General features: G+C 63.1%; 60 protein-coding genes and 4 pseudogenes (1 of these 64 only partly in view). 6 read left to right on the forward strand and 58 right to left on the reverse strand.

Annotated features, from left to right (window positions below; genetic code table 11):
- The 4 genes from glmM to truA all read right to left on the reverse strand — a co-directional run.
- Positions 1 to 1178 carry the 5' portion of a phosphoglucosamine mutase gene (gene glmM / locus KY500_RS12440; RefSeq protein WP_219900839.1) on the reverse strand. Its footprint begins 199 nt before the window's first position, so 1178 of the gene's 1377 nt are visible here — the first part of the coding sequence; the start codon lies at positions 1176 to 1178; its stop codon lies beyond the left edge, outside the window.
- A 24-nt stretch (positions 1179 to 1202) separates the two neighbouring features.
- A complete protein-coding gene (gene rpsI, locus KY500_RS12445) occupies positions 1203 to 1688 on the reverse strand; it encodes a 30S ribosomal protein S9 (protein ID WP_066597565.1) in 486 nt (161 codons plus the stop codon).
- Between the two features lie 50 nt (positions 1689 to 1738).
- On the reverse strand, positions 1739 to 2185 hold the full coding sequence (gene rplM, locus KY500_RS12450; RefSeq protein WP_219900840.1) for a 50S ribosomal protein L13: 447 nt from the start codon (positions 2183 to 2185) through the stop codon (positions 1739 to 1741).
- Positions 2186 to 2370: 185 nt separating this feature from the next.
- Entirely contained in the window at positions 2371 to 3354 is a 984-nt protein-coding gene (gene truA / locus KY500_RS12455) for a tRNA pseudouridine(38-40) synthase TruA (protein ID WP_370626806.1), read from the reverse strand.
- Positions 3355 to 3488: 134 nt separating this feature from the next.
- Here truA and KY500_RS12460 point away from each other — a divergent pair, with 134 nt between their 5' ends.
- On the forward strand, positions 3489 to 5513 hold the full coding sequence (locus KY500_RS12460) for an acyltransferase family protein (RefSeq protein ID WP_219903428.1): 2025 nt from the start codon (positions 3489 to 3491) through the stop codon (positions 5511 to 5513).
- A 204-nt stretch (positions 5514 to 5717) separates the two neighbouring features.
- Here KY500_RS12460 and rplQ read toward each other — a convergent pair whose 3' ends face one another.
- The 12 genes from rplQ to KY500_RS12520 all read right to left on the reverse strand — a co-directional run bounded on the left by rplQ (position 5718) and on the right by KY500_RS12520 (position 14536).
- Positions 5718 to 6248 carry a 50S ribosomal protein L17 gene (rplQ, locus tag KY500_RS12465; protein WP_219900841.1) on the reverse strand — a complete coding sequence of 177 codons (531 nt, stop codon included), beginning with the start codon at positions 6246 to 6248 and terminating at the stop codon, positions 5718 to 5720.
- A 51-nt stretch (positions 6249 to 6299) separates the two neighbouring features.
- The gene (locus KY500_RS12470; protein ID WP_066597571.1) at positions 6300 to 7289 is read right to left on the reverse strand and encodes a DNA-directed RNA polymerase subunit alpha; all 990 of its coding nucleotides are present in this window, start codon (positions 7287 to 7289) and stop codon (positions 6300 to 6302) included.
- Positions 7290 to 7454: 165 nt separating this feature from the next.
- On the reverse strand, positions 7455 to 7853 hold the full coding sequence (gene rpsK, locus KY500_RS12475) for a 30S ribosomal protein S11 (protein ID WP_066597573.1): 399 nt from the start codon (positions 7851 to 7853) through the stop codon (positions 7455 to 7457).
- 42 nt (positions 7854 to 7895) lie between these two features.
- Complete coding sequence (gene rpsM / locus KY500_RS12480; protein ID WP_066597575.1) at positions 7896 to 8270, reverse strand: 30S ribosomal protein S13; 375 nt, start codon at positions 8268 to 8270, stop codon at positions 7896 to 7898.
- 191 nt (positions 8271 to 8461) lie between these two features.
- The gene (rpmJ, locus tag KY500_RS12485) at positions 8462 to 8575 is read right to left on the reverse strand and encodes a 50S ribosomal protein L36 (RefSeq protein ID WP_035834639.1); all 114 of its coding nucleotides are present in this window, start codon (positions 8573 to 8575) and stop codon (positions 8462 to 8464) included.
- 68 nt (positions 8576 to 8643) lie between these two features.
- The gene (infA, locus tag KY500_RS12490) at positions 8644 to 8865 is read right to left on the reverse strand and encodes a translation initiation factor IF-1 (protein ID WP_022883252.1); all 222 of its coding nucleotides are present in this window, start codon (positions 8863 to 8865) and stop codon (positions 8644 to 8646) included.
- 176 nt (positions 8866 to 9041) lie between these two features.
- Positions 9042 to 10193, reverse strand: coding sequence for a mannitol-1-phosphate 5-dehydrogenase (locus tag KY500_RS12495; protein WP_219900842.1), 1152 nt, complete (start codon positions 10191 to 10193; stop codon positions 9042 to 9044).
- Complete coding sequence (locus tag KY500_RS12500; protein ID WP_066597579.1) at positions 10190 to 10630, reverse strand: PTS sugar transporter subunit IIA; 441 nt, start codon at positions 10628 to 10630, stop codon at positions 10190 to 10192. Before KY500_RS12500 ends, KY500_RS12495 begins: the two co-directional genes overlap by 4 nt.
- Entirely contained in the window at positions 10630 to 12087 is a 1458-nt protein-coding gene (locus tag KY500_RS12505; protein ID WP_219900843.1) for a PTS mannitol transporter subunit IICB, read from the reverse strand. Before KY500_RS12505 ends, KY500_RS12500 begins: the two co-directional genes overlap by 1 nt.
- Entirely contained in the window at positions 12084 to 13808 is a 1725-nt protein-coding gene (gene ptsP / locus KY500_RS12510; RefSeq protein ID WP_219900844.1) for a phosphoenolpyruvate--protein phosphotransferase, read from the reverse strand. Before ptsP ends, KY500_RS12505 begins: the two co-directional genes overlap by 4 nt.
- 16 nt (positions 13809 to 13824) lie before the next feature.
- Entirely contained in the window at positions 13825 to 14091 is a 267-nt protein-coding gene (locus KY500_RS12515; RefSeq protein WP_219900845.1) for an HPr family phosphocarrier protein, read from the reverse strand.
- Between the two features lie 127 nt (positions 14092 to 14218).
- On the reverse strand, positions 14219 to 14536 hold the full coding sequence (locus tag KY500_RS12520) for a PTS sugar transporter subunit IIB (protein WP_066597588.1): 318 nt from the start codon (positions 14534 to 14536) through the stop codon (positions 14219 to 14221).
- A 167-nt stretch (positions 14537 to 14703) separates the two neighbouring features.
- Between KY500_RS12520 and KY500_RS12525 the strand changes: the two genes are divergently transcribed.
- Complete coding sequence (locus KY500_RS12525; RefSeq protein WP_219900846.1) at positions 14704 to 16635, forward strand: BglG family transcription antiterminator; 1932 nt, start codon at positions 14704 to 14706, stop codon at positions 16633 to 16635.
- 429 nt (positions 16636 to 17064) lie between these two features.
- On the opposite strand, the gene map is transcribed toward KY500_RS12525, so the two are convergent.
- From map to KY500_RS12650, 25 genes and pseudogenes are all read right to left on the reverse strand, one after another.
- Complete coding sequence (gene map / locus KY500_RS12530) at positions 17065 to 17901, reverse strand: type I methionyl aminopeptidase (RefSeq protein WP_255579268.1); 837 nt, start codon at positions 17899 to 17901, stop codon at positions 17065 to 17067.
- Between the two features lie 97 nt (positions 17902 to 17998).
- Positions 17999 to 18613 (reverse strand): adenylate kinase, encoded by a 615-nt coding sequence (locus KY500_RS12535; RefSeq protein WP_219900847.1) that lies wholly within the window; start codon positions 18611 to 18613, stop codon positions 17999 to 18001.
- The gene (secY, locus tag KY500_RS12540) at positions 18610 to 19932 is read right to left on the reverse strand and encodes a preprotein translocase subunit SecY (protein ID WP_219900848.1); all 1323 of its coding nucleotides are present in this window, start codon (positions 19930 to 19932) and stop codon (positions 18610 to 18612) included. Before secY ends, KY500_RS12535 begins: the two co-directional genes overlap by 4 nt.
- 102 nt (positions 19933 to 20034) lie before the next feature.
- Entirely contained in the window at positions 20035 to 20637 is a 603-nt protein-coding gene (gene rplO, locus KY500_RS12545) for a 50S ribosomal protein L15 (RefSeq protein ID WP_219900849.1), read from the reverse strand.
- Positions 20637 to 20819, reverse strand: a complete 183-nt coding sequence (rpmD, locus tag KY500_RS12550) for a 50S ribosomal protein L30 (RefSeq protein ID WP_066597599.1) — start codon at positions 20817 to 20819, stop codon at positions 20637 to 20639. Before rpmD ends, rplO begins: the two co-directional genes overlap by 1 nt.
- Positions 20819 to 21532: a 30S ribosomal protein S5 gene (rpsE, locus tag KY500_RS12555; protein ID WP_084021204.1), complete on the reverse strand. Its 714-nt coding sequence runs from the start codon at positions 21530 to 21532 to the stop codon at positions 20819 to 20821. Before rpsE ends, rpmD begins: the two co-directional genes overlap by 1 nt.
- Positions 21529 to 21900 (reverse strand): 50S ribosomal protein L18, encoded by a 372-nt coding sequence (gene rplR, locus KY500_RS12560; RefSeq protein WP_066597603.1) that lies wholly within the window; start codon positions 21898 to 21900, stop codon positions 21529 to 21531. Before rplR ends, rpsE begins: the two co-directional genes overlap by 4 nt.
- 2 nt (positions 21901 to 21902) lie before the next feature.
- On the reverse strand, positions 21903 to 22439 hold the full coding sequence (gene rplF / locus KY500_RS12565) for a 50S ribosomal protein L6 (RefSeq protein ID WP_088457172.1): 537 nt from the start codon (positions 22437 to 22439) through the stop codon (positions 21903 to 21905).
- A 6-nt stretch (positions 22440 to 22445) separates the two neighbouring features.
- Positions 22446 to 22844: a 30S ribosomal protein S8 gene (gene rpsH, locus KY500_RS12570; protein ID WP_066597609.1), complete on the reverse strand. Its 399-nt coding sequence runs from the start codon at positions 22842 to 22844 to the stop codon at positions 22446 to 22448.
- Between the two features lie 104 nt (positions 22845 to 22948).
- The gene (gene rplE, locus KY500_RS12575) at positions 22949 to 23536 is read right to left on the reverse strand and encodes a 50S ribosomal protein L5 (protein WP_066597611.1); all 588 of its coding nucleotides are present in this window, start codon (positions 23534 to 23536) and stop codon (positions 22949 to 22951) included.
- Positions 23536 to 23895: a 50S ribosomal protein L24 gene (gene rplX / locus KY500_RS12580; protein WP_066597614.1), complete on the reverse strand. Its 360-nt coding sequence runs from the start codon at positions 23893 to 23895 to the stop codon at positions 23536 to 23538. Before rplX ends, rplE begins: the two co-directional genes overlap by 1 nt.
- Before the next feature lie 3 nt (positions 23896 to 23898).
- Positions 23899 to 24266 (reverse strand): annotated as a pseudogene (rplN, locus tag KY500_RS12585) (50S ribosomal protein L14).
- Between the two features lie 34 nt (positions 24267 to 24300).
- Entirely contained in the window at positions 24301 to 24594 is a 294-nt protein-coding gene (rpsQ, locus tag KY500_RS12590; RefSeq protein ID WP_066597618.1) for a 30S ribosomal protein S17, read from the reverse strand.
- Between the two features lie 2 nt (positions 24595 to 24596).
- Positions 24597 to 24935, reverse strand: a complete 339-nt coding sequence (gene rpmC, locus KY500_RS19615; protein WP_130176625.1) for a 50S ribosomal protein L29 — start codon at positions 24933 to 24935, stop codon at positions 24597 to 24599.
- Positions 24935 to 25354, reverse strand: coding sequence for a 50S ribosomal protein L16 (rplP, locus tag KY500_RS12600; RefSeq protein WP_066597622.1), 420 nt, complete (start codon positions 25352 to 25354; stop codon positions 24935 to 24937). Before rplP ends, rpmC begins: the two co-directional genes overlap by 1 nt.
- Positions 25354 to 26118, reverse strand: coding sequence for a 30S ribosomal protein S3 (gene rpsC / locus KY500_RS12605; protein ID WP_066597624.1), 765 nt, complete (start codon positions 26116 to 26118; stop codon positions 25354 to 25356). The genes rplP and rpsC overlap by 1 nt, the downstream gene beginning before the upstream one ends.
- Positions 26118 to 26483, reverse strand: coding sequence for a 50S ribosomal protein L22 (rplV, locus tag KY500_RS12610; protein ID WP_066597626.1), 366 nt, complete (start codon positions 26481 to 26483; stop codon positions 26118 to 26120). The genes rpsC and rplV overlap by 1 nt, the downstream gene beginning before the upstream one ends.
- 23 nt (positions 26484 to 26506) lie before the next feature.
- Positions 26507 to 26788 (reverse strand): 30S ribosomal protein S19, encoded by a 282-nt coding sequence (gene rpsS, locus KY500_RS12615; RefSeq protein WP_066597628.1) that lies wholly within the window; start codon positions 26786 to 26788, stop codon positions 26507 to 26509.
- A gap of 9 nt (positions 26789 to 26797) precedes the next feature.
- Positions 26798 to 27637, reverse strand: a complete 840-nt coding sequence (gene rplB, locus KY500_RS12620) for a 50S ribosomal protein L2 (RefSeq protein WP_110128309.1) — start codon at positions 27635 to 27637, stop codon at positions 26798 to 26800.
- 25 nt (positions 27638 to 27662) lie between these two features.
- Positions 27663 to 27965 (reverse strand): 50S ribosomal protein L23, encoded by a 303-nt coding sequence (rplW, locus tag KY500_RS12625; protein ID WP_066597633.1) that lies wholly within the window; start codon positions 27963 to 27965, stop codon positions 27663 to 27665.
- Complete coding sequence (rplD, locus tag KY500_RS12630) at positions 27965 to 28615, reverse strand: 50S ribosomal protein L4 (RefSeq protein ID WP_219900850.1); 651 nt, start codon at positions 28613 to 28615, stop codon at positions 27965 to 27967. Before rplD ends, rplW begins: the two co-directional genes overlap by 1 nt.
- Before the next feature lie 5 nt (positions 28616 to 28620).
- Positions 28621 to 29280, reverse strand: a complete 660-nt coding sequence (gene rplC, locus KY500_RS12635; protein ID WP_066597637.1) for a 50S ribosomal protein L3 — start codon at positions 29278 to 29280, stop codon at positions 28621 to 28623.
- An 8-nt stretch (positions 29281 to 29288) separates the two neighbouring features.
- A complete protein-coding gene (gene rpsJ / locus KY500_RS12640; protein ID WP_035834607.1) occupies positions 29289 to 29597 on the reverse strand; it encodes a 30S ribosomal protein S10 in 309 nt (102 codons plus the stop codon).
- A 649-nt stretch (positions 29598 to 30246) separates the two neighbouring features.
- Positions 30247 to 32352 carry an acyltransferase family protein gene (locus KY500_RS12645; RefSeq protein WP_219900851.1) on the reverse strand — a complete coding sequence of 702 codons (2106 nt, stop codon included), beginning with the start codon at positions 32350 to 32352 and terminating at the stop codon, positions 30247 to 30249.
- 272 nt (positions 32353 to 32624) lie between these two features.
- Positions 32625 to 34145, reverse strand: a complete 1521-nt coding sequence (locus KY500_RS12650; protein ID WP_236900724.1) for a sugar transferase — start codon at positions 34143 to 34145, stop codon at positions 32625 to 32627.
- A 229-nt stretch (positions 34146 to 34374) separates the two neighbouring features.
- Between KY500_RS12650 and KY500_RS12655 the strand changes: the two genes are divergently transcribed.
- From KY500_RS12655 to KY500_RS12670, 4 genes and pseudogenes are all read left to right on the forward strand, one after another.
- The gene (locus tag KY500_RS12655) at positions 34375 to 36120 is read left to right on the forward strand and encodes a DUF4012 domain-containing protein (protein ID WP_219900852.1); all 1746 of its coding nucleotides are present in this window, start codon (positions 34375 to 34377) and stop codon (positions 36118 to 36120) included.
- A gap of 268 nt (positions 36121 to 36388) precedes the next feature.
- The gene (locus tag KY500_RS12660) at positions 36389 to 36913 is read left to right on the forward strand and encodes an SGNH/GDSL hydrolase family protein (RefSeq protein ID WP_255579273.1); all 525 of its coding nucleotides are present in this window, start codon (positions 36389 to 36391) and stop codon (positions 36911 to 36913) included.
- A 169-nt stretch (positions 36914 to 37082) separates the two neighbouring features.
- Positions 37083 to 38490: pseudogene (locus KY500_RS12665) on the forward strand (IS3 family transposase).
- 78 nt (positions 38491 to 38568) lie between these two features.
- Positions 38569 to 39591 (forward strand): acyltransferase, encoded by a 1023-nt coding sequence (locus tag KY500_RS12670; RefSeq protein WP_255579275.1) that lies wholly within the window; start codon positions 38569 to 38571, stop codon positions 39589 to 39591.
- Positions 39592 to 39877: 286 nt separating this feature from the next.
- Here KY500_RS12670 and istB (KY500_RS12675) read toward each other — a convergent pair whose 3' ends face one another.
- The 17 genes and pseudogenes from istB (KY500_RS12675) to KY500_RS12755 form a co-directional block, all read right to left on the reverse strand.
- On the reverse strand, positions 39878 to 40696 hold the full coding sequence (istB, locus tag KY500_RS12675) for an IS21-like element helper ATPase IstB (RefSeq protein ID WP_219900855.1): 819 nt from the start codon (positions 40694 to 40696) through the stop codon (positions 39878 to 39880).
- Positions 40693 to 41328: a hypothetical protein gene (locus tag KY500_RS12680; protein WP_255579276.1), complete on the reverse strand. Its 636-nt coding sequence runs from the start codon at positions 41326 to 41328 to the stop codon at positions 40693 to 40695. The genes istB (KY500_RS12675) and KY500_RS12680 overlap by 4 nt, the downstream gene beginning before the upstream one ends.
- A 124-nt stretch (positions 41329 to 41452) precedes the next feature.
- Positions 41453 to 42232, reverse strand: a complete 780-nt coding sequence (gene istB, locus KY500_RS12685; RefSeq protein WP_219900856.1) for an IS21-like element helper ATPase IstB — start codon at positions 42230 to 42232, stop codon at positions 41453 to 41455.
- Positions 42229 to 43752: pseudogene (istA, locus tag KY500_RS19620) on the reverse strand (IS21 family transposase). The gene istB (KY500_RS12685) and the pseudogene istA (KY500_RS19620) overlap by 4 nt, the downstream one beginning before the upstream one ends.
- A gap of 167 nt (positions 43753 to 43919) precedes the next feature.
- Positions 43920 to 44438, reverse strand: coding sequence for a hypothetical protein (locus KY500_RS12695; RefSeq protein WP_255579277.1), 519 nt, complete (start codon positions 44436 to 44438; stop codon positions 43920 to 43922).
- A 96-nt stretch (positions 44439 to 44534) separates the two neighbouring features.
- On the reverse strand, positions 44535 to 45290 hold the full coding sequence (locus KY500_RS12700; RefSeq protein ID WP_219900857.1) for an ATP-binding protein: 756 nt from the start codon (positions 45288 to 45290) through the stop codon (positions 44535 to 44537).
- Positions 45287 to 46855: pseudogene (gene istA, locus KY500_RS12705) on the reverse strand (IS21 family transposase). Before istA (KY500_RS12705) ends, KY500_RS12700 begins: the two are co-directional and overlap by 4 nt.
- 160 nt (positions 46856 to 47015) lie before the next feature.
- Positions 47016 to 47273 (reverse strand): helix-turn-helix domain-containing protein, encoded by a 258-nt coding sequence (locus tag KY500_RS12710; protein ID WP_370626811.1) that lies wholly within the window; start codon positions 47271 to 47273, stop codon positions 47016 to 47018.
- Positions 47274 to 47656: 383 nt separating this feature from the next.
- Entirely contained in the window at positions 47657 to 48184 is a 528-nt protein-coding gene (locus KY500_RS12715; protein WP_219900858.1) for a VanZ family protein, read from the reverse strand.
- Positions 48185 to 48344: 160 nt separating this feature from the next.
- Entirely contained in the window at positions 48345 to 49724 is a 1380-nt protein-coding gene (locus tag KY500_RS12720; protein WP_219900859.1) for an O-antigen ligase, read from the reverse strand.
- Between the two features lie 58 nt (positions 49725 to 49782).
- Positions 49783 to 51333, reverse strand: a complete 1551-nt coding sequence (locus KY500_RS12725) for a hypothetical protein (protein WP_219900860.1) — start codon at positions 51331 to 51333, stop codon at positions 49783 to 49785.
- A 19-nt stretch (positions 51334 to 51352) separates the two neighbouring features.
- Entirely contained in the window at positions 51353 to 51976 is a 624-nt protein-coding gene (locus KY500_RS12730; protein WP_255579278.1) for a DapH/DapD/GlmU-related protein, read from the reverse strand.
- Positions 51954 to 52952, reverse strand: coding sequence for a glycosyltransferase family 2 protein (locus KY500_RS12735; protein WP_219900861.1), 999 nt, complete (start codon positions 52950 to 52952; stop codon positions 51954 to 51956). Before KY500_RS12735 ends, KY500_RS12730 begins: the two co-directional genes overlap by 23 nt.
- Positions 52942 to 53334 carry an NAD(P)-dependent oxidoreductase gene (locus KY500_RS12740; RefSeq protein ID WP_219900862.1) on the reverse strand — a complete coding sequence of 131 codons (393 nt, stop codon included), beginning with the start codon at positions 53332 to 53334 and terminating at the stop codon, positions 52942 to 52944. The genes KY500_RS12735 and KY500_RS12740 overlap by 11 nt, the downstream gene beginning before the upstream one ends.
- Positions 53328 to 54017, reverse strand: a complete 690-nt coding sequence (locus KY500_RS12745; protein WP_219900863.1) for an NAD(P)-dependent oxidoreductase — start codon at positions 54015 to 54017, stop codon at positions 53328 to 53330. Before KY500_RS12745 ends, KY500_RS12740 begins: the two co-directional genes overlap by 7 nt.
- Positions 54018 to 54573: 556 nt before the next feature.
- Positions 54574 to 55542 carry a glycosyltransferase family 1 protein gene (locus KY500_RS12750; RefSeq protein ID WP_219900864.1) on the reverse strand — a complete coding sequence of 323 codons (969 nt, stop codon included), beginning with the start codon at positions 55540 to 55542 and terminating at the stop codon, positions 54574 to 54576.
- Positions 55539 to 56327 carry a glycosyltransferase gene (locus KY500_RS12755; protein WP_255579279.1) on the reverse strand — a complete coding sequence of 263 codons (789 nt, stop codon included), beginning with the start codon at positions 56325 to 56327 and terminating at the stop codon, positions 55539 to 55541. The genes KY500_RS12750 and KY500_RS12755 overlap by 4 nt, the downstream gene beginning before the upstream one ends.
- Positions 56328 to 56345: the final 18 nt, after the last annotated feature.

Consider the following 56345-nt stretch of genomic DNA (forward strand, 5'->3'; position numbering starts at 1 on the left):
GCGAGGGCGTGGTGGTCGACGCCGCGCACGTTCACGAGGATCTGCGGGAACACCGTCATGACGCTGGCCAGCTCGGCGAGGGTCTTGCCGGTGCGTGCCATCTCGGCCACGAGGTGCAGGCCGGTGAGGATCCCGTCGCCGGTGGTGGCGAACTTCGTCATGATGACGTGCCCGCTCTGCTCGCCGCCGAGCGAGAGAGAGTGCGCGTCGAGTTCTTCGAGCACGTAGCGGTCGCCCACCTTCGACTCGATCATGCTGATGCCGTTGGCGGCCATGGCCTTCTTCAGGCCCAGGTTGCTCATCACCGTCGCCACCAGGGTGCGGTCGGTCAGCACGCCGCGTTCGGCCATCGACACGGCCAGGATCGCCATGATCTGGTCGCCGTCGACGATGTTGCCGTCGCGGTCCACGGCCAGGCAGCGGTCGGCGTCGCCGTCGTGGGCGATGCCCACGTCGGCGCCATGCTCGAGCACAGCGCGGGCGAGGTTGTCGAGGTGGGTCGAGCCCACCCCGTCGTTGATGTTGAGGCCGTCGGGGTCCGCACCGATGACGGTCACGCGGGCACCGGCATCCGTGAACACCTGCGGCGACACACCGGCAGCAGCGCCATGGGCGCAGTCGAGCACCACGTGGATACCGTCGAGCCGGTGCGGAAGGGTGCCGAGCAGGTGCACGACGTAGCGGTCCTCGGCGTCGGCGAAGCGGCGGATGCGTCCGACGTCGCCGGCGATCGGGGTGAGCAGCTGGTCGCCGGCGGCGAGAACCGCCTCGATGCGGTCCTCCACGTCGTCGGGTAGCTTGGTGCCGCCGAAGGCGAAGAACTTGATGCCGTTGTCGGGGGCAGGGTTGTGCGAGGCGGAGATCATCACGCCGAAGTCTGCGCCGATGTCGGCGATGAGGAACGCGGCGGCGGGCGTCGGGATGACGCCGGCGTCCAACACGTCTACGCCGGAGCTGGCCAAGCCTGCTGCAACGGCGGAGGTGATGAATTCACCGGAAATGCGGGGGTCGCGGGCGACCACGGCGACGGGGCGGCGGCCCTGTGCGCGGCGGAGTTCCGCGCGACGGCCCGAGGTGAGCACCACGGCGCTCGCCTGGGCGAGGCCCAGGGCCAGGCCAGCCGTGAGATCACGGTTAGCCAGGCCCCGGACGCCGTCCGTGCCGAATAGTCGAGCCATAGGAGTGCGAACTCGACTAGCGGGTTAGCGCTTCGAGAACTGCGGCGCCTTGCGGGCCTTCTTGAGTCCGGCCTTCTTGCGCTCCTTGACGCGAGCGTCACGGTTGAGGAAGCCGGCCTTCTTGAGGATCGCGCGGTTGTTCTCTTCGTCGATCTGGTTCAGCGAGCGGGCGATGCCGAGACGCAGCGCGCCGGCCTGGCCGGACGGGCCACCACCGGTGATGCGTGCGATGACGTCGTAGCTGCCGAGCAGGTCGAGGACCTTGAACGGGTCGTTGATGAGCTGCTGGTGGAGCTTGTTCGGGAAGTAGTCGTCGAGCTCGCGCCCGTTGACGACGATCTTGCCGGCACCCGGGACGATGCGCACGCGGGCGATGGCCTGCTTGCGACGGCCCACGGCTGCGCCGGGAACGTTGAGGACGGCGCGGGGCGCCTTGGTTGCTGCTTCAGCGGGAGTCTCGGTGGAGTAACTCTCGGGAGCTGCGTCAATCTGGTCTGCGATCTTCGCCACGATGGTGTGAATCCTTTTTTCTTAGATATCGAGAAGTCTGGGGGCCGACGCTACTGAGCGACCTGGCTGAGGGTGTACGGCTTGGGCTGCTGCGCAGCGTGCGGGTGGCTCGGGCCTTCGTAGACCTTGAGCTTCAGCAGCTGTGCACGGCCGAGCGAGTTCTTCGGCAGCATGCCGCGAATCGCCTTCTCAACCGCACGGGTGGGGTGCTTCTCGAGCATCTCCGCGTAGGTGGTAGCCGTCAGGCCGCCCGGGTAACCGGAGTGGCGGTAGGCCTTCTTCTGCTCGAGCTTCGCGCCGGTGAGGGCGATCTTCTCGGCGTTGATGATGATGACGAAGTCGCCACCGTCCATGTGGGGGGAGAAGGTCGCCTTGTGCTTGCCGCGAAGGAGAATCGCGGCGTGGCTGGCGAGCCGACCCAGAATGATGTCGGTGGCATCGATGACGACCCAGTCGTGCTGGAGTTCGCTTGCCTTGGGAGTATAAGTGCGCGTCACTGTTGTGCTGCTTTCTTGTTCGAACGGAGGTGTTCGTGAATCCCGCTCCGGGTGTGTTCTCGAAGAGAACACGATCGATGGAGGGCTCACGTTCGCGGGCCTGGCTGCAACGCTCAGACACCAAAGGTCAACACTAGTTCACCGGGTTACCGCCGCACAACTCCGCAGACCAGATCCGCGCGAATCTACTCGTCTTCGGGCAGTTCCCGGCGGGCCCGGGTCTGAGCGGCACGGATGGCCATACCCGCGTCCTCCGGGTAACCCACCGCCATGAGGGTGAGCCCGTGCGCCTGCATCACCTTGAACTCGCTGGTGCGGGCCCGCTCGATGCGCAGGTCCACCAGGCGGGTGCCCACTAGTTTGCCCTCCCCCACCGACACGCAGGCGCCCACGAGCGCGCGCACCATCGAGTGGCAGAACGCGTCAGCCTGCACCGTCGCCACGAGCACCCCGTCGGGGTCACGCCGCCAGTCGAAGGACTGCAGGGTGCGGATGGTCGTGGCCCCTGGCCGCGGCTTGCAGTAGGTGGCGAAGTCGTGCAGCCCGATCAGGGTGGCCGCGGCCTCCTGCATCGCGGGCAGGTCGAGGGCGAAACCGTGCCAGGTGGTGCGCATCCGTTGCAGCGGGTCGTGCAGCGCCTGGGTGTCGGCGATGCGGTATTCGTAGCGGCGCCAGAGCGCGGAGAAGCGCGCGTCGAAGCCGACGGGTGCGATGGTGGCGCTGCGGATCACGATCTCGGGCTGGGTGACCAGGATGCCGCCGAGCCGGCGCTGCACCATAGAGGCCAGCTCGTTGGGGTATTTGGGGGCGCCCCGGCCGCGCTTGACCCGCACGAGGCTGTCGACCTGATCGGCGTTGAGGTCGAAGTGAGCCACCTGGCCCAGAGCGTGCACGCCGGAGTCGGTGCGCCCGGCGACCACGAGGTCCGGGGTGGGCTGGTGCCGCTTCAGGATGGCGCCCAGGCCCTCTTCGATCTGGCCCTGAATGGTCTTATAGCCGGGCTGGCGGGCCCAGCCGAAGAAGCCTGTGCCGTCGTACGCCACGTCGAGGCGGATGCGGGTGGAGCCGGGTTCGGGCAGTGCGTCGGATGGCTCCGCGAGCGCGCCATCCGGGTTGAGGTCCGTCAGCACCGACAGCGGAAGGCCGTCTACGGGCTCGGGAAAACTCACAGAGGTCAGTGTAGAGGCCCGGCCGGGTTATCGTTGGACGGGCCTTCGACAGGCCCCCTCGCTATGACCAGCACTTTCCGCACGGACCCTCGCTCCCCCGCCACAGCCCTCTCCGCAGCCGGGTCGGGCACGGCATCCGGGCCACCGGCGCCGAGGGGGTCACCGGGCCGGGCCGGCGCCGCCTCAGCGGCCTCGACGGGCTCAGGGGTCTCGCCGTTGCGTTCGTCGTGGTCTACCACCTGTTCCCGCCGGCGCTCCGCGGCGGTTTCATCGGCGTGGACATCTTCTTCGTGATCAGCGGCTTCCTCATCACCGGGCTGATCGTGGCCGAGCAGGGTAGCACCGGCCGGTTCTCTCCGCGCAGGTTCTGGCTGCACCGGGCCCGCCGGTTGATCCCCGCGCTGGTGCCGTTGGTGCTCGTGGCGTGCACGACGGCCTGGCTGATCGGCGGCGACGTTCTGGTGGGCCTCGGCTGGAAACTGCTCGGCACCGCGACGTTCAGCTACAACTGGGTGTCACTGACCGCGCACACCAGCTACTTCGACTCCGGCCAACCGGAGCTCTTCCGCAACCTCTGGTCACTCGCGGTGGAGGAACAGTTCTACCTGCTCTGGCCGCTCATCCTCTTGCTGCTGCTGCGCCTGCGCCGCCCGGGCCTCCGCCTGGCCCTGGTGGCCGCGCTCGCGCTCGCCTCGGCCGTGTGGATGGGCATCGGCTTCCAGCCCGGCAGCGACCCCACCCGGGTCTACTACGGCTCCGACACGCACAGCTTCGGCCTACTGATCGGCGCCTGCCTGGCCCTCCTGCTGCGCCCGCGCACCGCAGTTCAGGGCGCGCAGCAGTCTGCGGTGCGTGCGAACGCCACGATCTATCCGCAGGCCGGCGCGCCCGACGACCTCGACCCCGACCGCGTGCCGGTCCGCCGTTCCCTCGCCGCCGCCCGCCCCTGGTGGGGTGCGGGCGCCGTGGCGGGCCTGCTCGCCGCCGCCATCTGGCTGCCCGACAACTCCGCCACCACCTACCGGGGCGGCCTCCTGCTGGTCTCCCTGCTCAGCGCCGTGGTCATCTGGGCGGCCATCGCCGACGGCCGATTCGGGCGGATGCTCGACTCCGCTCCCCTGCGCTACCTCGGCGAGCGGTCCTACGGCCTCTACCTCTGGCACTGGCCGCTGCTGGTGCTCGTGCAGCTCTGGGCCCCCGTCGGCGTCGACCCCTGGAACATCGTGGGCACGGGACTCATCACCCTGGTCCTCGCCCTCACCGCCGCCGCGCTCTCGTACCGCTGGCTGGAGACCCCGATCCGCCGCCTGGGCCTGCGCGGCGCGCTCCGGCGGCTGCGCGCCTGGGCCCCTCGCCCCACCACCGCACCCCTCGGCGCGGGCCCGGTGGCGGGCGTTTCGCAACACCGTCGGCCGCGGGCAACCCTCGTGGGTGTCGCTGTCGCGACGGTGCTGCTGGTGGCCGGCACCGCCGCATCCGTGATCACGGCACCGGCGATGACCTCGGCGCAGACCGAGGTGCTGCGCGGCCAGCAGGCGCTCGACCGGGCCGCCGAGGCCGCCGAGGCTCAGGCCGCTGCCGCTGCCGCCGCGCAGGCCGCGGGGGTGGCCGCTGAAGCCACCCGCGGCTCCACCATCACCGCTGTCGGCGACTCGGTCATGCTGGCCTCCGCGGCCGAACTTCAGGCGGAGTTCCCCGGCATCGCGATCGACGCCCAGGTGTCCCGCGGCATGGATGCCGCGCCCGAGATCCTCGCCGCGCAGCGCGACGCCGGCACCCTGCGCCCGGTCGTGGTTGTGGGCCTGGGCACCAACGGCCCGATCACTGCGTCCGAACTCGCCGACATCATGCGGTCCATCGGGCCGAGCCGCGAACTCATCGTGGTCAACGCCTTCGCCGAGCGGGACTGGACCGCAGGCGTCAACGCCGAGCTGGCGGACTTCTCGGCGCACCGCGCCCGCGTCGCCCTGGCCGACTGGAGTGCCGCGATCGCCCCGCACGTGGACGTACTCGCCGACGACGGCATCCACCCCGGCCCCACCGGTGGCGCTGTCTACGCCGACGCCGTGGCTGCCGCGCTCGATAGCCTCGCGGATGCGCCCGAAGCCCCGGTGCCCGGCCCTGACACCCTGCAGGCCTTCCGCCCGCAGCCGCGCTAGCCTCTCCCCCACGGTGCCCAAGCCCGACAGCCGCCGTGCTGCACGCTCCTGGGCCTTCGCTGCACCGCCTGTAGGCGACTGCGCCCGCTATAGCGGGCGCGGTCACCCGCCAGAGGTGCGGTGAACGCATCCGGGCACACAAAAAAGGGCCCGACCGAAGTCGGGCCCTTTCAGGTACTACAGGTTCAGCAGGTGGTGCTGATGCTACTTGGCTTCCTCAGCGGATGCGTCGGTAGCGTCGGCCTCAACGGTCTCGGCTTCGACAGCGTCGGCTTCGACAACCTCAGCCTCGGGGGCTTCGGACGGGGCGACGGTCTCCTCGGCTACGGGCGCGGACGCCTTCGCGGAGGCCTTGTTCGACTTCACCTTGGGCGTGACGGGCTCGAGAACGAGCTCCATCTGCACCATGGAGGCGTTGTCGCCCTTGCGGAAGCCGAGCTTCGTGATGCGGGTGTAGCCGCCATCGCGGAGCGCAACCTGGGGCGCGATCTCGGTGAAGAGCTCGTGCACGACGGTCTTGTCGCCGATCGTCGCGAGCACGCGACGACGAGCGTGCAGGTCGCCACGCTTGGCGAAAGTCACCAGGCGCTCGGCAACCGGACGCAGGCGCTTGGCGCGCGTCTCGGTCGTCTTGATGGACTTGTGGGTGAACAGGCTGGCGGCCAGGTTCGCGAGCATGAGGCGCTCGTGCGCCGGTCCGCCACCGAGACGGGCTCCCTTAGTGGGCTTAGGCATTATCGGTAATCTCCAGTATCAAAGTCGAAAGGCGTCGAGGAACGACGAGCCTTAGATGGTTTCTTCGTCGTAGCCGCTGTAGAAGTGCGCACCGTCAAAGCCGGGCACAGAATCCTTCAGTGACAGGCCAAGCTCAACGAGCTTGTCCTTGACCTCATCCACCGACTTCTGACCGAAGTTGCGGATGTTCATCAGCTGGGTCTCCGAGAGGGCGACCAGTTCGCTGACGTTGTTGATGCCTTCGCGCTTGAGGCAGTTGTACGAGCGCACGGACAGATCGAGGTCTTCGATCGGCACGGACAGCTCGGTCGAGAGGACGGCGTCGACCGGCGCGGGGCCGATCTCAATGCCCTCAGCGGCGGTGTTCAACTCGCGGGCCAGACCGAACAGCTCGGTCAGCGTACGACCGGCGGATGCGATGGCGTCGCGGGGCGAGATAGCCGACTTGGTCTCCACGTCGACGACGAGGCGGTCGAAGTCGGTGCGCTCACCGGCACGAGTTGCCTCGACACGGTAGGTCACCTTGAGAACCGGCGAGTAAATCGAGTCGACCGGAATCTGGCCGGCCTCGGAGTACTCGTTGCGGTTCTGGGTAGCCGACACGTAACCACGGCCACGCTCGATGGTCAGTTCAAGTTCGAACTTGGCCTTGTCGTTCAGGGTCGCGATGACGAGCTCGGGGTTGTGAACCTCCACGCCGGCCGGAGCCGAGATGTCGGCAGCGGTGACCTGACCGGAGCCCTGCTTGCGCAGGTACGCGGTGATCGGCTCGTCGTGCTCGCTCGAGATGACGAGTCCCTTGATGTTCAGGATGATCTCGGTGACATCTTCCTTGACCCCGGGAACGGTGCTGAATTCGTGAAGCACTCCATCGATGCGGATGCTGGTGACAGCAGCGCCGGGAATCGAGGAAAGCAGGGTGCGGCGCATCGAGTTACCGAGGGTGTAGCCGAAGCCGGGCTCGAGCGGTTCGATGACGAACCGGGACCGGAACTCCGAGATGTTCTCTTCGGTGAGCGTGGGGCGCTGTGCGATAAGCACTATTGATTCCTTTCGGCGAAGTGTCCGCTATATGACACTTAGTGGCGAGTTGTTAAGTTGTGAGACTCGACGGGGTGGCTGGTGCGCCCTGTCGCGGTGAACGGCGAGTGAGCCTGCCCGGATCTTTCGACCCAGACAAGCCCAATCGCCTGTCACTGAAAGGAATTAAACGCGGCGGCGCTTCGGGGGACGGCAACCGTTGTGAGCCTGGGGCGTCACGTCGTTGATCGAACCAACTTCGAGGCCGGCAGCCTGCAGCGAACGGATAGCCGTTTCGCGGCCGGAGCCCGGTCCCTTGACGAAGACGTCAACCTTCTTCATGCCGTGCTCCTGCGCCTGGCGGGCAGCCGACTCGGCGGCCAGCTGAGCGGCGAACGGGGTCGACTTGCGCGAACCCTTGAAGCCGACTCCACCTGAGGACGCCCAGCTGATGACTGCACCGGTGGTGTCAGTGATCGAGACGATGGTGTTGTTGAACGTGGACTTGATGTGAGCCTGGCCCACAACAATGTTCTTCTTTTCTTTCTTACGCGGCTTCCGTACGGCCGACTTGGGTGCTGCCATGATTTCTCCTGAATCCTAGAGGCGAGACGGGCTAGGCGAGGCCTAGCGCGCCTTCTTCTTGCCGGCTACGGTGCGCTTCGGGCCCTTGCGGGTGCGAGCGTTGGTCTTGGTGCGCTGGCCGCGAACGGGCAGGCCCTTGCGGTGACGAATACCTTCGTAGCTACCGATCTCGACCTTGCGGCGGATGTCAGCGGCGATCTCGCGTCGAAGGTCACCCTCGATCTTGAAGGTTCCTTCGATGTAGTCGCGGAGCTGGACGAGCTGCTCGTCGGTCAGGTCCTTGACGCGAATGTTTCCATCGATCTCGACGTCGGCGAGGGTCTTGAGAGCCCTCGTACGGCCAACACCGAAAATGTAAGTAAGTGCAACTTCCACGCGCTTATCGCGCGGAATGTCTACGCCGGCTAGACGTGCCATTGTGGCTTCTCCTGTGGGATGAGTGGAGGTCTGTAACAGTGCCTGTGCATCGGCCTCCAACCGATGGTGTCACCCCGAGGGGTTCCCGGCACTGCTAAGTATTTAGTTGTTAAGCTGCTGACCGCGGTGAGATCGGCCTGCGGGTCTCGACAAGCTCGACCAGCCCTGAGGCTGCTGACCTTGCCAGGTGACTAGCCCTGACGCTGCTTGTGACGCGGGTTCTCGCAGATGACCATCACGTTGCCGTTACGGCGGATGACCTTGCACTTGTCACAGATCTTCTTGACGCTGGGCTTGACCTTCATGGGTGTGTCCTTGTAATCGCTGTCTTCGTACCCTCGGGATGCCGTGGGCCGTTACTTACAGCAACGCTTTACTTGTAGCGGTAAACGATCCGACCGCGGGTCAGGTCGTAAGGGCTCAGCTCCACGATCACGCGGTCCTCGGGGAGGATGCGGATGTAGTGCTGACGCATCTTGCCCGAAATGTGGGCAAGAACTTTGTGGCCGTTGGTCAACTCAACGCGAAACATCGCATTGGGAAGAGCTTCGACTACTGCGCCCTCGATCTCGATGACACCGTCTTTTTTGGCCATAACTCACTATCGCTAAAGTATTGGTTGCTGGTCGTGCGTGGATGTGGCGGCCAGACACGCCAATAAAGGCGGTGCTAGACACCAAGGATTTATCCTATGCTATGCAATTGCCTTTTGGCAATTCATCCCTATAATCCCTCGGCCCGTTTCCAGGCCGAGGGACGGTGGGACAGCTCTCAGGATGCGGTGACGGCTCCGCGGACGACCTCGAGCAGGTCCGCGTAGAGCGGATGCGTGGGCTCGAGCCCGCACACGTCGGCCACGATGGTCTCGGCCGAGTCGGTGCCGAGCATCCGCTGCAGCTCGACGCTCTGCTCGTCGTCGGCCACGTTGAAGCGCAGGGCCGCGGCGATGGCCGTCAGCAGCGCCACGGGGCGGGTGCCTCCCTCGGCGATCTCGGCGGCCGGGCCGATGAAGCGTTCGTGACGGCTGAGCTTGCGCAGCGGCTGGCGGCCGACGCGTTCGACGGTGTCGGGCAGCGACGGGTTGGCGAACCGACCGAGGATCTTCTCCCGGTAGGCGCGCTGGGTGGCCTCGTCGAGGCCGTGCTTGGCCACCAGGAGGGCGCTGGTCTCTTCGAGCACCCGGCGGGCGCCGTCGGCGACCGAGGGCACCAGCAGAGCGTCGGAGAGTTTGGAGACGCCGGCCTGGGTGCCGAGGTAGGCGACCGTGGCGTGCCCGGTGTTCACCGTGAAGAGCTTCCGCTCGATGTACGGGGCCAGGTCCGTGACGAACGTGGCGCCGGGAATCACTGGCGGGGTGTCACCGAAAGCGGAGCTTTCGATGACCCATTCGTAGAAGGCCTCGACGGTGACGTCGATGCCGGCATCCGCTGCCTGGCCGGGAACGATGCGGTCCACGGCCGTGTTCGCGAAGGCCACCCGGCTGGCGAGGGCATCGCGGTCGCCGTCGGGCACGTTCGCCCAGACCTGCTCGGCGAGCACATCCGTGGCGTTGATGGCGTTCTCGCAGGCCATCACGGCCAGCGGCGGCCGGCTGGCATCGCGGCGGGCCAGGCCCGCCGCGATGACCGGAGCCACGAAACGCAGCACGTTCGGTCCGACGGCGGTGGTGACCGCGTCGGCCGTGGCGATCTCGTTGATGAGATCGGCCTCGTGGGTGGAGCTGTTGATGGCGCGGAAGTTGTCGACCACCTTGTCGGTGGGCGTCTGGCCCGCCTCGTGCACCGTGTAGGACGGTGCGTTCTGCAGAGCCTCAATGAGAGGAGCATTCACATCGGCGAAGACGACCTCATAACCGGCCTCGTGAAGCAGGAGCCCGACGAAACCGCGGCCGATGTTGCCCGCGCCGAAGTGAATGGCTTTCATTCTGCGTTTACCTCCTCGAGCAACGCGAAGATGTCTTCCTGCGTTGCTGCGTCGATCAGTTTCTGTACTTCGTCCTCGTCCGAGAAGACGACGGCGATCTTGGAGAGGATCTCCAGGTGTTCGTTGTTCAGTCCGGCAATGCCGACCGCGAACTTGACGGGCTGGCCGTCCCAGTCGATCGGCTCGGCGTAGCGCACGAGCGAGAGAGCCGATCGCACGATCGACTCCTTCGCGTCGTTCGTGCCGTGCGGGATCGCCAGGAAGTTGCCCATGTAGGTCGAGACGGAGTTCTCGCGCTCGAACATCGAGTCGACATACTCCTGCTTGACCGCCCCGGCGGCGACCAGCAGTGCGCCGGCCTCCCGGATTGCGTCGTCGCGGGTGGTGGCCGTTCCCGCGGCCACCACGTTCTGCGGTTCCAGAATGCTCTGGGTCATTACTTAGTCACTTCCTCGCTTGCGCCCTGGAGAGATTCCACGACCTCGTCGTACTTCGGGCTGTTCATGAAGTTGTCCACCGACACGTGCACCGACTTGGGGCTCTTGCCCCGAGCGCGGTCCGTCAGGTCCTGGTGGGTGATCACGAGGTCGGCGGTTCCGTCGAGGTTCGCGATGGCCTGGTTGGTCACCGTGACCCCTTCGATGCCGGCCTTCTTGATCTTGTTGCGGAGCACCGAGGCGCCCATGGCGCTGGAGCCCATACCGGCGTCGCAGGCGAAGACGATGTTCTTCACAGCGTGACCGGTGGCGGCCGAAGCACCCAGGTTGCTCAGCACGGAGCTGGACTTGCCCTTGTTGGCCTCGGTCTTGGCGATGGCGGCGGCCAGTTCGTTGTCGTTCTCAGCGGCGAGGTCCTTCTTGCGGCTGGCACGGAGGATGACGGCACCGATTGCGAACGAGACTCCCGCAGAGGCGAGAACCGAGAGGATCACGCCGACATAGTCGGTTCCCGGCGTCTGAGCGAGCACGGCAATGATGCTGCCGGGCGAGGCGGGGGCGCGGAGGCCGGTCTGGAAGGCGACGTTCACGGCAACACCGGTCATGCCACCACCGATGGCGGCGAAGACCAGCATCGGCTTCATCAGCACGTAGGGGAAGTAGATCTCGTGGATACCACCGAGGAACTGGATGATGATCGCGCCGGGTGCACTCGCACGGGCCAGGCCCACGCCGAAGAACGTGAACGCGAGCAGGATGCCCAGGCCGGGGCCGGGGTTCGCCTCGAGGAGGAACAGGATCGACTTTCCGCTTTCCTGAACCTGCTGCACACCGATGGGGGTGAGCACGCCGTGGTTGATGGCGTTGTTGAGGAAGAGGATCTTGCCGGGTTCGATGAAGATCGACGCGATCGGCAGCAGGCCGTTGGCGATCAGCCAGTCAACGACCGACTCGAGGAAGGAGCTCAGTCCGGTGACCAGCGGGGCGATTCCGAAGAACGCGCCGAGGGCCAGGGCGAAACCGAGGATACCGGCGGAGAAGTTGTCCACCAGCATCTCGAAGCCGGGCTTGATCTTTCCGGCCCAGATCTTGTCGACCTTCATCAGGATCCATGCGGAGAGCGGTCCGACGACCATCGCACCGATGAACATCGGGATCGAGCTGCCGACGATGACGCCCATGGTGGCGATCGAGGCGATCACTCCACCGCGGGTGCCGTAGACCATCCGGCCGCCGGTGTTGGCGATCAGCAGCGGCAGTAGGTACAAGATCATCGGGTCGACCAGCGTGACCAGGGTCTCGTTCGGGGTCCAGCCGGTGGGGATGAAGAATGCGGTGATGATGCCCCACGCGATGAACGCCGCGATATTGGGCATGATCATGCCGCTCAGGAAGGTACCGAAGGCCTGAACGTGGACCCTCGCGCCCTTCTTCTCGGTGACAGACGTCGTTGTCATTTCTGTGTACCTCTCTCGGGGTGGGTAAGCACGGTAGGGGCCGCGCTAGGTGGGGCGGAGCTGATGTAACTGTGTGCGATTGCGGTTGCCGCGGCGCGAGCGGATGCTGCGCCGTCGGCGGACAAAGCGGCCTCGGCGAGTTGCCGAGCCTGCTCAAGAGTGAAGTCGGCCAGAGAGGCCCGAACGTCGGCGAGGGCGGCAGCCGACATCGACAGGGTGGTGGCGCCGAGGCCCACGAGCACCACGGCGAGCAGCGGGTCGGCCGCGGCCTCGCCGCAGACACCGACGGGTTTGCCGGCGGCGGCACCGGCGGCACCCACCTCGCCCACCAGGCGCAGCACCGCGGGGTGCCACGGGTCCTGGAAGCTCGCGACGGTTCCGAGCATCCGGTCGGCCGCGAGGGTGTATTGGGTGAGGTCGTTGGTGCCGATCGACGCGAAGTCGGTGTGGGCCAGGATGCGGTCGGCCATGAGGGCCGCGGACGGCACCTCGACCATGACACCGGCGGTCTTCAGGCCCAGGTCGTGGGCGAGGGTGGTGAAGTAGTCGGCTTCTTCCACGGTGGACACCATGGGTGCCATCACCCAGACGTCGGCCTCGGTGGTCTTGGCGGCTTCGGCGAGGGCGGTGAGCTGCTCGCGCAGGATGTCCTCGCTGGCGCGGAGGGCCCGGAGTCCGCGGAGGCCCAGGGCGGGGTTCTCCTCGTCGGCGTCGTTGAGGAACGCGAGCGGCTTGTCGGCGCCGGCGTCAAGCGCCCGCACCACGACCTTCTTGCCGGGGAAGGCGCGCAGCATCCGCTCGTATTCACTCTGCTGCTGCAGCACGGTGGGCGCGGAGGTGGAGTCGAGGAAGAGGAACTCGGTGCGGAACAGGCCCACACCCTCTGCGCCGAGGGCGACGGCGCGTTCGGCGCCATCCGCTGAGCCGAGGTTGGCCAGCAGCGGCACGCTGGTGCCGTCGGCGAGCGTGCCGGGGCCGATCGGGGCCAGGGCGCGGGCGGCGCGGGCGGCGATGCGGGCCCGGGCGTCGGCGATCTGCTTGTCGGTGGGGGCCACGAGCACGATGCCGTTGGCGGCGTCGATGATGACCTCGTCGCCGTCAGCGAGCTGCGCGGCGGCATGGGTGCCCACGATCGCCACGATCGACTTCTCGCGGGCCAGGATCGCGGTGTGCGAGGTGGGGCCGCCGTCGATGGTGATGAGGCCGAGCACCTTGGTGAGATCCAGCAGCGCGGTGTCGGCCGGGGCCAGGTCGCGGGCCACGAGCACGAACGGTTCGGCGGGGTCGGGCACACCGGGGGCGGGCAGGCCGGCGAGGTCGGCGATGACCCGCTGGGCCACGTCGTCGAGGTCGGCAGCGCGTTCGGCGAGGTAGCCGCCGAGGGCCAGCAGCTGGTCGCGGAAGGCGGAGAAGGCTTCGAACACGGCGCGTTCGGCGGTCTGGTGCTTGTGCAGCCGGGCGGTGACTTCGTCGACGAGGGAGGGGTCCTCGGCCATCATGGCCTGGGCCTCGAGCACCTCCTGGGCGGTGCCGCCGGCGCGTTCGCCCCGGGCCTCGAGTTCTTCTGCCACGGCGTGCATCGATGCGGTGGCGCGGGCCAGTTCGGCCTCGGGGTCCCGGGTGCTGCGGGTGTCGACGGGTTCGGGTAGCGGCTCGGGCATGCGCAGCACGCGGCCGACGGCCACGCCCTGGCCGATTCCGATTCCTTGCAGTTCCAGCATGGTCAGCCGCTTTCGCTTAGGCGTCGTGGTCGGTGAGGAGAAGCGCGGCGAGTTCATCGAGCACGGTCTCGGCGTTGTCGCCGTCGGCGGCGAGGGTGACGCTGTCGCCGTGGTTGATGCCCAGTGCGATGACGCCCAGGATGCTGGCGGCGTTGACGGCCTTGCCGTCGCCCTTCTGCAGCGTGACCGGGGTGCCGGCGGCGGCCGCGGCCTTGCTGAAGAGCTTCGCGGGGCGAGCGTGAAGCCCGTGGGTCGATCCGATCAGTACGGTGCGTGCAGCCATTTCGTACGCCTAAGCCTTTCCAACGTGCGGGATTGTCACCGGGCCTCAGTCGAGGTCCCGGCTTCGTGCGGGCGGCCGGCAGCCGCCGGCACAACAATCAGGGGTGGTGGGGTGTGGCGTCTGATTGTCAGACCCACGACCGTTCGTGCTCGGCATCCACGGCCAGGTCGAGTGCCAGGTCGCCGTCGCGGGCCGCGAAGACCGCCTTGGGCAACAGGGCCACTCCCACGCCGAGCTTCTTCGCCTGAGTGCTGAGGCGGTCGAAGCGGGGAGCGAGGTGTGGGCCGACCAGAAGAACATCGACGGTGTCGAGCGAGCCCGGCAGGTCCGATTCGCTTCCGGCGACAACGGTGAGGGTGAGCCCCCGTTGCTTGCCGGTCACACGCAAGCGGTGTGCCACGAATGCGCTGGACGCACCGGCACCACATACGACGAGAATCTTCATTGATTCATTCCTTCCATCGAACTTCTGAATGCAACACCTACTGTCCTCTTTCCGCCCCGCGGGCACCACCAGAGCCTTTTCCGCCCCCTGCGGAAACAACCAAAATGCCTGCCGTTCCGGGCTGCACTCTCTGCTTGACTACTCTTGAGACAATGGAGTTGCGCATTATGAGTGATAAGCAGGCACGGATGCTGGACTATCTGTCCCAGACGTCGGGCTGGATCACGGCAGGCGAGCTTGCTGACCGCCTGGGCGTCACTCCTCGCAGCGTGCGCAGCTACGTCACCGCGGTCAAGGCCGCGGCGCATCCGCTGACCGTGATCGAATCGGGCACCGCCGGGTATCGCATCAACCGGGACGAGTTCTCCGCGTTCACCGCCGAACATCGCTCGCGGCCCCGCGACACGGAGGCCGACACCCCGCAGCAGCGTCTCTCGCAGCTGGTGCGCCGGCTCACCGAGGAGGTCGACGGCCTCGACGTGTACGAGTTGGCCGCCGAGAACTTCGTCAGCGACTCCACGGTGGAGGCCGACCTGGCCCGGGTGCGGTTGCTCCTGCCCGACTCCGGGCTCACGCTCGTGCGGCACGGCAGCGTCGTCACCCTCACCGGTTCGGAGACCGACCGCCGCAAGCTCCTCAGCCGCATGTTCCGCGAGGAAAGCGCCCGCGGCATGATCGACCTGGAGACCATTCAGCGCGAGTTCACCTCTGGCCAGGCCGGCGCCGACAGCCTCAGCGCGTTCAAGACCGACCTCATCGACCTGCTCGACGGCCAGGGCTACTTCGTGAACGAGTACGGCATCAACAACGTGCTGCTGCATGTGGCCATCGCCATCGACCGGGTGAGCAAGAACCTCTCCCCCGCACCGGCCGTCACCGAGCCACCGTCGGAGCTGGCCACCTCGCTGTCGGGCCTGATCATGACGCACTTCGACGTGTGCCTGGGCAGCGGCGACCTGGCCTACCTGGCCTTCCTGCTCACCACCCGGGTGATCACGCCCGGGCACGACCAGCCGGCCGAGACCCTCATCGAGAGCTACGTGCAGCCGGCCGAGCTCGCCGCGATGCGAGCGATCGTGGACCGGGCCAGCCAGGAGTACCTGGTCGACCTCGACGACGACGACTTCATCGTGCGGCTCACCCTGCACGTGCGCAACCTGATCAACCGGGCGCACGACAAGTCGTACTCCCGCAATCCCCTCACCCGGTCGATCAAGACGTCGTATCCGCTGATCTACGAGCTGGCCGTGTACATCGCCAGCGAGCTGCAGCGCGCCGAGAGCATCGTGATCAACGACGACGAGATCGCCTACATCGCCATGCACGTGGGTGCGCACCTCGAGCAGCAGGTGCGCCGGGTGGAGCTGGTGACCTGCGCGATCGTGTGCCCCAACTACTACGACATGCACGTGCTGCTGCGCGAACGCATCGAACGGGTGCTCGGCGACGACCTCGAGGTGGTTGCGGTGATCACCCGGTCCGACGTGGACTGGGATTCGCTCGACGCCGATCTGGTGCTCACCACCATCGACCCCCAGTTGCACTCCGACGGGGTCATCGTGATCCAGCCGTTCCTCACCCAGAACGATGTGGACCGCATCCGTCAGCATGCCAGCCGGGTGCGGCGGATGCGCCGGCGGGCGCGCCTGAAGGACGACCTGCTGCAGTTCTTCGACGAGTCGTTGTTCTCGCGCAACTTCTACGCCCGCGACGAGGTGGCCATGATCACCGCGCTGGGCGAGCGGATGACGGCCAAGGGCATCATCGACCAGAGCTACGTCGACGGCGCCATCGAGCGCGAGCTGATGTCGTCGACCGCGTTCACCGACAACCTCGCGGTGCCGCACGCCATGTCGATGAGTGCAAAGCAAACGTCGATCGCGATCGTGATCAACGACGCCCCGATGGACTGGGGCGACAACAGGGTGAACGTGGTGGCGCTCATCGCGTTCAGCGCCGCGGGGCGCAGCACCTTCCAGGCGGTCTTCGACCAGTTCGTGGAGGTCTTCGCCGACCGCCTCGAGGTGCAGCGCCTAATCAAGCGCTCGGTGGACTTCGCGTCGTTCATCGACGAGCTCGTCCACGTGATGGACACCTAACCCCGCTCCGCCCCCTTCCCCGGCGTGGCCTCCCCCGCCCCAACTGGTCCCGAAACGGACAATTGCACCCGGCGTACCGGGTGCATATGTCCGAACGGGCAACAGATACAAACGGATGGCCGTCGGCGAGCGTCTCCACCTCGGCTCAGGCCGCCCGCACCACGCGGCCATCCGCTGCGTGACCCGGCCGCGCGGGCAGGCGCGCATCCGCCTCGCTACCGCACTAACTGGTGCCGAAACGGACAATTGCACCCGGCGTACCGGGTGCAGATGTCCGCACGGGCGACAGTTGAGTAAGGAGAGCCCCGGGAACGTGCCGCGGCGCGGGCTTGCCTGGCCAGAGGGCCTCGAGGCGATGCCGAACTAGGCCAGGAGGGTGGAGGCGGTTCCGAACTAGGCCAGGGGCGTGGGGGTGGAGGTGGTGCCCAACTAGGCGAGGGGCGTGGGGGTGATGCCGAACTGGGCCAGGCCCGCGGCGCCGCCGTCTTCGGCGGTGAGCACCCAGATGCCGTCCTTGTGCACGGCGACGCTGTGCTCCCAGTGCGCGGCGGCCTTGCCGTCGCTGGTGGCGACGGTCCAGTCGTCGTCGCGGGTGTACGTCTCGATGTCGCCGAGCACCACCATCGGCTCGATGGCCACAACCAGGCCGGGCTTCACGTCCGGGCCCTTCTGGCGCACCCGATAGTTGAACACCGGCGGCGCCTCGTGCATCGACTTGCCGATGCCGTGGCCCACGTAGTCGGTGAGGATCCCGTAGCTGCCCTGCGACTCGATGTAGTCCTCGATGGCCTCGCCCACCTCGTTGAGATGACGCGCCTCGGCGAGCCGCGCGATGCCGTGCCAGAGCGACTGCTCGGTCACGCGGGAGAGTTCCTCCCGCTCGGCCACGACCTCGGGCCGCGACGGGTCGGGCAGCACGAAGGTGAACGCCGCGTCGCCGTTCCAGCCGTCGATGATCGCGCCGCTGTCGATGGAGACGATGTCACCCGCACCCAGGACCCGCCCATTGGGGATGCCGTGCACCACGTCGTCGTTCACCGACGCGCACACGGTGTGGAAATAGCCCTGCTCGAGCTTGAAGTTGGGCCGGCCGCCCAGGGCCACGATGGCGGCTTCAGCGGCCGCATCCAGGGCCAGCGTGGTCACGCCCACCTTCATCGCTTCGCGCGCCGCCACGAGCGACGCAGCGGTCGCCAGGCCGGGGGCCAGCATGAGGCGCATCTGCGCCGGAGTCTTGTAGATGGAGCGGCGAAGGGCCACGGTCATACCTGCAAACTAAGTCGTCGTGCGAAAGCGGGCGCCGGAAGGCGTCCGGGGAAAAACGAAAGGGCGCCGACCGAAGCCGACGCCCAATCACAGCAAATTACGCCGAGGCCACAACCGCGTCGGTGGGCCCGACGGCGTGCAGTCCGCGCTCGGCCAGAGCCGCCACGATACGGTCGGTGACCTGGTCGACGGCACCGAGGCCGTCGATGGTGACGACCACGCCGCGCTTGTCGTACAGGTCGATCAGCGGTGCGGTCTGCTCTTCGTAGACCTCGAGACGGTGACGGATGACGTCGGCCGTGTCATCGGCGCGCCCCTGTTCCGCAGCGCGCTTGAGCAGCCGCGCCACGACCTCATCGGTGTCGGCGACGATCTGCACCACGGCGTCGAGCGAGGTGCCCTCGGCGTCGAGCAGGCGGTCGAGCTCGAGCACCTGGTCGGTGGTGCGCGGGTACCCGTCGAGCAGGAAGCCCTGCAGGGCGTCCGGCTCCTTGAGGCGGTCGGCGACAATCTCATTGGTCAACGAGTCGGGCACGTACTTGCCAGCCTCGATGAACGCCTTGACCTGCACGCCGAGCTCGGTTTCGTTCTTCACGTTGAACCGGAAGATGTCGCCGGTGGAGATGGCGGGAACACCGAAGGCTTCGGCCAGACGCACGGCCTGGGTGCCCTTGCCCGCACCGGGCGGGCCGATCACAAGAAGTCGGGTCATCGCAGAAGCCCTTCGTAGTGGCGTTGCTGCAGCTGGGAGTCGATCTGCTTCACGGTCTCCAGGCCGACACCCACGATGATGAGGATGCTGGCGCCACCGAACGGGAAGTTCTGGTCGGCGCCGATGGCCGAGAAGGCTATCAGCGGGAGCAGCGCGATCAGGCCGAGGTACAGAGCACCGGGCAGCGTCACGCGGGTGAGCACGTAGTCGAGGTACTCGGCGGTGGGCCGGCCGGCACGGATGCCGGGGATGAATCCGCCGTACTTCTTCATGTTGTCGGCGACCTCTTCGGGGTTGAAGGTGATCGCGACGTAGAAGTACGTGAAGCCCACGATGAGCAGGAAGTACATCGCCATGTAGAGCGGGTGGTCGCCCTTGGTGAGGTTGTTGGTGATCCAGGTGACCCAGGCCAGCGGTTCGGTGCCCGCGGCGGGCTGGTTGAACTGGGCGATGAGCGCCGGCAGGTACAACAGCGACGACGCGAAGATGACGGGCACAACGCCGGCCATGTTCACCTTGATCGGAATGTAGGTGTTGTTGCCGCCATAGGTGCGGCGGCCCACCATGCGCTTGGCGTATTGCACCGGGATGCGGCGCTGCGACTGCTCGACGAACACCACGGCGGCCACAACGACCAGCCCGATGGCCAGGACGATGAGCAGGATGTCGATGCCGTTCTGCTGGCCGATCGAGATCAGCGAGTTCGGGAATCGGGCGGCGATCGACGTGAAGATGAGGAGGGACATGCCGTTGCCGATTCCGCGCTCGGTGATCATCTCACCCATCCACATGATGACGCCGGTACCGGCGGTCATGGTGATGACCATCAGCATGATGGCGTACCAGGCGTCGTTGGTGATCAGCTGCGAGCACTCGCTCGAGGCGGAGGTGCCGAACAGGGCGCCGCTGCGGGCGACGGTGATCAGCGTCGTCGACTGGAGGATGCCGAGGGCGATGGTGAGGTAACGCGTGTACTGGGTGAGCTTGGACTGGCCCGCCGCGCCCTCCTTGTAGAGGGTCTCGAAGTGGGGAATCACCACGCGCAGCAGCTGCACGATGATGGAGGCCGTGATGTACGGCATGATCCCCAGTGCGAAGACGGACAGCTGCAGCAGGGCGCCACCGCTGAACAGGTTCACGAGCTCGTAGAGGCCGCTCGTTCCCTGGTTCGCTGCAAGACAGGCTTGCACGTTGCCGAAGTCCACGAATGGGGCGGGGATGAACGAGCCCAGACGGAACAGGGCGACGATGCCCAGGGTGAACCCGATCTTCTTACGAAGGTCCGGTGTGCGGAATATCCGCGCAATGGCGCTAAACAAAAAAGGCCTCCAGTTAGTAACAAAGAACGAGCTTGCCGAGACAGCGTCAGCGCTTTAGTCGCTGAGCAGGCTCGACAAGCTCGATCTCGTCTACGGGTCTTACTACTTGATCGAGCCACCTGCTGCGACGATCTTCTGCTCAGCTGAGCGGGAGACCTTATCGACTGCAACAGTCAGCTTAACCGCAATGTCACCATTGCCGAGAACCTTGACCTTCTCGTTGTCACGAACGGCACCCTTGGCGACCAGCGATTCGATGGTTACATCGCCGCCGGTCGGGTACAGCTCGGCCAGGCGCTCCAGGTTTACAACCTGGTACTCCACGCGGAACGGGTTCTTGAACCCGCGCAGCTTCGGGGTGCGCATGTGCAGCGGCATCTGCCCACCCTCGAAGCCGATACGCACGGTGTAGCGTGCCTTGGTGCCCTTGGTGCCACGACCCGCGGTCTTACCCTTGGATCCTTCACCACGGCCAACGCGCTGCTTGTCCTTCTTCGATCCGGGCGCGGGGCGAAGGTGGTGAACCTTCAGCACCTGCGGACGGGCCTCAGCGGGCTCAGTCGGCGCGGCGGCCTTCTTGGCGGCAGCAGTCTTGGCCGGAGCCTTGGCTGCAGCAGCCTTCGTGGTCGTCGCCTTGGGGGCGGCGGCCTTCTTAGCGGCGGGCTTGGTTGCGACCTTCTCGGTCGCTTCCTTCTCGTCAGCCATTAGTCAATCTCCTCGACCTTCACCAGGTGAGCAACGGTGTTGACGTAACCACGGTTCTGCGAGTTGTCCTCGCGGATCGTGACGGCGCCAATGCGACGCAGGCCCAGGCTGCGAAGCGTGTCGCGCTGGTTCTGCTTCTCACTAATTTTGGACTTGATCTGCGTAATCTTCAGCTGAGCCATTAGGCACCTGCCTTCGCGCTTGCGGCGGCTGCTGCTGCAGCCGCATCGGCACGCAGAAAACGGGCCGGGGCCACGTCTTCGTAGGAGAGGCCACGGCGAGCCGCAACCGCACGCGGCTCTTCGAGCTGGTGCAGGGCCTCCACCGTGGCGTGCACGATGTTGATGGTGTTCGACGAACCGAGCGACTTGCTCAGCACGTCGTGGATGCCGGCGCATTCGAGTACGGCGCGCACCGGGCCACCGGCGATAACGCCGGTACCTGCTGCGGCCGGACGGAGAAGAACGACTCCGGCGGCGGCTTCACCCTGAACGGGGTGCGGGATGGTCAGGCCGACGCGGGGAACGCGGAAGAAGTTCTTCTTCGCTTCCTCGACACCCTTGCTGATTGCGGTCGGGACCTCGCGGGCCTTACCGTAACCAACGCCTACCAGGCCGTTACCGTCTCCGACGACGACCAGAGCGGTGAAGCTGAAGCGACGACCACCCTTGACCACCTTGGAAACACGGTTGATCGTGACGACGCGCTCGAGGAACTGGCTCTTCTCGGCGTCACGGCTTCCGCGCTCACGGTTCGGGCTGCGCTCACGGCCACCACGGCGAGCCTCGCGAGGCTCGTTCTGCGGCGGCGTGGTCGAAGCTGCGGTTTCCACCGGAACTTCAGTGACGACGTCAGCTTCCTTCGCTGCTGCGGTGCTACTGGATTCAGTGCTCACAGGTCCAACCCTCCCTTTCGGGCTCCTTCGGCGATGGCTGCGACGCGTCCTGCGTACTTGCTGCCACCACGGTCAAATACGACGGCTTCAATGCCGGCAGCCTTCGCACGCTCTGCGACGAGCTCGCCGACCTTGAGGGCCTTGGCGGTCTTGTCACCATCGAAGGTGCGCATGTCAGTTTCGAGAGTCGACGCCGACGCGAGGGTGAAACCCTTGCTGTCGTCAACGACCTGCACGAATACGTGGCGAGCCGAACGGGTGACGACGAGACGCGGACGAAGCGCGGTCCCCTCGATCTTCTTGCGAAGACGTGCGTGCCTGCGTCCGCGGGCAGCCGACTTGCTTTTTCCTCTAGTTCCGAGACCCATGGTTACTTACCACTCTTTCCGGCCTTGCGGCGAACAATCTCGCCGGCGTAACGCACACCCTTACCCTTGTAGGGCTCAGGCTTGCGAATCTTACGGATGTTTGCGGCAACCTCGCCGACGGCCTGCTTGTCGATACCGCTGACCGTGAGCTTGTTAACGCCCTCGACGGTCAGGGAGATACCAACGGGCGGCTCGATGAGGACCGGGTGCGAGAAGCCGAGGGCGAACTCAACGGAGGTGCCCTTCTGTGCGACGCGGTAACCGGTACCGACGATCTCGAGTCCCTTGGTGTAACCCACGGTGACGCCGATGATCTGGTTGGCGATCAGGGTACGGGTCAGTCCGTGCAGCGAACGCGAAGCGCGCTCGTCGTCGGGACGGGTGACCAGAACCTGGCCATCGGTGACCTGAACCTCGATGGGGTTGGCGACGGTGAGCGCGAGCTCACCCTTCGGACCCTTGACGCTAACGGCCTGGCCGTTAGCTTCGACCGTGACACCCGCGGGGATCTCGATCGGAAGTCTTCCAATACGTGACATTGTCGGCTACCACACGTAGGCGAGAACTTCTCCGCCTACGCCCTTCTTCTCAGCCTGGCGGTCGGTGAGCAGACCGCTGGAGGTGGACAGGATGGCAACGCCGAGGCCGCCGAGAACCGTGGGGATCTCAGTCGACTTTGCGTACACGCGCAGGCCGGGCTTGGAAACCCGCTTGATGCCGACGATGGAACGCTCGCGGTTGGGGCCGAACTTGAGGTTCAGCGTGAGGGTCTTTCCGACCTCTGCATCCTTGACATCCCAGGCAGAGATGTAACCCTGTGCCTTGAGGATGTCTGCGATGTGCGCCTTGAGCTTGCTGTGCGGCATCGACACTGTGTCGTGGTACGCCGAGTTAGCGTTGCGCAGTCTGGTCAGCATATCTGCGACCGGATCTGTCATTGTCATTTTGTGGTGCCTTTCTCGCCTGGTTTCGTGCACCCGTTACACGGATGACGACCTGTGGTGGTGGAGGGGGCCGAACGGTTGTCCGGCCCCCGGGTATTGCTAGTTTAGGAGTTTTCGGCCGTCTTGAACGGGAAGCCGAGCGCCTTGAGCAGCGCGCGACCCTCGTCGTTGTTCTTGGCGGTCGTCACAACAGTGATGTCCATACCGCGAACACGGTCGATCCGGTCCTGGTCGATCTCGTGGAACATAACCTGCTCCGTGAGGCCGAACGTGTAGTTGCCGGCGCCGTCGAACTGCTTGTCCGAGAGGCCGCGGAAGTCGCGGATACGGGGCAGGGCGAGGCTGAGCAGCCGGTCGAGGAACTCCCACATGCGGTCGCCACGAAGTGTGACGTGCGTGCCAATGGGCTGTCCTTCACGCAGTTTGAACTGCGCGATGGACTTGCGTGCCTTGGTGACCTGCGGCTTCTGGCCGGTGATCTTGGTGAGGTCGGCGACGGCGCCATCCATGATCTTGCCGTCGCGTGCTGCCTCGCCGACACCCATGTTGACGATGATCTTCGTCAGGTTGGGCACCTGGTGGACGTTGGTGAAGCCGAGTTCCGTGGCGAGCTTCTTGGAGATCTCGTCGCGGTACTTCTGCTTCAGACGCGGCAGGACGACGGGCTTTGCGTCGGTTGCGATGTCAGTCATTAGAGGTCCTTACCTGACTTCTTGGCGTAACGAACGCGGACCGTCTTGGTGACGCCGTCCTTCGTTACCTCTTCGAGGCGGAATCCGACCTTGGTCGGCTTCTTGGTCTCCGGGTCGACCAGCGCGACGTTGGAAGCGTGAATCGATGCTTCCACGGTCTCGATGCCGCCGGTCTTGGAGCCGCGCTGGGTCTGGCCGACACGAACGTGCTTCTTGACGAAGTTGATGCCTTCGACGAGAACACGGTTCTTCTCAACCTGTACCTCGAGCACACGACCCTGCTTGCCACGGTCTCCGCCGCGAGCCTGGGTGCGGCCGGTGATGACCTCTACGAGGTCACCCTTCTTGATTCTGGCCATGATTTAGATAACCTCCGGTGCCAACGAAATGATCTTCATGAACTTCTTGTCGCGGAGTTCGCGACCGACCGGTCCGAAGATACGGTACCACGGGGGTCTCCGTCAGCCTTCAAGATCACTGCGGCGTTCTCATCGAACTTGATGTACGAGCCGTCTGGACGACGGGTCTGCTTTTTGACGCGAACGATGACGGCTTTGACGACGTCACCCTTCTTGACGTTGCCGCCCGGGATGGCGTCCTTGACGGTGGCGACGATGACGTCACCCAGTCCGGCGTAACGACGGCCGGAGCCACCGAGAACACGGATCGTCAACAGGACCTTGGCACCGGTGTTGTCGGCAACTTTGAGTCGTGATTCTTGCTGAAGCACTTTCTAACTCCTTCTATCAAGTAAGCGCGAGCGCTTACTTGGCCTTCTCGAGAATCTCGACCAGGCGGAAGCGCTTGGTGGCGCTCAGCGGGCGAGTTTCACTGATCAGGACCAGGTCGCCGACGCCGGCGGTGTTCTCCGCGTCGTGAACCTTCAGCTTGGACGTACGGCGGATGACCTTGCCGTACAGGGGGTGCTTCACGCGGTCTTCGACCTCGACAACGATGGTCTTATCCATCTTGTCGCTGGTCACGTAACCACGCAGCGTCTTGCGGTAGCCGCGCACGAGAGCCTCGGCGGGGACGACCGTTTCGTCAGTCTTCGCCATGATTAGGCCTCCTTCGTCTCGACGGCGTCAGCAGCGGGAGCATCCGTGGATGCGTCCTTGGCCTTGGCCTTCTTGGTCGTCTTCTTCTCAGCCTTGGCCGGAGCCTCGACTGCGACGGGAGTGGCACGAATGCCCAGCTCGCGCTCACGGAGAACCGTGTAGATGCGTGCAATGTCCCGCTTGACCGCGCGGAGGCGGCCGTGGCTTTCGAGCTGGCCGGTGGCCGACTGGAAGCGCAGGTTGAACAGCTCTTCCTTAGCCTTCTTCAGCTCGTCGAACAGTCGTTCGTTTTCAAAGGTGTCGAGCTCGACTGAGGCGAGCTCCTTGGATCCGATCGCCATTATGCGTCGCCCTCCTCGCGCTTGATGATGCGTGCCTTGAGGGGCAGCTTGTGAATTGCGCGGGTGAGCGCTTCGCGAGCAACGGTGTCAGAGACACCGGAAAGCTCGAAGAGCACGCGGCCCGGCTTGACGTTCGCGACCCACCACTCGACGGAACCCTTACCGGAACCCATGCGGGTTTCGGCCGGCTTCTTGGTGAGCGGGCGGTCCGGGTAGATGTTGATCCAGACCTTGCCGCCACGCTTGATGTGACGCGTCATTGCGATACGAGCGGACTCGATCTGACGGTTGGTCACGTACGCGGGGGTAAGGGCCTGAATGCCATACTCGCCGAACGAAACAGTGGTACCACCGGTTGCGTGGCCGGTACGGCCGGGGTGGTGCTGCTTGCGGTGCTTAACTCTGCGGGGAATCAACATTATTTAGCCTCAACTCCTGCTGCAACCGGAGCCGCGCCCTCTGCGCGAGGCGCACGGCGGGGACGGTCGTCACGACGCTCGGGGCGGGACGACTTAGCGTTGGCCTGCTCACGAGCGAGTTCCTTGTTGGTGATGTCGCCCTTGTAGATCCAAACCTTCACGCCGATACGGCCGAAGGTGGTCTTGGCTTCGTAGAAGCCGTAGTCGATGTTCGCGCGCAGGGTGTGCAGCGGCACACGGCCTTCGCGGTAGAACTCCGAACGGCTCATCTCAGCGCCACCGAGACGACCGGACACCTGGATGCGAACACCCTTGGCGCCGGCGCGCTGGGCGCCCTGCAGGCCCTTACGCATCGCGCGGCGGAAAGCCACACGAGCGGAGAGCTGCTCTGCAATGCCCTGCGCGACGAGCTGTGCATCCTGCTCGGGGTTCTTGACCTCGAGGATGTTCAGCTGGATCTGCTTGGCGGTGAGCTTTTCAAGGTCGGACCGGATGCGCTCTGCTTCCGCGCCGCGACGACCGATCACGATGCCCGGACGGGCGGTGTGAATGTCGACACGGACACGATCGCGGGTGCGCTCGATCTCGATGCGGGACACGCCGGCGCGGTCGAGGCTGGTGCTCAACAGGCGGCGGATCTTGACGTCTTCAGCGACGAAGTCGCTGTAACGCTGGCCCGGCTTCGTGCTGTCAGAGAACCAACGCGACACGTGGTCGGTCGTGATTCCCAGACGGAAGCCATACGGGTTTACTTTCTGACCCATTACTTCGTACCCTCCTCAGGAGTGGCGAGCACAACAGTGATGTGGCTCGTACGCTTCTTGATCTGGAATGCGCGACCCTGTGCGCGGGCCTGGAAACGCTTGAGGGTCGTGCCCTCATCAACGAATGCCTGGGAGATGAACAGATCCTGTTCGTCCAGGAACTCGTTCGCTGCATCTGCCTTGACCCGGGCGTTCGCGATGGCCGATTCGACCAGCTTGTACACGGGGTCGGACGCGCCCTGCGGCGCGAACTTCAGAATTCCCAGCGCTTCGTGCGCCTGCTTGCCACGAATCAGGTTGACAACGCGACGGGCCTTCTGGGCGGTAACGCGGATGTGACGCACGCGTGCGATCGACTCCACCATTTCTCCTCCTTCACGTCACCGCGTTAGCGGCGACGACCCTTCTTGTCATCCTTCACGTGACCACGGAAGGTGCGGGTGGGGGCAAACTCGCCGAGCTTGTGTCCCACCATGCTCTCGGTGACGAACACCGGGATGTGCTTGCGACCGTCGTGAACCGCGATGGTGTGCCCGAGCATGTCGGGGATGATCATCGAGCGGCGCGACCAGGTCTTGATTACGTTCTTGCTTGAGGCTTCATTCGCCTTGACAACCTTGCGAAGCAGGTGGTCGTCAACGAAGGGGCCCTTCTTAAGACTTCTTGGCATCGTCTACTCCTACTTACGCTTCTTGCCGACGGTACGGCGACGAACAATGAGCTTGTCGCTTTCCTTGTTCGGGTGGCGGGTGCGCCCTTCCTTCTGGCCCCAGGGGCTGACGGGGTGACGTCCACCGGACGTCTTACCCTCACCACCACCGTGCGGGTGGTCGACCGGGTTCATGGCAACACCACGAACGGTCGGGCGAACGCCTTTCCAGCGCATCCGGCCGGCCTTGCCCCAGTTAATGTTCGACTGCTCGGCGTTGCCGACCTCACCGATGGTGGCGCGGCAGCGGGCGTCGACATTACGGATTTCTCCGGACGGCAGGCGCAGCTGGGCGTAGATGCCATCCTTCGCGACCAGGCGAACCGACACTCCGGCGGAGCGGGCCAGCTTGGCGCCACCACCCGGACGGATCTCGATGGCGTGAATGATGGTACCGGTGGGGATGTTCTTCAGCGGCAGGTTGTTGCCGGGCTTGATGTCAGCACCGGCACCTGACTCGACGATGTCGCCCTGGTTCAGCTTGTTCGGCGCAATGATGTAGCGCTTGGAGCCGTCCAGGAAGTGCAGCAGCGCGATGCGCGCCGTGCGGTTGGGGTCGTACTCGATGTGAGCGACCTTGGCGTTGACGCCGTCCTTGTCGTTACGACGGAAGTCGATGACACGGTACTGGCGCTTGTGGCCACCACCGATGTGACGCGTCGTGATGCGACCCTGGTTGTTACGACCACCGGTCTTGGACAGCGGACGAAGCAGCGACTTCTCGGGCGTCGAACGGGTGATCTCTGCGAAGTCCGCAACAGATGAACCGCGACGACCGGGGGTCGTGGGCTTGTACTTACGAATAGCCATTTCTTATTCCTCTAGTCCTGGCCGCTTAGCCGACGGCCGTGAAGATGTCGATGGAACCGGACTTGAGCGTGACGATCGCACGCTTGGTGTCCTTGCGCTTGCCAAGACCGAACTTCGTACGGCGAGTCTTGCCGATGCGGTTCATGGTGTTGATCGAAGCAACCTCAACCTTGAAGATCTTCTCGATCGCCAGCTTGATTTCGGTCTTGTTCGAACGCGGGTCCACGATGAAGGTGTACTTGCCCTCGTCGATCAGGCCGTAGCTCTTCTCAGAGACGACCGGAGCGATGATGACGTCGCGGGGGTCCTTTTGAGTGGGGGTAGCCATTATGCGGACACCTCTTCCTTCTTGGTCTTGTGCGCCACGAACGCGTCAAACGCGCCCTTGGTGAAGACGATGTCGTCAGAGACGAGAACGTCATAGGCATTCAGCTGGTCCCAGGACAGCACGTGCACCGTCGGGAGGTTGCGGATGCTGCGGAGAGTCAGCTCGTCGGTGCGCTCGAGAACGACCAGCACGTGCTTGCTGCTGGCGATCTGGGTGAGCAGCGTGATGGCGCCCTTGGTGCTGGGCGTCTCGGCCGAGAACAGCGCGGTCACCACGTGCAGACGGTCGCCACGGGCGCGGTCAGAGAGTGAACCCTTGAGCGCGGCGGCAATCATCTTCTTCGGGGTGCGCTGGTCGTAGCTGCGCGGGGTCGGTCCGTGGACGATGCCACCACCGGTCATCTGAGGGGCGCGGATCGAGCCCTGACGAGCGCGACCGGTTCCCTTCTGCTTGAACGGCTTGCGGCCGGCGCCGGAAACTTCGCCGCGGCCCTTGACCTTGTGCGTACCCTGACGAGCGGCAGCGAGCTGCGCGACAACGACCTGGTGGATCAGCGGGATGTTGGTCTGGACGTCGAAGATTTCGGCGGGCAGCTCAACGGAGCCGGCCTTCTTGCCGTTGGCGTCGATGAGGTCGAGTGCGGTAGCCATAAGAACTACGCTCCCTTCACTGCGGTGCGGACGAATACGAGGCGGCCCTTGGCGCCGGGAACGGCACCCTTGACCAGGATCAGGCCCTTGTCAGCGTCAATCGCGTGAACCTTCAGGTTCAGCACGGTCACGCGCTCGCCACCCATACGACCGGCCATGCGCATGCCCTTGAAGACACGGCTGGGGGTCGAGGAGGCGCCGATGGAACCGGGCTTGCGGTGGTTGCGGTGCGAACCGTGCGAAGCGGAAACACCCTTGAAGTTGTGACGCTTCATAACACCGGCGAAGCCCTTGCCCTTGGAGGTGCCCATGACGTCGACCTTGGTGCCGGCAACGAACACACCGTCAACGGTGAGCTCCTGGCCCAGGGTGTAGTCAGCGGCATCCGCGGTGCGGAGCTCGGTAACGTGACGGCGCGGCGTGACGCCGGCCTTCTCGAAGTGTCCTGCGGACGGCTTGTTCACCTTGCGGGGGTCGATGGCGCCAGAGGCAATCTGAACGCCGGCGTAGCCGTCGATGTCCTTCGTGCGGATCTGGGTGACGACGTTCGGCGCGATCTCGATGACGGTAACGGGAACAAGCTTGTTGTTCTCGTCCCACACCTGAGTCATGCCGAGCTTCTTGCCGAGGAGGCCCTTGGTGGTCTTGGTATCTGCGTACGACATCGCGGGCCCTAGAGCTTGATCTCGATGTTGACGTCGGCCGGGAGGTCGAGACGCATAAGCGAGTCGACGGCCTTCGGCGTCGGGTCAATGATGTCGATCAGACGCTTGTGGGTGCGCATTTCAAAGTGCTCCCGGCTGTCCTTGTACTTGTGAGGGGAACGGATGACACACACCACGTTCTTCTCGGTCGGAAGCGGCACGGGGCCGACGACGGTCGCGCCCGCACGGGTCACGGTGTCGACGATCTTGCGCGCCGAGATGTCAATGACCTCGTGGTCATACGACTTAAGTCGAATGCGGATCTTCTGTCCCGCCATGTCGAACTCTCTTTCTTGTCAAGGCTTCTTACATCCCGAGGGCTGCATTGGACGCCGTAGTAGCACTGCTGCTATCGCACCACTGTTCATCTGTCAATTTCGATCCAGCCGGGGATCCGACTCTCTCGACCCAACTTCCCAGGCCAGGCCTGGCGGATGACATGGTTTTACCCACGCATCCTTGAAGTTGATTTAAGCTTCGTTCTGCTACCCGCGGCCTAACTCCGACCCTCAAGGGGCGAGCTATGCACTGCCTGGTAGTGATTCCGGTCTCGCGAGCAGCGCGATCCGAAAGTGTTGAACTAGAAGAGTCTGCCACAGGAATAGGTCATTGTGCAACCCGGGCGTGTCGCGTTGGGCGTGTCGCGCGATCCCCGTAGTTCCGCGGAACTCAGCCCGCTGGTCGAGCTAGTCGAGACCCGCGAATCGAACCCGTCAAGACCTCTCCGTCGAGCCCGTTGAGACCCGGTTCCGACCGCGCCACTCGAGCCCGTCCCGAGCCCACCGAAACCCCGCCTGTCGAGCCAGTGGAGACCCCGGCACGCCCGCCTGCCGACCCCTCCGAGGCTCCCCGCGACGCGCTGGGCACCCAGCCCCACTCATGCCGTGCCGGACCTCGAATCAGGCGTGCGAGTCATCAGAGCGCTCGTTACTCTGGTCCGACAAGGTAGGGCTTCAGGAGTGGTCCAAGTTCGCGAGAACCACGCTCGGTCAAATGCATTCCATCCGCGAGTACGGATGTCGTTCCGATATATGGCGGACAGAGACCGGCGTCCGAACAGAACCAACCCAGTGTCTTCGGATAGATGACATTCATGGCGTTGACCGCATCGACTCCCGCGCGCTGGGCATTCGCGACCCCAACAAAGTCTGTGGTAACTCCCGCGACGCAGTCCTGTGGTGTGGTCAGCCGGGTTGCACACGACTGAGGTGACCGCGCAAGCGGTGGTGGATCCAGCACCACGACTCTCGCCGCAGAAGCCGACAAGGCCTTGACCATGTCCTGAGTTCCCACTTGCCACTCTGCGTAGCCGGCCGGGCCTCGAAGGCCACTAGCGAGGCGCTCGATGGACAAAGTCGAGCTTGCTGTCACGACGAGGTCCGGGTCGATTCCTGCGATCCTCGCTACGGCCCATTTCCGGTACTGGTCGCAGACAGGATAGGGGGCACCACCGCCCAATACGACACTTGTGAACACCGCGGGACATTGCCCTATTGTGAGCACCTCTATGCGCCAATCCGGCAGGGCCTCTCTCAGTGCCGGCAAGTAGCTAATGCCGATGGAGTCGCCGAACAGCACCGCCACGTGAGCGCCATTTGGGTTGCCGTAGATGCAATGCTCCGCAAACTCAACGTTCTGCTGATCGGAAATGTCCGCTCCTCCGTGGAGGCAGCCGTCCTTGATCCACTCGCTCACGAAACCTTTGTCGCCCAAGAGCGAAGGGTCGGGGGTCAGCTCAGGCCAAGCGGTTGAAGTTAGAGCGGCCGAAACGGCCGCAGCGCGAGTTGATTCGACTGCCGACATCGGCGCCTTCGAACCCAGAATGCCCAAATTCGCTGCGCTAACCGAGGGCGTTGGTCGCGCAATAACCATCGCGGCGGCGACGAGAGCGACAGCCGTCAATAGCCGTAGGGAGCGCGATAGGGAGACTCTCGTTGGACGCTGGAATTTTCCTGACCGCGCAGACGCGCGCCAAGCACGCGTTCTCAGCGGCTCCTCAACCCAGTGATACGAAAAGACAGACAGCAAGAGCATCAGGATCCCGCTGAGAGTCAGGAACAGATTGCCACGGTCGGGGAAAAGCTTTGCTCCCAGGATTATGACTGGGTAATGCCACAAGTACAGGGAATAGGAGATTTTTCCCACGTACATGGATATCGGGTTTGTGAGCGGGTAGACGTCCCTAACTTCGCGACCCTCCCCTGCAACAAGAATCAGGGCAGCGCCAAGCACCGGGAGAATGGCCCAGGGGGCGGGAAATGAACTCTCCGTATTAATCCGGAGCGCGGCTATCCCAATTACACCTATACCTACCCAGCTCATCGGCGTTCGCCAAACGGCTGGCACCTTGCTCGTTTGAGTGGCGAGAGCGGCCAAGACTCCTCCCACCGCCAGTTCCCACACACGCGAGGGCGTGGCAAAGTACGCCGATGTGGGACTTGAAGACGTCTCGTATGAGGACCAGGCGAATGACACAATCGCGACGACGGCTATACCGATCCCCACCGCCTTCTGTGGGCTCCAGCGCCTCCACCTAGCTACTAGAAGAATGGTCACGAGTAGGGCCGGCCAGACGAAGTAGAACTGTTCCTCAACAGCAAGTGACCAAAAATGTTGCAGAGCGGAGACAGCGTCGCCAGCATGTAGGTAGTCGGTTCCGACACTTATGAACCGCCAGTTCGAGACGAATCCAAAGCTCCAACCGGCGTCCTGGAGAAGCTGCCCGAACTGATAGCTCGTGAGAACAAAATAGCCCGCTCCGACCGTGGCACAGATGGCGAGGAACGCCGCAGGTACCGTGCGCTTTAGCCTGCGCCGGTAGAAGTCTGCGAAAGAGATACGCCCTGTCCTGGCATATTCCCTCAACAGAAGCCCGGTAATCAGATACCCACTAATGACGAAGAAGATATCCACCCCGATAAAGCCTCCGACGGGCTTGCCGAGGAGGTGATCTGCGACCACGAGCAAGACTGCAATAGCCCTCAGCCCTTGGATATCGGCTCGTCGTGCCTCCTTGGTGTGTTTGGGTTCCATCAGCGGGAGGTTGAGCGCACTATGCGCTTCAGCCGGTTCACCTGCCCTCTGACTAGATCGACGAAATCCCATATTCCTTGGCACACCTCTCGGACTCAATCCGGCCGCGCCGGGCAATGCAGTTAGGGATTTCTATTCCTGCCTTCCATCGCTAAGCGTCTGCAATGGAGTTCATGGGCCAGTGGAGATCGGAAGAATTGAGGGCCCGTGGGTGATGATTCGATGGTTCCGATATCGCCCCAGGGATGGGGCGTCGCGGCCGACCCACGGACTCAAACAGCCCCGTCCGGGGTGACAACCGCACGCACGGTCCTCCAGAGGATCAGAATGTCGGCGGTCAGCGACCAATTCTCCACGTAGTAAAGGTCGAGGCGGATGCTGTCTTCCCAGCTGAGGTTGGACCTGCCGCTGACCTGCCACAGCCCGCTCATACCCGGCTTCATGATTAGCCTGCGGTGCGCGGCGTCGTCATACAGCGCCACTTCGGCGGCGCGCTGCGGACGGGGCCCCACCAGGCTCATCTCGCCGAACAGCACATTGAACAGCTGCGGCAGTTCGTCGATGGAGTACTTGCGCAGGAACTTGCCGACCGGGGTGATCCGCGGGTCGTTCGTGACCTTGAACAGCGGCTTGTCCGAGGTGCCCTGAGCGTCGAGCAGGCTTTCCAGCTGGTCGTCGGCGTCCTGCACCATGGACCGGAACTTATACATGCCGAAGGTGGCGCCGTGCCGACCGATGCGGTCCTGGCGGTAGACGATGTTGCCGGGGCTGGAGCGCTTGACAGCGATGGCCACGGCGATGAGCCCGGGCGAGCTAAGCAGAATGAGCAGCCCCGAGCCAACGATGTCGAAGGTGCGCTTGGTGACGCGCTTAACGCCCTCGAACTGCGGGTAGCTCACGTGGATGAGCGGCAGACCGGCCACAGGCCTGGAGTGGATGCGCGGGCCGGCGATGTCAGTAAGCGCAGGCGCCACGATGAGCTCTACGTCGCGGGCTTCGAGTTCCCAGCCCACCCGGCGCATGTCTTCGGGGCTGATCTCGTCGGCACCCGTGAGGATGACGGTGTCAGCGTTGGTTTCGTCGACCGCGACCATCAGGTCGCCGTAGTCACCCACGATGGGCACGCCGTGCACTGGGCCCTTGCCAACCGTGCCGTCCCGCGTGAGCGCTCCGACGAGCTTGAGCCCGGAGCCGGGGGTACGGGTGATGGTCGCGGCCACGTGCACAGATTTCAACCGCTCGCCGAGGAGCAGTGCCCGGGACAGATAGAAGCCTCGTGCCTGGCGGGCTCGCAGCCACTGGCGCCAGCGCCAGCGAGTGGCGATGAGCATCAGCATGCCGGCCGGCAACGCCGTGAGGAAGTAGCCGCGGGCGAAGTCGATTTGGAAAAGGAAAGCAACGATGGCAAACAGGCCGAACAACCGGATGGTCGCATCCGCGACGCGCTTGTACTCGAGCGTGCCGCTACCAATGACCTTGTGGTCTCGCGTGGCGAAGGCGTCGAGCATAAGCATCCAAGCGAATACGAGAACTACCGAGACCATCGTGTAACTAGCGCCAACGCTGATCCCGTTCGGCGTTGCCAGAGGAACTGTTTGCAGCCCGAACCAAAGCAACTGCGAGCCGAAAACCGCGACCAGGATCACGACCACATCTGTTGTGAACAGCCTCACTGCAAAAGCACGTTGCCACGATCGGCGTCGAAGTACCCCGGCCGTCCGTGTGTCGCCCACTGCCATTCGATCCCCCATCAGCGTGCAAGCCGGCCGCCCTAAACCGCGATTGGCGTGCATAGGTTACTCATCGTTCCACAGATTGCCCGGCACCCAGCGCCTTTTCAGCGATGATGTGCGTACCCCAAACGGGGGCGGTCGACGCTGGTAGCTGTGCGCCTAAACAAATCTCACATGCTTGCTCATCTAGGGTGGACCTGTGAATCCACGAGTCTCTCGGCGTATACCAGTACGCTCCGCCCGCGCCAACGCACGCCACGAACGTCGGCAATCCACAACAAGAAAGAGGGTGAGAATCGGCCTCGTCGTGGCCGGAATCTTGCTTCTCGCCTGTGTGACCTGGCTCGCCACTCGCGTGCTTGTGGTGAAAACGGACCTCGAAGCGTCTCAAGTGTTAGTTGATGAACTCCAGACCAAGATAGGAAATGGAGACTTCACATCGGTTTCCTCCACCAGCCAGAAGCTGCAGCAGAAGTCCTCCAGCGCTTCGGCCGGAACTGCAGATCTGACATGGCGCGCGGCCGAACTGATTCCCTACGTGGGCACCAATCTGTCTGCAGTGCGCGCGGTCGCCGAGAGTATCGATGACCTAGTGCAAGAGGTCGCCGTACCTGCTGTTGACCTTTCAGGATCCTTTGACATCACCGCGAGGGACCCCGTCACGGGGGGTTTCGACCTAACGCCGTTGGCCGAGGCAAAGACGATAGTCGCGTCGGCTCAGACCGTTATTTCTCAGTCGCTCGCTCGCGTCAACTCGGTCGATGCGAGTGCAACCGTCGGCCCGGTCAAGGCCGCTGTGGAAAAGCTCTCTGGCGTTCTGTCTCAGGCAGACTCCGCCCTGACCTCTGCGGCTCCCCTAGTGAACATTGCGGGTGCAGCCCTCGGTGCTGAAGGCGAGCGCAAGTATGTCTTGGCATTCCAGAACAACGCAGAGTCAACGGCACTTGGTGGCAGTTCTGCTTCCTACACGCTCATGAGTGCGAATGACGGAGCAATCGCCGTGGCCGGACAGGCCAGCAGCGCCGACTTCGTTGAGGGGGTTGCGGTTGACGTACCAGTGGATCAGAGCGCGATCGACCTGTACAGCGACTACCTACTCACTCACTCGAACACTTCGACGAGCAGGCCGGATTTTCCAACCGCGGCAAAGATCATCCAGGCATACTGGCTCCGAGACAAGGCCACGGCTGTTGACGGCGTAATTTCAGTGGACCCACTCGCCTTGGCCCAGATCCTTAAGGCCACGGGCCCCATCACCCTCAGCTCGGGCGATGTGCTGTCTAGCGATAACGCCGTGTCCCTTTTGGTCAATGAAATCTACTTCAGATACAACAGTTACACCGAGGGCGATGTTGTCGACAGCTTCTTTTCCGAAGCTGCCGCTGCAGTTCTGGACAAGGTCATGAGCGGTTCGTTCGACATGAAGGCGATGATCGATGCCATCACGTACAGCGTCGATCAAGGAAGCATAATGATGTGGAGTGCCAACCCAGAGGAACAAGCCGCGTTTGACGGCACTCGAGTCCAAGGCGTCCTTCCCGTTGCGAATGATGACGCGACTGTCGTAGGTGTGTATTACAGGGACACCTCGGCATCGAAGATCGACTATTACTTGCAGACGGCTACTCAGACCACGAGCGATGTCTGCACTGCGGAGACTCCAACTTTCACAACCACGGTCACACTCCACTCCAATCTCACCGTCGACCAGGCCAACGACCTGCCTGACTACGTCAAGAGCTTTAATTTTGGTGCCGAAAAGTTTCGTACTCAAATATTCGTGTACGGCCCCGTTGGCGCCACCGTCGCTGACGCTCGAGTCGATCAGGAGGGCATCGAGACAGTAGTTGATGCTGGCTCCAATGATCTTGGGCGGCCTGTTGCTAAGTTCACAGCCGACTTGGCTCCGGGCGAGACAACCGCTGTGACTGCGACGTTCACGGGCCAACCCGGACAATATGGAAGCCTTCAAGTGCGCGGCACCCCGATGATCAATTCCACTTCGGTCTCGATCGAGTCCCCCGGCTGCGGATAGCTCTACCCCCCTGGAGTGGCGCCATTTCGGCGCTCCTACTTGCGGCCGGCATGGCGGCTGGACCAGGTCTAACTAGGCGTTATGAAATTGCCTCAGGATCAGGTGATTCGGTATGGCGGAGGGCTAGGCGTGCACCCTCTATGGTTGTACCGTGTCACGTCCACGAGTCTCTGTCGCAGTCCTCGCCCTTATCTTGCTGAGCGGGTGCACAAGCGTCCCTCCGACCGAACCACCGTCTCCCGCTCCGCCGCTCCCGATTTCTCTCGCGGTGGTCGGCGATTCTGTCACTGCCGTGATGAGTCCAGACTTTGGCGCCGGCGACATCGACCCCGGTTCCTGGGTAATGCAGGTACTCGGAAAGGATTATTCTTTCGCTGGAGGATGGGCCGTCCCGGGCTCACACACTGCCGCGATGCTCGCACACGTTGTTCCTGTGGACGCTGACGTGCTACTAATCTTCGCCGGGACCAACGATGTCTTCTTCGGAGACGACATCGCGACGACGGAGGCAAACCTAGTTGGCATCGCTGACACCGTCGATGCGCGTCGCGTGGTCATTTCGGCCATCACTCCGCTCGATCCAAAGCCCGGACTCGCGGAGCGGTACAACGAGACGATCCAAGTATTCGCCGAGACTCAGGGCTGGGACTGGATCGATCCCACGGAAGATATACGAAATGGTGAGACCTACGTGGTGGGACTTACCGACGACGGACTGCGCCCGAATACTGAAGGCGAAGCGCTCATGGGACAGACAATGAAACTCAAGCTGGATGAGCTCCTCCGTGATTGAGATGACCCGGGCGCGGACGATGGCGCGCAGAGCGTGGGGGAACCCTACGTGTCAGGGTTGGGTGAGGCCAGTAGCTCAGAGCAAGTCCGCCGTTTGATGTAGGGCGAGAACCAGGAAGTCCCCGATCATGTCCAGCCCATCGTTGATCGTCGTGCGCGACGATAGTTCCATGAGTAACCGAAGTCCCGGCCCAAGGTCCGGCGGTCCCACGCCCCGCCGGTCCTACACGCCCGCGCAGAAGCTTGAGCATCTAGCCGCCTATGACGATGCCATCACCCGTAACGAGGGCGGCGCGTATTTGCGCGAGCAGGGCATCTATTCCTCGCAGATCACGGAGTGGCGAAAGCTCCGCGACGCGGGCGTTCTTGAGGGTAAACAGCCGGGCGAGAAGATCGGCCGGTTGAGCGCGGAGCAAGCCGAGATCGCGAAGTTGCGCCGGCAACTGTCGCAGGCTGAGCAGCGGTTGGCGACCACGGAAGTAGCGCTGACGATCATGGGAAAAGCACACGAGCTCTTGGAGCAGTTGTCCAAGAGCTCGCGGGACGAACCCCCGCACACGAAATCCTGATGGCCGCCTACCGCGACCTCACCGCCGCAAACGTCCCGACCCGCACCGCGGCCCGGCTGGCCGGAGTATCTCGGGCCACCGCAACGCGAACACCGGTCCAAACCCCGACACGGCGGGTCTCGGCGGTGCCAGTGAACAAGCTCAGCGAGGCCGAGCGAGCCCAGATCCTGACGTTGGTTCTATCGCCCGAGCTGGTGGATCTGGCGCCGATCCAGATCTATGCCCGCCTGCTGGATCAGGGCGTGTATCTGGCGTCGATCTCCACGATTTACCGGGTGTTGGCGACGAACAAGCTCGTCAAGGAACGCCGCCGTCTGGCCCGCCACCCTGCCCGGGCGATCCGGAACTGGTCGCGACCGGGCCCGGCCAGGTCTACTCGTGGGACATCACCAAGCTCGCCGGGCCCGTCAAAGGCCGCTACTTCGACTGCTACGTGATGATCGATATCTACTCCCGCTACATCGTCGGCGCCTACGTTCACGCCTCAGAATCCGGCGAGCTCGCAGTGGAGATGATGAAGGAAACCTTCGGCATCCACGGCGTTCCCCACGTTGTTCACGCCGACCGCGGCACGTCGATGACATCGAAGACCGTGGCCGCGTTGCTCTCGGATTTGGAGGTCACGAAGTCGCATTCACGGCCCCGGGTGAGCAACGACAACCCGTACTCCGAGGCGTGGTTCAAGACGCTGAAGTTCGCCCCGGTGTTCCCGGAACGCTTCGGCACTCTCGGCGAAGCACGCCTCTTCATGAACCGATTCGTCGAGGGCTACAACCACACCCACCACCACACCGGCATCGGGTTGAACACGCCCGCCGACGTTCACTACGGCCTCGCCGCCGGCCGCGCCATCGAACGCGGCAAGGTCCTCGCCGCCGCCCGAGCACAGAACCCGGAACGCTTCAGCAGCAGTGCCCCACCGAAGATCCTCGCCCTACCCGGGCCAGCCTGGATCAACCAACCAGCCGAACCAGCCGTCGTGGAGGCCGAACGGAAACTAGCCGCCTAAACTCACGCTGGCCTCATTCACCTTGACAAATTCCGGAACAGCACAATCAATGGAAGTTTCGACCCGCGATCAAATGCGTTGAATGCGCTTCGCCTTCTATTGGCAACAATGGTCGTCGTTTCCCATTCGTGGCAGTTGGGCGGTTACGGTCCTCAGCCGCAGGTCGGCGGCGTGGCGCTGGGAACCTGGTCGGTGTGCGGCTTTTTCGTGATTTCGGGGTATCTCATCACGCGTAGTCGCCTATCGGGACGCCCCGCAATCGAGTTCTACTGGGCAAGGTTCCTGCGCATCTTCCCGGCGTTTATTGTCTGCTTACTCGTCATTGCCTTCGTCGCGGCTCCCCTGTCGACCGCCATCGGCCCTGGACAGTACAGCCTCGTTGATGCAATCGGCTACGTCTATCACAACTTGTTCCTCTATCCGCCGGTGTATGGCCAGCAGTCGATTGGCGACACTTTGAATACGGTCCCGTTCGCTAACAACTGGGACGGTCCCCTTTGGACGTTATTCTACGAAGCGGCGTGCTACGTCTTTATAGGGATCTTCGTTAGTGTCATCCGCAGACGTTATCTGGCGACTTCCTTGACGATCTCCTTTATCGTTGTGACGATTGCTGCATCGGCCTTCTACTCGCGCTCACTCGCCGTAAACGAACTAGTCGTCATCGCCGCTCCGTTGCTTGTCGCATTCCTGGCGGGCGGAGTCGTCTACCTTTGCGGGAATCACATTAATGCGGGTCCGGTCATGGTGGTCCTGGCAATCGCGGCACTCGCGCTGGCTACAGCATCTGGTTTCGCTGTGACGCTGGCGCCATTGCCACTCGCGTTCTTGATCGTCAAGCTCGGCAACGTTCTACCGCTGCAGAAGGTTGGATCCCGTTACGATATTTCATACGGTATCTACATCTACGGATGTGTCGTACAGCAGCTCCTGGCGCTGATCTTCCCTGGTGGGGCGATATCAGTTTGGGCGTTTGTATCGCTCTCCATCCTCATCACCGTCCCGCTGGCCTTCCTTAGCAGCGCACTTATCGAGAAGCCTGCCTTGACATTAAAGACCCGAGTGCCGCAGTTGAGGGAACCAGCTGCAGCACCTGCATAAGTACTTAGTGCGTGCGCTCACGGCGTGACACGCGGCCAGGCGATGTCATCAAGCCTGTCGACATTCAGGGCCTCCACCCTGGCACCGGCGGGCCATTGCATGGCAGCACGACCATCGGTTTCAGCTAATGAAAGTCGGCGACCTGGCCACAACTGGGCTTGATCTCAATGGAGGTTGCTAGGCCGTTCGCTTGCGATCGAAACAATGAGAGCTGATGCCCCTGTGACGGCGCTCATCGAAGTTCCTCAGAGTTGTTGATCGATCTTCCCCAGGTCGCGGGGTTAGGTTAGCGGAAGTTTGTGCCGGTGGTGATGCGCCTGAGCTCGTCCGATGCGGCGGCGTGGTTGCGCAGTCGGTAGGACGCTCCGTCGAGGGTGACGACGACGGAGCGGTGCAGGAGCCGGTCGAGCATCGCGGCAGCGACGGTGGTGTCGCCGAGGATCTCACCCCAAGCTCCAACGGGCCGGTTGGTGGTGATCACGATCGAGGTCTTCAAGTAGCGCTGGTTGATGACCTGGAACAGCGCCGAGGCAGCCTCGGCCGGCAGCGGCAAATACCCCAGCTCGTCAATCACGAGTAGCGTCGGGCCGGCGAAGAAGCGCATCATCGTGCCCCACTTTCCCTCGATCGCCGCTCTATGGCAGCGGGCGGCGAGGTCGGCGGCGGAGGTGAAATAGACCCGGTAGCCGGCCTGGATCGCGGCATGGCCAAGGCCGGTAGCGATGTGGGTTTTTCCGACTCCGGGCGGGCCGATTAGCAACACGTTCGTCGCTGTTTCCAGGTAACGGCAGGTGCCGAGCTCAGCGAGCAGGTTGCGGTCGATGCCGGACGCGGCGTCGAGGTCGAAGTCCTGAAGCGTCGCCCCGGTAGGGAGGTTCGCGAAGCGGAACCGGCCCGACAGTTTCCGTGCATCGGTGGCGGTGACCTCGATGGCAAGTAGCTGCTCGAGGGCCTGGGTCAGAGACCAGCTCTCGGCTTGGGCCTGGTCGAGGATCCGGGGCAGCGCCTCGGCGGCATCGGCTAGTTTCAGGTCGGTGAGGTGGCCTGTGAGCTGTTGGTAGATGCTTGCCGATGTTGCGGTCGATAGGGTCGGGGTGGTGGTCATGGCAGGGTGTTCCTGTTCTTCGCGGCCTGCTCGTAGGCGGCCAAATCGATCACGGTTGTGGTGGGGTCGGGATCGCCGGTTAGCGCCAAAGCGGCGCGACGGGCATCAAGTCCGGGTGGGATGCGTTCCTTCTTCCGGTGCGGCCGCCCGGGTGGTGCCGAGGCTAAGGCGATGGCGTCGAGGGCGGTGACGTGGCCGCCGTCGCGGATTGTCACGCCAAGGCCGGGTTCGGCGAGCTGGTGGCGAGCGACGACAACACCGGAGATGGTGGCGATGTCGATCGTTGCCGCGCCCAGGCGTTGGTGGATCACCACCCGGTCTGCGGCCAGCTCTGGTGGGACGGAGTAGCGGTTGCCGCGCCAGTCGATCAGCGCCTGGCGGGTGGCGGTGCGTTGTTCGGTGACGACGACGGGGAACACGATCGGCGGCAACGAACGCAGCCGTTCGGCGGCGAACATCGCCGCGGCGGTGGTGGAGCCGTCGCGGCCCTCCCGCCGTCGGTTGTCCTGGCTAGTGGCGAAGGCGGTCAAGCGGTCCTGAGCTTGCTCGAGAGTGAGGTCATCGGGAAGGTTCCGCCACCACCTTTGGGCGGCGGTGTGGTTGTTCTTCTCGACCACGCTGTCAATGGCCATTAAGAACTGCCCGTAGGCGGCCAGCAGAATTGCCCGCTGGTGGCCACGGAAACTGCCCACTCATGGCCAACAGATCTGCCCACCTGGGTGTTGGTGGCGTTGGCCATGCGCGGTCGTTGGTGGTCTAACTCATCTTCGTGACGCCCTTCCCGGCGAGGGCCTGGGTGAGGCGGATTGAGTCGCCCGAGGTTTGGCAGACGTGGGCGTGGTGCAGGAGCCGGTCAACGGTCGCCGTCGCGAGGGTCTTGGGCATGAGCTCGTCAAAGCCGGCCGGGTGCAGGTTCGACGAGATCGCGATGGACCGTTTCTCGTAGGCGGCATCGACGAGTCGATAGAGGCCCTCGGCCGCGTCGGCGCCGACTTCGAGCAGCCCGATGTCATCGATCACGATCAAGTCCGAGCGCAGGATCCGGGCCACGACCCGGCCGACGGAGTCGTCGGCGCGGTGCGCCCTGACGAGGGCGCCGAGGTCTTCGAGTCGGAACCAGGCGACCCGCATGCCGGCCTCGACGACTTGCTGACCGAGGGCCTCGAGGAAGAACGTCTTCCCGGTCCCGGAGGGCCCGCAAACGACGACGTTTTCCTTCCGGCCGATCCATTCCAACGTGCGGAGCGCATGCTGGGTGGGCACCGGGATCGAGGACGCCGTCTCGTCCCAGGTGTCAAACGTTTTCCCGGTCGGGAACCCTGCCGCGCGGCGTCTGGTCGCGAGCATCGACCGGGACCGGCCGGTGACTTCCTCGACGAAGAGGGCCTTGATGATCTCGGTGGGTTCCCATCGTTGCGCCCGGGCGGTCGCGATGAGCTCGGGGGCCAGGGCGCGGGCGTAGGGCATCTTCAGCTGCCGCATCAACACTTCCAGCTCAGCCGGCAGCGCGGGCGCGGCGGTTGCCGTGACGCTCATGCGCTTTGCTCCAGCGTGTCGCCGTCGGCCTGCCCGATCGCAGCCCACCCAGCGGTGCCCTGCGCGAGCGAGCTGGTCTCCGTCGCTGTCCGAGCGGGCGGGCGGGCGCCGCCTGCCCCGAGGAGGGAGGCGAGGTCACCGGTCGCGAAACGCCCGTAAGTCGCCGCTTGACCCAGTGCCGTGTCGACTCGGGCGGTGCCACTGATCTTGGCTAGCGCGACGGCTTCGGCCATCTTCACGTTCATCCTCGCGGTGCCGGCCGCGGCGGCTTCGAGTAGCCAGGCGTGCGCGCCGGCGCCGATGGCGAGGAACTCCGTTTCTGCGCTGCTGCGCGGGGTGATCGTGTAGTCGCCGGGGATCTTCTCCCGGTGGTCCGGGAAGTGGGCGTCGTCAATACGTGGGCTGCCGGGCCGGGCCCGGTGGTGCCGGGCGACTTCGACGGGTCCGTCAGTGCCGACGTGGACGATGACGACCTGCTCGTCGGCGCCAACGCCGTGGCTGCGAACGAACACGCGGGCGCCGAGCAGGTGCGCCGGGACGGAGTACTGGCCGGTCTCGAACGTGACCATCGGCGTGTTCTCCGGAACGGCGCGGGTCAAGCCCAGCGCGACGGTGTGCGCCGTGTCGGGGACCCGGTGCAGCCGGGGTCGTTCCTCCTCGAGCATCGCCGAGGGCTTGCGTTTGGTGGCGCGGTGCTCCCGGTTGTTGACCTCGACCATAAACGTTTCGCAGGCCGCTTCGACCTCGGCGAACGAGGCGTATTCGGCGCAGGTTGGTGTCTTTGGGCACGATGTCAGCCTTGGCGAGCTTCACCGACGACTCCACCCCGCCCTTGGAAGCCGGGTCTGCGGGCTGGCAGGTAAGCACCGTCACGCCATAGTGCCGGGCGAAGTCGACCGTCTGCGGGTTGCGCACCGGAACGCCGGCAACATGCGAGACGGTGACGGTCTTCTCGTTGTCGGTCAGGACGTAAGTTGGGGCTCCGCCGAGAAGCCGGAACGAGCGATCCAGCGCGGCGAACACGCTTGGCGCCGTCCGATCGCGCAGCGCGATCACGATGCGGAACCGTGCCCAGGCCAGCCAGGCGACGAACAACACGGTCTTCTTGCCGTCGATGACGGGGCCGTCGCCGAAGTCATACTGCAACCACATGCCCGGCTCCGTAATCCACGGTCGGTGCACTCGCACCTGGCCCAGCCGGAACGCGGCGCGGACCTGCGCGACCGCCCGCCGGGTCGACCGCTCGGAACCGTCATAGCCCAAGGCCCGGAGCTTCTCGTGGGCCTTGTCGGAGCGGATCTTGCCTGGGACTTCTCGACCCATTCCTCGATCTTGGGTAGGAACGGGTCCGTGACCCGGCCCCGGAACGCGGGCTCGGCGATCGGCCGGCCGGCGTCGCGGGCCGCGACGTGCCGGGCAACGGTGTGGTGCGAGCAGCCGGTGAGCTCGGCTGTTGCGCGTAACGACCCGGTCAGGTCGTAGGCAGCGAGTATTTCCATGATTTCTCCGTCAAACTTCATTCAGGGCCTCTTCCTGGGCGACTTTGATGCGACTAGACACCGTCATCAAAACCCAGGAAGGGGCTCCCGCCGTGTAACCGGGCGGGGGTTCAGAAATAGAAGTGGGCAGATCTCATGGCCACCAGCGGGCAGTTCTACTGGCCGTCAGTGGGCAGTTCCGTGGCCGCCTATGGGCAGTTTGTCATGGCCGCTAACACCACGCCTTTGCGGTTCCCCGACCGGGGCCGGCAGGCAACGACGCTGACGGCGTGATGTTTGGAGAACGCGGCGAACATCGGTGTTAGATCGCTGGTGCCGACTTTCAACACGGTCGTCATCCGGTCGAACCGCCAGGTGTGGGTGAGCCCACCGAGCAAACTGAGCTGCTGCGTCATCGCCGCCAATAGATGTGGCAGGTCCATCGATGGGGAAATCACCGCCCGCCAAACCCCGGAGTGCGCGAGGGATCCGACGAGGACGTAGGCGCGTTTGGTCGGGAAGCCCCAGCTCAGAGGCGGGTTGGGCATCTCGACCCAGTCGTATTGGGTTTCCTCACCGGGCGGGTGCTCGATGATCGCGTTCGGCCGTTTCGTCACGTGAGCGCAGGCGGTGCAGGCCGGCCGCAGTTTTCTCTCCCGGACTTGCCGGGTCAGGGTTTGATACGACCCCGAGTAGCCCAGCTGAGTATTTGGACCCTTGAGCGCCACCAGTTATTGCCGTTGAGCGCCACTGAATATTGCGTTCGGGCACCACTGGATATTGCCGGTGAGCGCCAGCGGTTGGCTCGCGCTCACCGGCGTGGGTCACGCCGCGTTGTCCGCGGTGTGTTCGCGCATGTTGGTGCCGCCGGTCTCGATCCAGATCGTGCGGTGCACGATGCGGTCCATGATCGCGTCGGCGTGAACGCCGGAGCCCAGACGCTGATGCCAGTCCTTCTTGGCGTACTGGGTGCAGAACACGGTCGAGGTGGTGTCGTAGCGGCGTTCCAGGAGCTCGAGGAGCATGCTGCGGGTGTTGTCGTCCGGCTGGTCGAGCAGCCATTCATCGATTACGAGAAGGGTGAACGCCGCGTATTTCCGGAGGAACTTCTCTTTTCCTCCGGGCTTGTCGCGGCCGGCAGCCCAGGCTTCTTCGAGGTCGGGCATGCGGATGTAATGCGCCCGATACCGGTGTTGGCAGGCTTGCTTCGCCAGTGCCGATCCGAGGTAGGACTTTCCGGACCCGGTGAATCCTTGGAACACGACGTTCTGCCGCCTCTCGATGAAGGTGCAGGTGCAGGTGCCCAGCTGGGCGATGATCCCGCGGTCCAGGCCACGTTGCTCGATGAGGTCGAGCTTGCGCAGGTCGGCGTTGGGGTAGCGCAGCCCGGCCCGCCGGATCAGGCCTTCGACTTTCGCGTGGGTGAAAGTCGCGTGCGCGTCATCGACGAGGAGCTTGATCCGTTCCTCGAAAGGCATCCCGAGGGTGAGGGTGTCGTCTTGGGTCTCGAGCGCGTCGACCAGCGAGGTCACTCCCATCTCTCGGAGCTTGCGCTTGCTCTCGCCATCGATGCGCGTCATCGGGTCTCTCCTGCGTAGTAGTCGGCGCCTCGGACGTATCCGGCCGGCTCGGCAGAGGCCGTCTCGGTGACGGGCTCGAACCTCGGCCATCGTCTGCCGGGTTGGTCTTGTCCGGTCTCCAGGATCGGGCGCAGATGCGCATACCGGGGCGACCGGACCCGGGAAGCCAACGCGATCTGGCAGGCCGCTTCGACCCTCGCCGCCGAGTAGCGGCGGGTGAGTCGCAGCACCGCCAATGCGGCGTCCAGGCCCTGCTCGTCGACGGGAACGGATTCGAAGATACGGTTCACGACAGTCACCGCGTTCTCGCCGATGCGACCGGCCCATTCTCGGACCCGAGCCGAGTCCCATTGCCGGTATCTGGGCCCGCCTGGCAGATCGGCGTCATGCGTGCGGTACTCGTTGGTCACGCCTGCCGGCGCCAGCAGGTGACTGGTCAGCCGCTCACTATCGCCGAACACCTCGATCATGCTCTCCGTCACGCGCAGATCGACCGCGCGGCCGATATGGGCGTAGGGCACGGAGTAGAAGTTCTTCTCCCAGACCACATGGCCGTTCTTTTGCACCCGGCGCCCATACGCCCACCGGCTGATCTCGAACGCGACCGCCGGCAACGGCCGCAGCAGCGGTCGTTCCTCGGCGTCGAACACGCTCAGGCGCGAGCCCTGGCGTTTCTGGAACGGTTCACGGTTATACGCTTCCATCCGCTCATAGACCGCGGCCCGCAACTCGGCCAACGTGCCGAACTGGCGATGACGGAGCCCGGCGATCACCCACGTTGCGACGTGACCGACGGTGTTCTCCACGCTCGCCTTATCTTTAGGCTTCCGAACCCTGCCCGGCAGCACCGCGGCGGAGTAGTGCGCGGCCAACTCCCGATACGCCTCGTTGAGGACCACTTCGCCCTCTGCGGGTGCTTGATCACGCCGGTCTTGAGGTTGTCGGCACGACCCGAGGCACGCTCCCGCCAACCAGTCGAACATTGCCACGTGCGCGCGCAGCCAGGTGTTCTGCTGCATATCCACTGCTGGTTCCACGAACGCGTATCTGGAAAACGGCAAGCACCCGACGAACAAGAACACCCGTGTCAAAACGCCGTCATCGGGTCGGTGAGCTGCATCGTCGGCCCGGACCAGTCGACCTCGACCGTCTGCCGGCCTTATGGCCAACCCGGGACGCGGCGCCGATGACGAGGACATGCTGCTGGTAGTTCTTGCAAAACCGGTCATATCCCATCGCCGTCTCGGCTGCGGCTCGGCACCGATCCACGTATTCGCCATGCAACAGCTTCAGCGTCACGCCGACCCGGGCGAGCTCGCGATGCACGTGAGTCCAGTCGGGCTGCGTATGCACGCTTTCATGCGCACCCCGGTCGGGAAACAACCGCGCATACACCGCGGCGTCGTCCAGGCCGGCGACGTCATCCCAGGTCACCTTTTCCGATCCGCGGCCTCGAGCACCGCCGCCACACTATGCCGGGACAATCCCTGCGCGGCGATCTGCCGCCCCGAAAGCCCTTCGCTGCGCAGCCTGAGCACCATCTTCGCTTTGATCTTCCGTACCATCTGTGATTACTCCTTCTGCCGCGTGATAGAGCACACGGCAGAAGGAGCCTACGAACAGTGGCGCTCAACCCGCATATTCAGTGGAGCTCAAAGACGCGACCCCGACAGCAACCAAGTGGCGCTCAACCGCAATATCGGTGGCGCTCAGGAACGCAAATACTCAGCCCAGCGGGATCAACTCGTCATGCAGAGTGATTCCCCAGAGGTGGGGGTCCTCCGTCAGTCTTGCGGTGACATAGTCGACGAACTGATCAAATGGGTCGGGCTCGGCGCGTCTGCGGACTCCCGGGCTGCGGTCGCCGGCGAGATAGGCGCGGATGGTTTTGCGGTCATGGTCGGTGCGGCGGGCGATCTCACTGATCGTCATCCCTTGTCGTTTGAGCGCGTGGATGTCCACGTCGTCCTCCTCTGAAAGCATAGGAGTAGGGCCTCTCTCGAGCTGGTGTGTGGTCGAAGACCATCAGCATCGAGGGAGGCCCGCTTCTATGCGCGGAAGCGACCCGGAGTGGGGAATTTCAGTTAACAGAACTGAGGAATTTCAGTGAGCGCCGTCACCTGCTCAGAGCCGGTGAGTAGTCGTCTAGCAGGAGCGTCGGAACTGGGCGGTCCCAATTGGTTGAGCGAATCGCAGACGGAACTTCCGCGATCTTCGCTGAGCGAATCTGCGGGTGCCATCATGCTGACTCCCACAGACAACGGCACGCAAATTGCGCCGGCTGCGAGCGTCATCTGCCTCGACTACGGCCTCATATAACGCAACTTCTGGACTCTGACCCAGTTCGAAAGTGCCTGCTCAGCAGCTCAAGAAGGAAGCCCCGTTCGTGTGGCTACGGCGCCTCGCTCCCACAGCGCCCGCTCTACGAGCTTCTCGTCGCGCTGATAAACGAGTTGTCTCAGACACACGGCAACGATGATGCCGATCAAGGCTCCGATCGAATTTGATGCGACGTCACCCCAGCTCGCAAAACGCGCCGATAGAAACGCTCCTTGGGACAATTCAATCGCGCCGGAGAGCGCCGGGCAGAAGACAATCGAAAGCCACCAGATCTTGAGCGGAAGCAACAAAGTGATTAGGAACCCGAGGGGTATGAACATAAAAATGTTGGCGGAGAACTCAAGCTTGTTGTAGCCGAACCACTCGGGAACACCGTTGCGGTGCAGAACAGTCAAGACTTTGTCGATCGAACCCTGGTAACCCTGATCGAGCGGTGTCGGCGAGAGCGTCGCGAGTAGAACGACAGAGATATATGCGAGAAGCGCAAGAACCGAGAGCCATTCGCGAACTCGGCTCTTCCGCGGAATACCGGCATGTGGTGCAAATCCAGACATGTTCCCCCAATAAGTGAGTGTCTTCTAGTTCGCAGTGGGTAATCTGCGCCATTTGCTATAGACGCCAGAGGCAGAGCTCTGTGGCGTATGAAATCAGTCGGCCGCCTACAAGCCGGATGGTGGCCGGCATTGACCCTGGCTTCGGGCCTCAGAGGACATGCTACGGCAGTGCAGGATCATCCCTGGTTGGGGCTCCAAGCGACTGTGTTGGTCGTTCGGCTCCGATGCGCACCGCGACAAGGGCGAGTGCCAAGAACACCCACAGCTTGGCGTCATAGAAGTTGGACACAACCATGCCTCCTACGACAACAACGGACAGCCAACCTGAGGCCAAGAGCCGTGCGGAATTATTGCCTGAGAAATAAACCTTGACGATCACATAGATTGCAAGGGCAAGTTGGATGAGCAGCAAGAACACCCCTCCGTCCATCATGGCCTGCAACCATATGTTGTTGGTGACCATCTTGTTCAACGAGACTCCGTCGTACTGCTGGTACTGCAGACCCTGGATGTACAACCCAAAGTTTGAAGGGCCGACCCCAAACCATGGATGGTCCCGGGCGATGTCGACTGCGGCCCCGTATATCTGGAGCCGAGGCGCGTTGGAAGTTACCTCGTTCGGATTGAAGATACTCAGGAACTGGTTCCAGAGCGTCGTGGGTATTGCGGGGATCGCGAAGCAAACCACTATGAACAACCCCAAAGCGGATGAGGCACAAATGAGGACTTGCTTCGTCGAGATGAATCGCCTGAGGACAGGCCAGCTGAGTACAAGGAGGAGAGGTATGGTGAGAAAGACGGCGCGGCTGTTGAGAAGCACCAGTGTCGCCACGATGAGCAGTAGGTGCGCATACCTAGCCCAGGTGCCTCCCGTCAGGTATACACGCACGCACGCGGCTGCAAGCGCCAACACCAGGAAGTAGCCCAGGTAGGCGGGCTCGTAGCTGAACGATGCGATCCGTCCGAGACCGCCGCTCTGTCCCTCATATTCGATAAATTGGGGAAGGTCCAAGTAGAAAGCGACCAGCTGGTAGAGCCCGAATAAGCAGGCAAACAATGCGCCCCAAACAAACCACTTGAGCAAGTGTTCGAATCGGCCCAGAGATGCAGCGGCATAGACAGCAAGTGCAGGCACCATGGCTCCGGCGATCACTGTGAGAGTGCTTAGGACTGCCGCCCGCACGTCCAGCGAAAATGCGCTGGAAACGATCATGACCAAGACGATCCCAGACATGAGGGCAAGGATCGACTTGGGCGGATAGAACTTACGACCGGAGAGCGTTGCGATAGCCGCGAGAACCAATGAAAGTCCGAACGCGACGACGCTAATTTTGACGTTGAAAGCGCCGACGGACAGGTTGCCGAGGCGATCCCAGGAGACTGTGAATAGACCGATATAGCAGAGCACGACCGCCACTGTCAGCGTCGCTCTGCGCAGCCCAACCGCCTTCTCTACCACCGTCTGTTCTGTGGCAATCGGCTCGCTCGAGACGCGTCTTGACATGGACATCCTGTTCCCCCTCACCTGTTTCTCGCCCAACCGTGCGAAGCTATGCAGCTTTCGCGCAGATCCCCAATAGCGGCGGACAACCAGGCGTTCAACGCTTGGAAATTCTCTGACGGACTTTGAGTACAGTCTGACGTCGCGATTCTTCAGGCAAGGCGACAAACCATAGCAACAAGTAGCAGCCCAGTAAGGTGACTACACCTACTAGTAACCCCCACCATGTCCCTTGTCCGCCTTGGAGGATCACGATTGTAGTGACGACCGGGACCGGCAGGATCAAGATGATGGGGCGGATAGCGGAGACAGATAGCATCTCCCATGCTGGGAGTTTGAGAACCCTGGAAAGCTTCACCGACCATGTGAAAGATAGACATAGTCCGACGACTCCAGCGATGAAGATACCCAGAGCCACGCCAATCGCACCCAGTTGCATGCCCAGCCACAGGCTTAGGACAAGGCTGATGACAGCCTCCACCACAGGGGGCAGAACAGCTCTGGTATGCGTCTTTGTCGCAATCAACGCCAGGCTCAACGGTGTTCCGGCTAGATGGATTGCGTTACCCACCAGCAGGATCGCCAAGATCGGCCAATACTCAATCAGGTCGCCATCCGCTTTCTTAGCCAGAAGCGGCAACACCGTCGGTGAAATCATGAGAAGACCAGCAACGACAGCGAACAAGAAGACGCCGTTAAGTTGGCTTAGCGATTTGGTGAGCACTGACACACGGTCAATCCCGTGCCGGTCATGGACTCTTGCCAGCTCTGGGAGCAAGGGAGCAGTGATTGAACTTTCCAGCCCAGCAACCGCGGAAACCATAAGCGCCGCGATTGAGAAAGGTACTACCGCTGAGTAGTCGAACCTGGCCACCATGATGACGCCGGCGCCGCTCGTAACGAGCATGCACAGTCCCCAGATGGCCAATGGCCCTGAGTAGCGCATAAGCGCGACAACACCATAGTTCTTGACTGTCTGCTCGCTCTCCCCAACGCCGGCTCTAAGCGCCTCCATTCGGAAACGAGCAAACAACACGATGGTCCCGATGACAAGCGGCGCCGCATATCCCACTGCGGTTACCACCAGTTCACCCGACACTATGGCAGCGCCTAGAGCCACAATGAGAGAAAGGACTCGAGCCGGAGCAAGAATCAATGCGGGGACGAAGCTTCTCTGCTGTCCAGCGAAATAGGCCGAGACTGTGTTGCCCATGAGGCTGCTGGTCTGCCCGATTACGAGCACAACTAGAGCGACGGTGGCATCCAATTCGAACCGACTCGGCACATCTGGAAAGATCCGGCTGAAAGCCAAAGCGCCGCCGATAGCGGCTGCAAAGCAAATTGCAGATACCAAGCCGCTGGTTTTCAAACCAGACTTAGTGACTCGGATGGCGGCTTGTTGGTCATCGCTACTGATGGCTCTGCCAACCATTGCTTGAACCGTCGTGGGAACACCCAAGTCGAAATATACGACAAACGCCCCGAGGCTAAAGATAAGCGCCCACACGGAATACTCGCTGTGCCCAAGCACAACGATCAGACAGAGCGGAAGGAGAACGGTGACTGCACTGGATGAGAACGCTCGAACTATGTTGGCGAGCGCGTTTTTCACCAACAACAGAACACGGCCGGTGGGGTCCTCACTCACCGGTATCTCCCGCACCACCTCAACCGACCGGAGTGTTTGGTCGATCAACGGGCAGGGTGCGAACCACTCGAGCGGGGGCTCCAACAGCGATTGAGTTCGCCGGGATGTCCCCCGTGACCACAGATCCAGCGCCAATGATACTGTTCTCCCCGATGGTCACATTCGGCAAGATGACCGCGTTCACGCCGATGAACACTCGGCGACCAATCCGTACGTGCGAGGCATCCATATTGATCTGTGTTGCCCTATTGCCATCATCCGGGAAGCCGACGGGATGAGTGGTGTCAACAATGGCTGCACCTGCCGCAATGCACACTAAATCAGCAATTTCGATGGAACTACAAGCCGCAATGTGCACATTCTGTTCGATGTTGACGTCATTCCCGAGAATCAGTGAGCCCATCGGCAGTCCCGGACGGTCGACGATCTCAAGCCGAGCTCCGTCACGGATACTGCAACGTGCCCCAATGCGGATACCGCCTGGGTTAGCAATAAGCATCGGCTTCTTGATGATCGAACCGCGGCCGAAGGCTCCAAACTGAGGAGCAAAATAGAGTCTTGACTTCAGCGACCAGTACAGGTGACCTAGCTTGTTGAAAAGTCCAACTACATTTCTTTGCCTAAGCTTCTGCAGCGCTTCCATCCCTGACGTCACCCTCCCCCAACCGTGACCCCGACGTTTGCCCGTTCGTCGCCTCGTAGGAGAGACGAGGCGGTGGTACTGCTGATGCCACTCGGAGCGCTTCGCGGAAACCGCTCTGCCTTACGCGGAAGACGTTGACACTGTCTCGACGGAGTGCCAGGCGAGCAAACATCCAAACTTGAATATAGGCCAGAGCAACGAATTTGGATGCGACGCTGAGGTGACGGATCGCTATCAGGGGCCAGTTTCGGGACACCCACTTCACGGTGAAGGGCGAGCTCTTTCCCCCGGTCAGACTGCTGGCTTTGTGAATGATGGTGACCTCGGGAGTGACCCAGTATTCGAAACCCTGGGCAACGCTCCGGACTGCGAAGTCCACGTCGTCGAAATAGACAAAATACACAGGGTCCATGAGGCCGACGGACTTGAAGACAGCAGGGTGCACCAGAAGGCAGCAGGTGGAAGCGTAACCCGTTTTCACCAATTCCTTTGGGAACTGTGACACAGGCTGCCCAGCTGTCCCATGCAGGGTCCGGAACCCTTGTAGCGGCACGAACTTACCGCCCCCATACCAAATGGTTCCTGTCGGCTCCGTCGCTTCGATTGCCGGAGACAGCAGCTTCAAACCGTTATCTTCCGCCACCTGCACCAGAGTCTCTAGAGTGTTTGCCGGCAGCACAGTGTCATTGTTCAGAAGCAAGACCCAGTCACAACCATCCTGCAGCGCGAGTTCGATTCCTTGGTTGTTACCGACGGCAACACCGACGTTTGAGTCGTTAGGAACGATGGCCACGAATCCCAATCGAGATTCAGCACGAAGCATCGAAACTGAAGCATCATGCGAATCGTTGTCGACTGCGTAAAGGCGGAGCTCTACGCCCACCTGCTGCGCGAGGCTATCGAGAAAGTCCGGGAGCACGGTTTCGCTGTTGTAGGTGACTGTGACAACGCCGACCTTAGGAGCTCTAGTTTCCACGTGAAATTTCCGATCTAGCCCAGTTGAGAAGTTCGCTGGCGCCGTCTTTGAACTTCACTTTCGGGTCATACCCGAGCTCTCGTTCAGCTGCCGAATTGCTCGCGAATGCGGCGCGCACATCTCCTAGCCGGTAGTTGTGGCTCAACTTAATTTCGGGGGATTGAGCTACTTCGGTAAGCACGGTCGCGAAATGCGCGAGCGTATCTGAAGCACCCGAACCGATGTCCACGATTCTGTACGCGCCTTCGACCGGCCGATCGATTGCGCTGTGCAGCGCAGAGACAACGTCACTGACGTGGACAAAGTCACGGACTATTCCTCCGCCTTCGTAGACGTCAATTGCCTCGCCGGACAGCGCCTGCCGCGCAAATGCAGTCAACACTCCCGTGTAGGGTTTCGCAGTGCCTGTCCTGCGCCGTATACATTCTGCAGTCGGAGAATTGACAAGGAGACGGACATGGAAGCACACCAGGAAATCAAAATGTTCTCCTGGGCTAGCTTCGTCGCGGCGTAGATGTTCGAAGGTCGCGCCTCAACAGACAACGCCTCGTGAGGAATCGGCTCTCCGGTCTGTCCCTCCGGGCCTAGAGGGGACCATTGCGCGCCTTCAAGCTGCTGGGCCGTTCTCGGTTGGCCATAGAAACGGTCTCCAGTCTCGGCGGATTCCCAAGCACCCTCTCCATACACTGCGCGCGACGATGTCAGAATGATCGACCGAGGAAGGACATTGTTGCGGGCCAACGCGTCAAGCATGACGGCCGTCCCGTGAACGTTGACATAGGTGTGGCGCGATGCCTGAAGAAGAGACTGACCAGTTCCTGTCTCAGCAGCCAAATGAACGATGGTGCTAGGCGCAACGGACTTCAGAAGTTCATCCCACATGATCGGATCAGTGACGTCTCCGCGGATGAAACGCACGCGACCGTCGAAGTGCGGCTCAACAGCGGCTTCGCCGTGAACCTGCGGGTGAAGGCTATCGAGAATCACCACATCGGACCCTGATTCGAGCTCTGCAAGTAGCCTAGTTCCGATGAAGCCAGCGCCCCCGGTAATGAGTATGGTCATGAAGGAATTCCCCGTGTTCGGTCGTGCACTAGTAGCTCGCAAGAGGAGTTCACTTTGCGTGCTAAATGATTGCCCTGATTCACTCGGGCGACTTGCGACCACCGGCGCTGGAGCCAGGGCGACAAGGTCGTCTGAGCTTTCGTCCCCCACGAACGAACGGCTTGGCGGCCACTCCTAATGCTGCCGATGACGGTCCTGCTCATTCGAAGCCGACCCCCCTGGGAAACGTGTCTGACTCGTAGCCTATCGTCTTGACAAATTTGGGTTCGCCCGCTGCTGACGAGGCGAGTCCTACGGCAGACCTCCATCCGAGCATTCCGCACAGCTCGCTGCCCTGACGAGCCCCTAAACGAGGGCTCAAGCAAGTTGTCGAGATTCAAATGCGCGATAATGCGACTTGGGAGCGTCAGCCCACTGCCGACGGCCCACCGCTCTGACAAGCTATTAGCTCGCGCGCACGACGACAGATCGCGAAGCCTCCCAAACGAACTCCCCGCCGGAGAGCTCGGAGGTAACCAGCCGCGGGCAACTGTCGGTTCTTCGATGAGACGGACCCCTAATTCGTCGAATGTCGTTCAATCAGGAGGCTCGAGACCGAACGCGCAACGCTGTTCCACGAATATCGGTCAGCCGACACCACATTCGTGGGGAAACGCTCCCCCTCCGAGATGTCTGACATTACTTCCACCCACTGGCGAACATCTGCAGAATCGGATACTGCGCGTCCTCCTCCTGCGCATATCTCCTTAACACTTTCGCAACCGTCGAAGAACACCACAGGAGAGCCGCACAGCGCTGCCTCTAGTGCTGGCAGGCCGAATCCCTCAAGCAGGGATGGCTGGACAGTGGCCCGGGCTCCCCTGTACAGCTGCGCCAGGCGCGTGTCGTCAATGTTCGAAAAGAGTCTGACGCGGTCCGTCACGCCGTACTTCTCTGAGAGCGCCTCAAGGGCGTTCTTCTCTGAAGTCACCACGTAGAAATCGAACTCGCCCATCTGAGCGATCGCCGCCACGACGGTCTCAACGTTCTTGTGGCTCTTGAGGTTGCCTACGTAAAGAAAATATGGCCGCAATGATTCAAAGGCTTCGCCCGCATGGGCAAATGCTGCTGAGCTTCCATTTCCTGCGTTCACAACCCTGACGTCGGAATCGTCGATCCAGTTCTCCAGGTGGCGCTTAGACGTTTCAGAGACTGTCAGCACGTGCCCGTTCTTCTTAATCAGGGGCTTCAAGAAGAAATCATAGTAGGGGCGGTACTTCGCCGATCCTGGGCCCTCGAGATGGATCAGATCATGGAGGGTGATTGTCTGCGGAACGTGTCTTAGAAACCCGTTATAGCCCGGGGAGTAGACCGCCCTGGGCTTATCGCCTTCGACCTTGAGCGACTTAGTGACGAAATCAAGTGGGGATGACGGGCTGCCCGACTGCTCGATCTCTTGCCAATCGAGCGCCAACCTTTCGGTCACTTCCTTGGCGTACCGTCCAATTCCGTTTCTGCCGGACCATCTGGTGTCCACGACAATCATTCGCCTACCCACTCCCGAATACGATCCTCGAAAACACCAACGTCGAATTGCCACGCCCGCTCGATACAGTCCTGCACCTTGGCACTTGCTGCGATCTCGACTGCCTCCTTAAGCGAGGTGCTGTCGAAGGACTGAACCAGAGCACCAGTGACGCCGTGGAGCACGCTCTCGGCGGCTCCCCCGATTGCATTCGCGACAACTGGCGTGCCGGTTGCCATGACTTCCACGGGCATAATGCCAAAATCTTCGACTGGGGGAAAAACATAGACGAGCGCCCGCCTGAAGAGTTCGTTGAGCATCGCCGAGGACGGTCGAGCTACGAACGTCACCGTGCCAGGGCGCCGACCTGCGACGGCTCGGAGTCTCTGCTCGTCCGGTCCGGCTCCCGCCAAGACCACTGGAAGATCTGCCGCCCAGCCTGCCGCAATCGCGTCCTCGAGGCGTTTGTACGGAACGAATCTCGAAGCACCCAGGATGAACGTGGTGGGCAGTGCCTTTAACACTTCATGCTCTGCGTCGGTGAGCAGCTCGGATGGGTCGGCCGCAAAATCAGCTACATTCACGGGTGGATAAATGACCGTGCTATCCCGACCCCAGGCCTCGGATATTCGTTTCTGAATAAACATGCTGTTCGCGGCAATGCTCGTCGCTTCCTGCGCACGACCTCGATCTAAGGCCTTTAGCGGCCTCGAAAGGGCTCGGGCCACGATGCCGTTGCCTCGCCCATCCAGCTCGGGAGTCCAAATGTATCGAGCCGGCGTATGTACATAGACGAACTTCCGCATTCCTTCAGCCTGTTTGCG

Source organism: Cryobacterium sp. PAMC25264 (assembly GCF_019443325.1).
GTDB lineage: Bacteria > Actinomycetota > Actinomycetes > Actinomycetales > Microbacteriaceae > Cryobacterium.

Coding starts and splice junctions, on each gene's coding strand:
- rplF (WP_088457172.1), bottom strand. CDS start 22,439: ATGTCACGTATTGGAAGACTTCCGATCGAGATCCCCGCGGGTGTCACG.
- istB (WP_219900856.1), bottom strand. CDS start 42,232: ATGAGCGTCACGGCAACCGCCGCGCCCGCGCTGCCGGCTGAGCTGGAA.
- istB (WP_219900855.1), bottom strand. CDS start 40,696: ATGACCACCACCCCGACCCTATCGACCGCAACATCGGCAAGCATCTAC.
- rpsM (WP_066597575.1), bottom strand. CDS start 8,270: ATGGCACGTCTAGCCGGCGTAGACATTCCGCGCGATAAGCGCGTGGAA.
- rplB (WP_110128309.1), bottom strand. CDS start 27,637: ATGGCTATTCGTAAGTACAAGCCCACGACCCCCGGTCGTCGCGGTTCA.
- rplV (WP_066597626.1), bottom strand. CDS start 26,483: ATGGTGGAGTCGATCGCACGCGTGCGTCACATCCGCGTTACCGCCCAG.
- rpmD (WP_066597599.1), bottom strand. CDS start 20,819: ATGGCTCAGCTGAAGATTACGCAGATCAAGTCCAAAATTAGTGAGAAG.
- KY500_RS12535 (WP_219900847.1), bottom strand. CDS start 18,613: ATGACCCGACTTCTTGTGATCGGCCCGCCCGGTGCGGGCAAGGGCACC.
- KY500_RS12505 (WP_219900843.1), bottom strand. CDS start 12,087: ATGACAACGACGTCTGTCACCGAGAAGAAGGGCGCGAGGGTCCACGTT.
- map (WP_255579268.1), bottom strand. CDS start 17,901: ATGACCGTGGCCCTTCGCCGCTCCATCTACAAGACTCCGGCGCAGATG.
- KY500_RS12645 (WP_219900851.1), bottom strand. CDS start 32,352: ATGGAACCCAAACACACCAAGGAGGCACGACGAGCCGATATCCAAGGG.
- rplC (WP_066597637.1), bottom strand. CDS start 29,280: ATGTCGTACGCAGATACCAAGACCACCAAGGGCCTCCTCGGCAAGAAG.
- rpsS (WP_066597628.1), bottom strand. CDS start 26,788: ATGCCAAGAAGTCTTAAGAAGGGCCCCTTCGTTGACGACCACCTGCTT.
- KY500_RS12730 (WP_255579278.1), bottom strand. CDS start 51,976: ATGGAAGCGCTGCAGAAGCTTAGGCAAAGAAATGTAGTTGGACTTTTC.
- rplP (WP_066597622.1), bottom strand. CDS start 25,354: ATGTTGATTCCCCGCAGAGTTAAGCACCGCAAGCAGCACCACCCCGGC.
- KY500_RS12680 (WP_255579276.1), bottom strand. CDS start 41,328: ATGGCCATTGACAGCGTGGTCGAGAAGAACAACCACACCGCCGCCCAA.
- rpsQ (WP_066597618.1), bottom strand. CDS start 24,594: ATGGCGAAGACTGACGAAACGGTCGTCCCCGCCGAGGCTCTCGTGCGC.
- rplW (WP_066597633.1), bottom strand. CDS start 27,965: ATGGCTACCCCCACTCAAAAGGACCCCCGCGACGTCATCATCGCTCCG.
- rplE (WP_066597611.1), bottom strand. CDS start 23,536: ATGACTGACATCGCAACCGACGCAAAGCCCGTCGTCCTGCCGCGTCTG.
- KY500_RS12715 (WP_219900858.1), bottom strand. CDS start 48,184: ATGTCTGGATTTGCACCACATGCCGGTATTCCGCGGAAGAGCCGAGTT.
- rplD (WP_219900850.1), bottom strand. CDS start 28,615: ATGGCTACCGCACTCGACCTCATCGACGCCAACGGCAAGAAGGCCGGC.
- rpsJ (WP_035834607.1), bottom strand. CDS start 29,597: ATGGCGGGACAGAAGATCCGCATTCGACTTAAGTCGTATGACCACGAG.
- KY500_RS12495 (WP_219900842.1), bottom strand. CDS start 10,193: ATGAAAGCCATTCACTTCGGCGCGGGCAACATCGGCCGCGGTTTCGTC.
- rplQ (WP_219900841.1), bottom strand. CDS start 6,248: ATGCCTAAGCCCACTAAGGGAGCCCGTCTCGGTGGCGGACCGGCGCAC.
- KY500_RS12515 (WP_219900845.1), bottom strand. CDS start 14,091: ATGGCTGCACGCACCGTACTGATCGGATCGACCCACGGGCTTCACGCT.
- infA (WP_022883252.1), bottom strand. CDS start 8,865: ATGGCCAAAAAAGACGGTGTCATCGAGATCGAGGGCGCAGTAGTCGAA.
- rplX (WP_066597614.1), bottom strand. CDS start 23,895: ATGGCCAGAATCAAGAAGGGTGACCTCGTAGAGGTCATCACCGGCCGC.
- KY500_RS12525 (WP_219900846.1), top strand. CDS start 14,704: ATGAGTGATAAGCAGGCACGGATGCTGGACTATCTGTCCCAGACGTCG.
- rpsK (WP_066597573.1), bottom strand. CDS start 7,853: ATGGCAGCACCCAAGTCGGCCGTACGGAAGCCGCGTAAGAAAGAAAAG.
- KY500_RS12520 (WP_066597588.1), bottom strand. CDS start 14,536: ATGAAGATTCTCGTCGTATGTGGTGCCGGTGCGTCCAGCGCATTCGTG.
- rpmJ (WP_035834639.1), bottom strand. CDS start 8,575: ATGAAGGTCAAGCCCAGCGTCAAGAAGATCTGTGACAAGTGCAAGGTC.
- KY500_RS12710 (WP_370626811.1), bottom strand. CDS start 47,273: ATGCTTTCAGAGGAGGACGACGTGGACATCCACGCGCTCAAACGACAA.
- KY500_RS12745 (WP_219900863.1), bottom strand. CDS start 54,017: ATGACCATACTCATTACCGGGGGCGCTGGCTTCATCGGAACTAGGCTA.
- KY500_RS12755 (WP_255579279.1), bottom strand. CDS start 56,327: ATGCGGAAGTTCGTCTATGTACATACGCCGGCTCGATACATTTGGACT.
- rpsH (WP_066597609.1), bottom strand. CDS start 22,844: ATGACAATGACAGATCCGGTCGCAGATATGCTGACCAGACTGCGCAAC.
- KY500_RS12500 (WP_066597579.1), bottom strand. CDS start 10,630: ATGACCCAGAGCATTCTGGAACCGCAGAACGTGGTGGCCGCGGGAACG.
- KY500_RS12700 (WP_219900857.1), bottom strand. CDS start 45,290: ATGACGCGCATCGATGGCGAGAGCAAGCGCAAGCTCCGAGAGATGGGA.
- KY500_RS12750 (WP_219900864.1), bottom strand. CDS start 55,542: ATGATTGTCGTGGACACCAGATGGTCCGGCAGAAACGGAATTGGACGG.
- rpsC (WP_066597624.1), bottom strand. CDS start 26,118: ATGGGTCAGAAAGTAAACCCGTATGGCTTCCGTCTGGGAATCACGACC.
- ptsP (WP_219900844.1), bottom strand. CDS start 13,808: ATGCTGGAACTGCAAGGAATCGGAATCGGCCAGGGCGTGGCCGTCGGC.
- rpmC (WP_130176625.1), bottom strand. CDS start 24,935: ATGGCGATCGGATCCAAGGAGCTCGCCTCAGTCGAGCTCGACACCTTT.
- rplO (WP_219900849.1), bottom strand. CDS start 20,637: ATGGCTGACGAGAAGGAAGCGACCGAGAAGGTCGCAACCAAGCCCGCC.
- rplR (WP_066597603.1), bottom strand. CDS start 21,900: ATGGGTCTCGGAACTAGAGGAAAAAGCAAGTCGGCTGCCCGCGGACGC.
- KY500_RS12650 (WP_236900724.1), bottom strand. CDS start 34,145: ATGCACGCCAATCGCGGTTTAGGGCGGCCGGCTTGCACGCTGATGGGG.